59 protein-coding genes (1 of these 59 running past the window's edge) are annotated in these 56480 nt (G+C 70.6%); 19 read left to right on the top strand and 40 right to left on the bottom strand.

Annotated features, from left to right (window positions below):
- The 7 genes from AB0C25_RS27880 to AB0C25_RS27850 form a co-directional block, all read left to right on the top strand.
- Positions 1–217 carry the 3' end of a type II secretion system F family protein gene (locus tag AB0C25_RS27880; RefSeq protein WP_357310242.1) on the top strand. It extends 653 nt beyond the left edge of the window, so only the last 217 of its 870 coding nucleotides appear in the window; its start codon lies off the left edge, out of view; it ends in the stop codon at positions 215–217.
- Positions 218–274: 57 nt separating this feature from the next.
- Positions 275–481 carry a hypothetical protein gene (locus tag AB0C25_RS27875; protein WP_357310240.1) on the top strand — a complete coding sequence of 69 codons (207 nt, stop codon included), beginning with the start codon at positions 275–277 and terminating at the stop codon, positions 479–481.
- Between the two features lie 56 nt (positions 482–537).
- A complete protein-coding gene (locus tag AB0C25_RS27870) occupies positions 538–894 on the top strand; it encodes a TadE/TadG family type IV pilus assembly protein (protein WP_357310237.1) in 357 nt (118 codons plus the stop codon).
- A gap of 122 nt (positions 895–1016) precedes the next feature.
- Positions 1017–1394 (top strand): TadE family protein, encoded by a 378-nt coding sequence (locus AB0C25_RS27865; protein ID WP_357310353.1) that lies wholly within the window; start codon positions 1017–1019, stop codon positions 1392–1394.
- Positions 1391–1873, top strand: coding sequence for a pilus assembly protein TadG-related protein (locus AB0C25_RS27860; RefSeq protein ID WP_357310235.1), 483 nt, complete (start codon positions 1391–1393; stop codon positions 1871–1873). Before AB0C25_RS27865 ends, AB0C25_RS27860 begins: the two co-directional genes overlap by 4 nt.
- Complete coding sequence (locus AB0C25_RS27855; RefSeq protein WP_357310232.1) at positions 1870–4962, top strand: BTAD domain-containing putative transcriptional regulator; 3093 nt, start codon at positions 1870–1872, stop codon at positions 4960–4962. The genes AB0C25_RS27860 and AB0C25_RS27855 overlap by 4 nt, the downstream gene beginning before the upstream one ends.
- 77 nt (positions 4963–5039) lie before the next feature.
- Positions 5040–6098: a DUF2637 domain-containing protein gene (locus AB0C25_RS27850; RefSeq protein WP_357310351.1), complete on the top strand. Its 1059-nt coding sequence runs from the start codon at positions 5040–5042 to the stop codon at positions 6096–6098.
- 323 nt (positions 6099–6421) lie between these two features.
- Here AB0C25_RS27850 and AB0C25_RS27845 read toward each other — a convergent pair whose 3' ends face one another.
- The 39 genes from AB0C25_RS27845 to AB0C25_RS27655 all read right to left on the bottom strand — a co-directional run bounded on the left by AB0C25_RS27845 (position 6422) and on the right by AB0C25_RS27655 (position 43455).
- On the bottom strand, positions 6422–6880 hold the full coding sequence (locus AB0C25_RS27845; RefSeq protein WP_357310230.1) for a DUF4262 domain-containing protein: 459 nt from the start codon (positions 6878–6880) through the stop codon (positions 6422–6424).
- Positions 6877–7287 (bottom strand): hypothetical protein, encoded by a 411-nt coding sequence (locus AB0C25_RS27840; protein WP_357310227.1) that lies wholly within the window; start codon positions 7285–7287, stop codon positions 6877–6879. Before AB0C25_RS27840 ends, AB0C25_RS27845 begins: the two co-directional genes overlap by 4 nt.
- A 149-nt stretch (positions 7288–7436) precedes the next feature.
- The gene (locus AB0C25_RS27835) at positions 7437–8030 is read right to left on the bottom strand and encodes a hypothetical protein (protein WP_357310225.1); all 594 of its coding nucleotides are present in this window, start codon (positions 8028–8030) and stop codon (positions 7437–7439) included.
- Positions 8031–8043: 13 nt separating this feature from the next.
- Positions 8044–8382 carry a hypothetical protein gene (locus AB0C25_RS27830; protein WP_357310222.1) on the bottom strand — a complete coding sequence of 113 codons (339 nt, stop codon included), beginning with the start codon at positions 8380–8382 and terminating at the stop codon, positions 8044–8046.
- A 637-nt stretch (positions 8383–9019) separates the two neighbouring features.
- On the bottom strand, positions 9020–11122 hold the full coding sequence (locus AB0C25_RS27825; RefSeq protein WP_357310220.1) for an ATP-binding protein: 2103 nt from the start codon (positions 11120–11122) through the stop codon (positions 9020–9022).
- Between the two features lie 150 nt (positions 11123–11272).
- A complete protein-coding gene (locus AB0C25_RS27820; RefSeq protein WP_357310218.1) occupies positions 11273–11704 on the bottom strand; it encodes a DUF3085 domain-containing protein in 432 nt (143 codons plus the stop codon).
- 25 nt (positions 11705–11729) lie between these two features.
- Positions 11730–12896: an FAD-dependent monooxygenase gene (locus AB0C25_RS27815; RefSeq protein ID WP_357310216.1), complete on the bottom strand. Its 1167-nt coding sequence runs from the start codon at positions 12894–12896 to the stop codon at positions 11730–11732.
- Between the two features lie 254 nt (positions 12897–13150).
- Positions 13151–13624, bottom strand: a complete 474-nt coding sequence (locus AB0C25_RS27810) for a hypothetical protein (RefSeq protein WP_357377102.1) — start codon at positions 13622–13624, stop codon at positions 13151–13153.
- A gap of 323 nt (positions 13625–13947) precedes the next feature.
- Positions 13948–15546 carry a VWA domain-containing protein gene (locus tag AB0C25_RS27805; protein ID WP_357310211.1) on the bottom strand — a complete coding sequence of 533 codons (1599 nt, stop codon included), beginning with the start codon at positions 15544–15546 and terminating at the stop codon, positions 13948–13950.
- Between the two features lie 27 nt (positions 15547–15573).
- Complete coding sequence (locus AB0C25_RS27800) at positions 15574–16689, bottom strand: AAA family ATPase (RefSeq protein WP_357310209.1); 1116 nt, start codon at positions 16687–16689, stop codon at positions 15574–15576.
- A gap of 183 nt (positions 16690–16872) precedes the next feature.
- Positions 16873–17454: a hypothetical protein gene (locus AB0C25_RS27795; protein WP_357310207.1), complete on the bottom strand. Its 582-nt coding sequence runs from the start codon at positions 17452–17454 to the stop codon at positions 16873–16875.
- A gap of 268 nt (positions 17455–17722) precedes the next feature.
- Positions 17723–18121 carry a hypothetical protein gene (locus AB0C25_RS27790; RefSeq protein ID WP_357310205.1) on the bottom strand — a complete coding sequence of 133 codons (399 nt, stop codon included), beginning with the start codon at positions 18119–18121 and terminating at the stop codon, positions 17723–17725.
- The gene (locus tag AB0C25_RS27785; RefSeq protein ID WP_357310203.1) at positions 18108–18773 is read right to left on the bottom strand and encodes a hypothetical protein; all 666 of its coding nucleotides are present in this window, start codon (positions 18771–18773) and stop codon (positions 18108–18110) included. Before AB0C25_RS27785 ends, AB0C25_RS27790 begins: the two co-directional genes overlap by 14 nt.
- Positions 18773–19132, bottom strand: a complete 360-nt coding sequence (locus AB0C25_RS27780; protein WP_357310200.1) for a histone-like nucleoid-structuring protein Lsr2 — start codon at positions 19130–19132, stop codon at positions 18773–18775. Before AB0C25_RS27780 ends, AB0C25_RS27785 begins: the two co-directional genes overlap by 1 nt.
- Positions 19132–20334, bottom strand: coding sequence for a DUF4314 domain-containing protein (locus tag AB0C25_RS27775; RefSeq protein WP_357310198.1), 1203 nt, complete (start codon positions 20332–20334; stop codon positions 19132–19134). Before AB0C25_RS27775 ends, AB0C25_RS27780 begins: the two co-directional genes overlap by 1 nt.
- A 124-nt stretch (positions 20335–20458) precedes the next feature.
- Complete coding sequence (locus tag AB0C25_RS27770) at positions 20459–20587, bottom strand: hypothetical protein (RefSeq protein ID WP_357310196.1); 129 nt, start codon at positions 20585–20587, stop codon at positions 20459–20461.
- A 188-nt stretch (positions 20588–20775) separates the two neighbouring features.
- Positions 20776–21129 carry a hypothetical protein gene (locus AB0C25_RS27765; RefSeq protein WP_357310194.1) on the bottom strand — a complete coding sequence of 118 codons (354 nt, stop codon included), beginning with the start codon at positions 21127–21129 and terminating at the stop codon, positions 20776–20778.
- Positions 21130–21323: 194 nt separating this feature from the next.
- A complete protein-coding gene (locus tag AB0C25_RS27760) occupies positions 21324–21878 on the bottom strand; it encodes a hypothetical protein (RefSeq protein WP_357310192.1) in 555 nt (184 codons plus the stop codon).
- Between the two features lie 324 nt (positions 21879–22202).
- A complete protein-coding gene (locus AB0C25_RS27755) occupies positions 22203–22553 on the bottom strand; it encodes an Lsr2 family protein (RefSeq protein WP_357310190.1) in 351 nt (116 codons plus the stop codon).
- A 97-nt stretch (positions 22554–22650) separates the two neighbouring features.
- Complete coding sequence (locus tag AB0C25_RS27750; RefSeq protein ID WP_357310188.1) at positions 22651–23310, bottom strand: hypothetical protein; 660 nt, start codon at positions 23308–23310, stop codon at positions 22651–22653.
- Between the two features lie 101 nt (positions 23311–23411).
- Positions 23412–23912 carry a hypothetical protein gene (locus tag AB0C25_RS27745; RefSeq protein WP_357310186.1) on the bottom strand — a complete coding sequence of 167 codons (501 nt, stop codon included), beginning with the start codon at positions 23910–23912 and terminating at the stop codon, positions 23412–23414.
- 59 nt (positions 23913–23971) lie between these two features.
- On the bottom strand, positions 23972–24640 hold the full coding sequence (locus tag AB0C25_RS27740; protein ID WP_357310184.1) for a hypothetical protein: 669 nt from the start codon (positions 24638–24640) through the stop codon (positions 23972–23974).
- A gap of 79 nt (positions 24641–24719) precedes the next feature.
- A complete protein-coding gene (locus tag AB0C25_RS27735) occupies positions 24720–25517 on the bottom strand; it encodes a hypothetical protein (RefSeq protein WP_357310181.1) in 798 nt (265 codons plus the stop codon).
- Positions 25518–25952: 435 nt separating this feature from the next.
- Entirely contained in the window at positions 25953–26951 is a 999-nt protein-coding gene (locus AB0C25_RS27730; RefSeq protein WP_357377101.1) for a hypothetical protein, read from the bottom strand.
- A 32-nt stretch (positions 26952–26983) separates the two neighbouring features.
- The gene (locus AB0C25_RS27725; protein ID WP_357310177.1) at positions 26984–27496 is read right to left on the bottom strand and encodes a hypothetical protein; all 513 of its coding nucleotides are present in this window, start codon (positions 27494–27496) and stop codon (positions 26984–26986) included.
- Positions 27497–27797: 301 nt separating this feature from the next.
- The gene (locus AB0C25_RS27720) at positions 27798–28394 is read right to left on the bottom strand and encodes a hypothetical protein (RefSeq protein WP_357377100.1); all 597 of its coding nucleotides are present in this window, start codon (positions 28392–28394) and stop codon (positions 27798–27800) included.
- A gap of 83 nt (positions 28395–28477) precedes the next feature.
- The gene (locus AB0C25_RS27715) at positions 28478–29134 is read right to left on the bottom strand and encodes a GGDEF domain-containing protein (protein ID WP_357310172.1); all 657 of its coding nucleotides are present in this window, start codon (positions 29132–29134) and stop codon (positions 28478–28480) included.
- A gap of 98 nt (positions 29135–29232) precedes the next feature.
- Positions 29233–30048 (bottom strand): MarR family transcriptional regulator, encoded by an 816-nt coding sequence (locus AB0C25_RS27710; RefSeq protein WP_357310170.1) that lies wholly within the window; start codon positions 30046–30048, stop codon positions 29233–29235.
- A 124-nt stretch (positions 30049–30172) separates the two neighbouring features.
- On the bottom strand, positions 30173–31096 hold the full coding sequence (locus AB0C25_RS27705; RefSeq protein WP_357310168.1) for a hypothetical protein: 924 nt from the start codon (positions 31094–31096) through the stop codon (positions 30173–30175).
- 380 nt (positions 31097–31476) lie between these two features.
- Positions 31477–32052 carry a hypothetical protein gene (locus tag AB0C25_RS27700; RefSeq protein ID WP_357310166.1) on the bottom strand — a complete coding sequence of 192 codons (576 nt, stop codon included), beginning with the start codon at positions 32050–32052 and terminating at the stop codon, positions 31477–31479.
- A gap of 106 nt (positions 32053–32158) precedes the next feature.
- Positions 32159–32992 carry a hypothetical protein gene (locus tag AB0C25_RS27695; protein ID WP_357310164.1) on the bottom strand — a complete coding sequence of 278 codons (834 nt, stop codon included), beginning with the start codon at positions 32990–32992 and terminating at the stop codon, positions 32159–32161.
- Positions 32993–33252: 260 nt separating this feature from the next.
- Complete coding sequence (locus AB0C25_RS27690) at positions 33253–33717, bottom strand: hypothetical protein (protein ID WP_357377099.1); 465 nt, start codon at positions 33715–33717, stop codon at positions 33253–33255.
- Between the two features lie 486 nt (positions 33718–34203).
- A complete protein-coding gene (locus AB0C25_RS27685; protein ID WP_357310160.1) occupies positions 34204–35127 on the bottom strand; it encodes a replication-relaxation family protein in 924 nt (307 codons plus the stop codon).
- 256 nt (positions 35128–35383) lie between these two features.
- Positions 35384–37813: a type IV secretion system DNA-binding domain-containing protein gene (locus AB0C25_RS27680; protein ID WP_357310349.1), complete on the bottom strand. Its 2430-nt coding sequence runs from the start codon at positions 37811–37813 to the stop codon at positions 35384–35386.
- 101 nt (positions 37814–37914) lie between these two features.
- The gene (locus tag AB0C25_RS27675) at positions 37915–39705 is read right to left on the bottom strand and encodes a DUF87 domain-containing protein (protein WP_357310158.1); all 1791 of its coding nucleotides are present in this window, start codon (positions 39703–39705) and stop codon (positions 37915–37917) included.
- Positions 39702–40664 carry a PrgI family protein gene (locus AB0C25_RS27670; RefSeq protein ID WP_357310156.1) on the bottom strand — a complete coding sequence of 321 codons (963 nt, stop codon included), beginning with the start codon at positions 40662–40664 and terminating at the stop codon, positions 39702–39704. Before AB0C25_RS27670 ends, AB0C25_RS27675 begins: the two co-directional genes overlap by 4 nt.
- Positions 40661–41578 (bottom strand): type IV secretion system protein, encoded by a 918-nt coding sequence (locus tag AB0C25_RS27665; RefSeq protein WP_357310153.1) that lies wholly within the window; start codon positions 41576–41578, stop codon positions 40661–40663. The genes AB0C25_RS27670 and AB0C25_RS27665 overlap by 4 nt, the downstream gene beginning before the upstream one ends.
- Positions 41579–41591: 13 nt before the next feature.
- Entirely contained in the window at positions 41592–41975 is a 384-nt protein-coding gene (locus tag AB0C25_RS27660; RefSeq protein WP_357310151.1) for a pilin, read from the bottom strand.
- 613 nt (positions 41976–42588) lie between these two features.
- Entirely contained in the window at positions 42589–43455 is an 867-nt protein-coding gene (locus AB0C25_RS27655; protein ID WP_357310149.1) for a hypothetical protein, read from the bottom strand.
- A gap of 1206 nt (positions 43456–44661) precedes the next feature.
- Here AB0C25_RS27655 and AB0C25_RS27650 point away from each other — a divergent pair.
- The 10 genes from AB0C25_RS27650 (at position 44662) to AB0C25_RS27605 (ending at position 53724) form a co-directional block, all read left to right on the top strand.
- The gene (locus tag AB0C25_RS27650) at positions 44662–45546 is read left to right on the top strand and encodes a hypothetical protein (protein WP_357310147.1); all 885 of its coding nucleotides are present in this window, start codon (positions 44662–44664) and stop codon (positions 45544–45546) included.
- Between the two features lie 49 nt (positions 45547–45595).
- The gene (locus AB0C25_RS27645) at positions 45596–46513 is read left to right on the top strand and encodes a DNA methyltransferase (protein ID WP_357310346.1); all 918 of its coding nucleotides are present in this window, start codon (positions 45596–45598) and stop codon (positions 46511–46513) included.
- Positions 46510–47400: a hypothetical protein gene (locus tag AB0C25_RS27640; protein ID WP_357310145.1), complete on the top strand. Its 891-nt coding sequence runs from the start codon at positions 46510–46512 to the stop codon at positions 47398–47400. The genes AB0C25_RS27645 and AB0C25_RS27640 overlap by 4 nt, the downstream gene beginning before the upstream one ends.
- Complete coding sequence (locus tag AB0C25_RS27635) at positions 47396–47941, top strand: DNA cytosine methyltransferase (protein WP_357310344.1); 546 nt, start codon at positions 47396–47398, stop codon at positions 47939–47941. Before AB0C25_RS27640 ends, AB0C25_RS27635 begins: the two co-directional genes overlap by 5 nt.
- On the top strand, positions 47919–48791 hold the full coding sequence (locus AB0C25_RS27630; protein WP_357310143.1) for a hypothetical protein: 873 nt from the start codon (positions 47919–47921) through the stop codon (positions 48789–48791). The genes AB0C25_RS27635 and AB0C25_RS27630 overlap by 23 nt, the downstream gene beginning before the upstream one ends.
- Before the next feature lie 17 nt (positions 48792–48808).
- Positions 48809–49945 carry a site-specific DNA-methyltransferase gene (locus AB0C25_RS27625; RefSeq protein WP_357310141.1) on the top strand — a complete coding sequence of 379 codons (1137 nt, stop codon included), beginning with the start codon at positions 48809–48811 and terminating at the stop codon, positions 49943–49945.
- Positions 49942–50394: an XF1762 family protein gene (locus AB0C25_RS27620; RefSeq protein ID WP_357310139.1), complete on the top strand. Its 453-nt coding sequence runs from the start codon at positions 49942–49944 to the stop codon at positions 50392–50394. The genes AB0C25_RS27625 and AB0C25_RS27620 overlap by 4 nt, the downstream gene beginning before the upstream one ends.
- Positions 50395–50747: 353 nt before the next feature.
- Entirely contained in the window at positions 50748–51314 is a 567-nt protein-coding gene (locus AB0C25_RS27615) for a hypothetical protein (RefSeq protein WP_357310137.1), read from the top strand.
- Between the two features lie 581 nt (positions 51315–51895).
- Positions 51896–52165 carry a helix-turn-helix domain-containing protein gene (locus tag AB0C25_RS27610; RefSeq protein ID WP_203146399.1) on the top strand — a complete coding sequence of 90 codons (270 nt, stop codon included), beginning with the start codon at positions 51896–51898 and terminating at the stop codon, positions 52163–52165.
- A 95-nt stretch (positions 52166–52260) separates the two neighbouring features.
- Positions 52261–53724, top strand: a complete 1464-nt coding sequence (locus AB0C25_RS27605) for a tyrosine-type recombinase/integrase (protein WP_357310133.1) — start codon at positions 52261–52263, stop codon at positions 53722–53724.
- A 429-nt stretch (positions 53725–54153) separates the two neighbouring features.
- On the opposite strand, the gene AB0C25_RS27600 is transcribed toward AB0C25_RS27605, so the two are convergent.
- Positions 54154–54390 carry a cold shock domain-containing protein gene (locus AB0C25_RS27600; protein ID WP_357310130.1) on the bottom strand — a complete coding sequence of 79 codons (237 nt, stop codon included), beginning with the start codon at positions 54388–54390 and terminating at the stop codon, positions 54154–54156.
- Positions 54391–55091: 701 nt separating this feature from the next.
- On the opposite strand from AB0C25_RS27600, the gene AB0C25_RS27595 reads away from it, so the two are divergent.
- The gene (locus tag AB0C25_RS27595) at positions 55092–56090 is read left to right on the top strand and encodes a hypothetical protein (RefSeq protein ID WP_357310128.1); all 999 of its coding nucleotides are present in this window, start codon (positions 55092–55094) and stop codon (positions 56088–56090) included.
- Positions 56091–56208: 118 nt separating this feature from the next.
- Positions 56209–56480 (top strand): transposase (locus AB0C25_RS27590; protein WP_357377098.1); only part of this gene is annotated, 272 nt, incomplete at its 3' end.

The following is a 56480-nucleotide window of genomic DNA, read 5'->3' as shown; positions in this document are numbered from 1 at the left end:
ACTCGCCGCCACGATGAGCCTGGCCGGCACCGAAGGCGCCCGCATCCGCGACTCCCTGACGATCCGCGCCGCGACCCTGCGCGCCCACCAAGCCGCGGCCCTCGAAGCGCAAGCCAACTCCGCCACCGAACGCATGTCGATGCCGGTCATGCTCCTCGCCGCCGCCTACATGCTGTTCCTCCTCTATCCGGCCGTCACCGCCATCGACACCTTCTGACACGCAGAAGAGCCCGCACCGCAGGCACCGATTCGACCCGCACAAGGAGGCAGATCCATGTGGCTGAGGAAACTTTTCGCCCTGGTGACTCTGGCACAGCTCGTCCTCAGCGACCGGGTCCGCCGTCTGCGCGAGAGCGGCGACAGGGGAAGCGAGACCACCGAGAAGGTCATGTGGATCGCTCTGCTGGTCACTCTCGTCCTTACCGTCTACGGCATCTTCCGCTCCAAGATCCTTGGCAAGATCAACGGGATCAGCCTGTGACGACTAACCGACCGAGAGGCCGCAAACGGCGCCAGCGCGCTGGGGACCGCGGATCGGTGAGCACCGAGGTGGTGCTCTACGCCCCGTTGCTGTTCCTGCTCGTGCTCATCGGTGTGCAACTGGCGCTGTGGGCCCTGGCCCAGCTCGGCGTCCAGCACGCCGCCAACCACGCCCTGCAGACCACTCGAGTCTCCGGCGGCACCGCTACCGCCGGGCACGCCGACGCTAGCGCCGTGCTCAACCAGGTCGCCGGCCGCGTGGTCACCGAGCCGCGCGTCGCGGTGCAGCGCAACCCCGACTCCGCCACCGTCGCCGTGTCCGGTCGCGCCCCCGCCGTCGTGCCGTGGCTGCGCCTTGCGGTCAGCACCCGGGTCAGCGCCCCCGTCGAGCGGTTCCGGCCCGACATCGACTAACCCCGCAACCAGCCCAGCCAAGGAGCAGTGCGGTGACCAAGCGAAGCACTCGCGACCATGCCCGCTCACACCGTCGACGCCGCGCGGCCCTACCCGCGGACGCAGGGTCGGTCAGCGTCGAGATGGCCCTCGGTTACATCCCGTTGATGATCCTGGCTGTTCTCGCCGTCGTGGCGTGCCTGCGGCTGGCGTCGGCCGCGATCGACGTGCGCTCCGCCGCAGCTGCAGCGGCACGGCAGGCATCCCTGGCCTCCACGCCAGCCGAAGCCCGACTCACCGGCGGCGAGGCCGCCTCGCTCACCCTGACCGGACGCGGCCTCACCTGCCAGCCCGCCACGGTCACCATCGATCCCGGCTCGTTCTCGCCCGGCGGACAGGTCAGCGCGACCGTGTCCTGCAGCGTGCGGCTGGAAGACCTATACGGCCTGGGACTGCCCGGGGCGGTAACCATCTCCACCACCTCCCGCCAGCCCCTAGACACGTACCGGAGCCAGCCGTGACCACCCGCCTCCCCGCGAGGGCACGTCCGGTTCGTCGCGACGACCGAGGACAGATCACCCCATGGACTGTCGTGGGAACCCTGATCGTGCTCATCCTCGCTGGCCTCGTCTTCGACCAGGGCATGGCCATGGCCGCCAAGGTGTCCGCGTACGACACCGCCCAGGCCGCCGCCCGCGCCGGCGCCGACGAGATCGATCTGACCCTGCACCGCACGACCGGCGCGGTACAGCTCGACCCCGCCGCAGCAAGCACCGCCGCCAGAACCTTCCTCACCCAGGCTGGCCAGGCAGGCACCGTGTCGGCCACCACCGAGCAGGTCACCGTCACGGTCACCACTCGGCACCGCACCCAACTCCTGCACCTCGTCGGAATCACCGACATCCCGGTATCCGCCACCGCCACCGCCACGCCCGCCACCGGCGTCACCACCGCCACCGAAGCCCAGATCATGCCTACGCCTGGGGAGGTGCCACTGTGATCGCGACACTGTCCAGGGTCGCCCGCCGCGCGGTCGGCGGAGCGACGCTGGCACTGCTGCTCGCTGGCGTGCCGTACGCGCTGCTGCGCTACCTCGACCCGCCGCTGCCCGACCAGCCGCCTACCTGGGACACCGTCACCACCGCGCTGACCAGCCCGCTGACCGACGAGATGATCGGCGCGGTCCTCACCGCGCTGCTCTGGGCGGCCTGGGCATCGTTCACCTGGTCGGTGCTCGCCGAACTCGCCGCCGCTCTCACCGGCCGAAGACTGCCTCAGCCCCGTGTCCTGAACCCTGGTCGTGGCCTCGCCGCGCTACTCATCGCCATGATCACCGGCGGGGTGCTGGCCACCGCCGCGCAAGCCGCCACCCCGCCCCTGGCCGGTCCTGCCCACGCCCACCCGGGTGCCTCCGGCGTCGCCGCGGCCACGGCGGCTGTCGCGCACCGCGAGCCTCTGCCCGGCACCACGAGCACCCAGGTGCCGCAGGCCGCCGCGACAGCGGATCGGACGCTGGGCCACGGCGAGGTCACCCTCGTCGCGAACGGCCGCGAGTACGTACACACCGTCAAGCGCGGTGACACCCTGTCGAAGATCGCCGAGCAGTGGCTCGGCGACGCCAACCGGTGGCCGGAAATCTTCGCCCTCAACAGGGGCGCCCACTTCGCCGACGTCGGCGGTACCCTGCGCAACCCGAACGTGATCTACCCCGGCTGGGCGCTGGACCTGCCCGCCGACGCCACCCCGCCCGCCGGGCAGCAACCCCGGCCCTCAGTCCCCACGCCTGCTCCGCCGCGCACGCCGGCACCAGAGACCACACTCGACGTTCCGCCGGCTGATCAGCCGTCCACGAGCACCGTTCCGCAGGTCCCCGTCCCGAGCGCGCCGACTGCCAGCCCGACACCCACCAGTACTGCCTCGACCCCCACCGGCGATGCCACCGCCGCCAACCCCACTGCCCCCGACAGCAGCCGAAGCGCCCGCCCCGGCCACGGTGTGTCGCTGCCGACCGGCAGCTGGATCGATGGTGGGCTGGCGCTCGCCATCGCCGCCGCGGTGGCCATCGTGTGGGCACACCGGCAGCGCCGATACCGCGCCCGCAAACCGCCGGTCCAGCGCCCTGTGCCGGACCCCGATCTGGCGCCCATGCCCCGCGTGGTCCGCCAAATCCAGCGTGGCCTGCGCGACGCGGCGACCCCAAGCGACGCCCCACCCCCCGACAGCCCAGCCGATGAAGACAACGGCCGGTCACCTCGAACCGACGAAGTTCTCACCGACGAAGCCGACGCCGTCTATGAAGCCAGCCCCGCGCAGGCCGCCACCGCTAATGACAACGCCCTCGACAGCGGGCCGGTGGCACCGGCACTCGCCCACCCCCTGTCGGCCGTGTGGCCTCCGGCCGGCCTGGGCCTCACCGGGCCCGGCGCGGACGCCGCCGCCCGCGGCTTCCTCACCGCCGCCCTCGCCGCCGGCGCGGCGGAGCACCCCGACGCCCGCACCCAGGTGGTCATCCCCGCGACCACCGCCGCGACCCTGCTGGGCGCCGCCGCCGTCAACCTGCCCCACACCCCTCGACTCAGCGTCACCGCCGACCTCGACGACGCCCTGGAAATTCTCGAGGCACAAACCCTGCACCGCACCCGGCTGGCCTACCACCACGAAGTCGACACCATCGCCGAACTGCGCGCCGCCGATCCCTTCGAGGAACCCCTGGCACCGGTGATGCTGCTCGCCGACGCGACCGGCCGACACGAACGCGCCCGCATCGCCGCGCTCCTCGCCCAAGGCCAACGCCTGGACATCCACGGCGTACTCCTCGGGGCATGGCCCGACGGCGACACCGCCGTCGTCGCCGACGACGGCACCGTCACCCGCGCCGACGGCGACGCCCGCCACGGCCCCCATCCCGCCGACGTCGGCCGCCTCGCCATCCTTGACCCCACCGAAACTGTCGACGTGCTCGTGACCCTCGCGGAGTCCCACATCGGCCAACTGCCGGCACCCGCACCCATCGAGACGCCACCTGAGCTCGGGATCGCGACAGCGGCAGCCCCCGCCCCCACCGCAGTAGCGGACTCCTCGGACACGGCTGGTGAAAGCACCGTCCAGGAATCCATCGACCCCGACGAACACGGCTCGGAGACGTCGTCCGCACCGCACACCGAAGCCATCAGCGCACCGACCGCTCAGCAGCCCGCCGCCGAGGACAGCGCGGCGCCAGAAGGTTTTGACGGACCCGCTACCGCGGACGCCGACATGTCCCACAACATCGCGTCGTCATCCGGGCCGCGCGAAGACGAGGCGTCCGGCGCTGGCCCAGCGGCAACGCAGCGTAGCCGGGTCGAGGTGACGGTGCTCGGCCCGCCGGCCATCCTCGGCGCCAACCATCCACGCGCGCTGCGCGCCAAGTCCATGGAGCTCCTCGTGTACCTCGCCGTGTGCGACGGCGACGCCGCCGCCGAGGCAATCCTCGAAGACCTCCTGCCCGACGCCCCCACCAGCAAAGCCACACACCGCCTCCACACCTACGTCTCCGACCTGCGCGCCGTGCTGCGCTTGCACGCCGGACCCGGCACCTACCTCACCCGCCCCCACCACCGCTACCAGCTCAACCCCGACTCCTTCGACATCGACCTGTGGCGCCTGCGCGCCGCGCTGCGCGCCACCGACAGTCGAGCCGACCGGGCCCAGGCTCTGCGCCGCGCCGTCGAGGACTACCGGCCCCTGGCCGAAGGCTGCGACTACGAATGGCTCGAACCCCACCGGCACGCCGTGCAACGCGACGCCCTCGACGCCGTCACCGCACTGATCGAGGAACTCGCCGACCAGCCCGAGCAGCAGGCCGCCATCTACGACAGCGCCCTGCCCCACCACCCCTACAACGAGGAGCTGTATCAACAGGCGATGCGCGCCCACGCCGCCCTCGGTGACATCGACGCCATCCGTCTGCTGCGCCGCACCCTGACCCAACGACTCAGCGAGATCGACGCCGAGCCCACCGACGACACACTCACCCTCGCCGACCGTCTCATCGCCGAAGTGCGCCCACGGCGCGGCCCACGCTCCTCCGACGGGCGGCCGTCGGCGTGAGCAGCGCGACTCATCCGGCCAGCGGTCCGGGCACACCGGTCGCCGCCGGCAGCGCCGAGGACAAGCAGCTACGCAGGCTGCGGTGGGCGGTGCGGGCAACTCTCGCCTTGGGCGTCGCCGCGTCGGTGGCCGCGAACGTCCTGCACGCCCGACCGAACCCGATCAGCCAGATCATCGCCGCCTGGCCGCCCCTGGCGCTACTGCTCACCGTCGAGTTGATCTCCCGCGTCCCTCACCACCGCTGGCACCTCGGCGCGATCCGCGTCACCGCCGCGGCGGTCATCGCCGTCATCGCCGCCTGGGTGTCCTACTGGCACCTCGTCGGCGTCGCCGCCCGCTACGGCGAAGCCGACTACGGCACCGCCTACCTCCTGCCCATCTCCGTTGACGGACTCGTCATCGTCGCCAGCGTCAGCCTCGTCGAAATCAGCGCCCGCATCCGCGTCACGTCGCCGCAAGCAGCAGCCACAGCCGCCACCGAGCACCGCCCAGCCCCAGCACCCACAGCTCACGCCCCCGACACGCCGACACCGGCCTCGACATACGTCGGCCAGTCAGACAACGCAGCAAGTGCCGCAAGCCACGCCGATCCACGCCCGTTTCCGGGCGCCGAGCGCACCGCCGCGCCGACGCCACGCACCCAGGCCTCGGTCGTGACACCGCAGCCGGCCGTGGCAACCAGGCCACCGAGCGCCGACGCCAACAGCGACACCCCACCGCCGGAGCTCGACGCCGCACAGACACCGCCCGACCCCGTCACCGCGCCTGCCGACGGCACGCCGGCCAGAACGCCCTCGGGAACCGCGGGCCCCGCCGCCGCGACACCAGGCCGCCAGCCGCCGCCCGTCGAGACCGCGACGCGGCCGGCACACGCCGCAGACACCGCCCTGGGCGCACCGTCACCCAAGGGCGGTGATCGGGAAGAAGAAGATCCACCGGGCGGCGGCGATACCTGGTTGGCCGGTACCGCCGCAGCGGTGGCGTACTGGCGGCGCCGTGATCCCGCGCTGCAGCCAGGCGAGGTCGCCGAACGGATCGGCAGATCAGAGCGGACGGTGCGCCGCCACTGGCAACCCCGAACAGGGACCCGCAGCGCACGCGCCAACGGCCATCCCACCGGCAAGCGGCGACGCTGATCCTTGTCCGACCCGGGCGGCCAGTCGCCCAGACGGCAGCCCCAACGACAAAAAGGACCGGGTTCGTGCTCTCCGGGACGACGAGACGGCGTCAGCCGGGACACACCGCGAGCGCAAGGATGAGCCCCGGGACGACGGTGGGCTGCACAGGGTCATCCTGTCCAGCCCACCGAAATCCCTCGGCCTGCCCCTGCGGGCGCCAGCTTCACGCTTGGCGCGCCCACAGGGCGGTCAGTGCGGCGTCCCGGACGGCCACTAGGCACCAATTGCCTGACCGAGTATCCGCACGTCCGTCCGCACGCTCCTTTCTGGTCCTGTGAGCGTCAGGGATGTCGCATGGTCGGCTGCGCCGACGGCGGGTAGGCGTAGCCGGCGTCCCAGGGGAAGCGGCCCTGCGGGTCGGGCCACACGATCTGCTGCACACGAACCTGCTGCCCGTATCGGGCGATCGCGGTGCCCGGGTGCAGCTGTTCGGTCGCAGTGCCGTCGATGACGACCGCGTCGTAGCCGGCGATCAGGTCGCCGATGCGTTGACCGTGGGTGAAGCGCTCGGCTCGGTCGTAGACGCGGGCGGCAAGGTCGTTGAGCAGTTGCTGTGCGATGGCGGGATTGAGTCCGGCGATCAGCAGCTCGGGATGGTCGTGGGCGGTGAGCCCGACGGTGTAGGCGAACGGGGCGCTGTCGCCGGTGTCGTCCACGTCGGGGTGCACGAGGGTCACCGCCCAGCCGACCCGGTCGATGATCTCGCTCTGGCGGCGCAGAAACTCCTCAATGCCGCTCACCGGTCACCTCCTTCCGGGTGGTCGTGATCCTCGATTCTTGAGGGCGGTTCGACTTCAACGAAGCCCCAGAGCCGCGCGATGAGTTGCAGTGCTTGGGTGCGGTAGCGGTCGGCGAAGCCTCGGCAGATCGCTGGTTCGGCGTCGGGGTACCGGTAGTGCGGGAGTGTGTTGTGGCAGACGATGAACGATTTTCGTCGGCGGGTCGCGGCGACGAGGTCGCGCAGCCTGCCGGCCGCGAGGTGCATCTTGTTGCCGGGGGCGAAGATGCAGGTGTCGCACTGCCGAGACAGCAGCCTGGACTTGCCGAGGACCGGATCGCCGACGCTCAGGTCCGCGTTGATGTTCTCGTCCTCGGCGTCGAGGTTCGGCTTGACGGGGTCGTCGCCGGGGTGGGGCACATATTCCATGATGCCTGCCTTGTCAGACGGGCAGGGGGCGCCGCCTGATGGCGACGCCCCCTGGTGTCGGATCGTGGTGTGGTCGGAATGGCTCTGCCGCCGGTGCCTGGTTGGCGGCTCGGGTCAGCTGCGTCGTGTGCGCCGGTGGTCAGGCGCGGTCACTGCCTCGTGACGGGTGCGTGGACGGCGAGCAGGAGCCGGTCGGCCGGTGGCCACCCGTCGGCGCAGGGCTGCCAGGCGTCGGCGGCGTCGATGGTGGGAAACGGTCCGACGACGGCGATTTGGGCGCGGTCACGGTCGAGCAGGGCCAGCGCGACGCGGTCGCCGTCGAGGGTGGTGGTGCGGGTCGCGTGAGCGATGTCCGGTGGTACGGAGGTCCACTCGTCGTCGGCGAGATGTGGTTCGTCGGGGTCGTGCATGGCGATGGGTGTGGTGGCGGCGATGTCGGCGTCGTGCATGGCGAGGTGGGGCCCGTAGTCAGCGGCGGCGGCGCGGCCGGGGATCGGTCCGTGCAGGGACAAGGCGTTGATGGTGGTGACGGCGAGCAGGGCGTGGGGCTGCTGGTCCTCGGTGGTGTCGAGCAGGGCGAGGCTGAAGGCGTCGCGGCTGCCGATGTCGATCAAAGTGATCATGGTGGCTCGCCCGGTGTCAGCGCTGTTCCAGTTGATGACCTCGAAGTGGTCGCCGGCAAGGGTGAGGAAGCGCTGGTAGGCGCGGTTGCTGGTGTCGAAGGGGTATCCGATGTCGTTCACGGTTTCTCCCGGTTCAGGGGCGGTGCGCTTGGCACCGCGCGTGTGGTGAGGCAGTAGAAGGCGATTCGAGTTGGCGGCGGCAGATGACGGCACTGTCGTGGCTCCACCTGCCGTGCATGTCGTCGGCGGCAGGAGCGAGGTCGCCGGCTCCGGAGGCGATGGGCGCGGCGATGCGGGTGAATACGTCGACGTTGGTCGCGTCGGGCGCTGGGCCGTCGTTGGTGTGGGTGTCGAGGAAGGCGTTGATGTAGCGCGTCGCGAGCGGAGTGCGCGTGTAATCGATCATGCGGGTGCGTAGATCAACGGCTGCGCGGGCGTAGCTGGCGAGGGTCGACTCGTGGCGGAAGGTCATGGTGCCTCCGGTGGTGTGATCTCGGGAGAGTTCACGCGGCGCGTGGGTGGGGACGGGAGGGCTGGAACCAGCCGGTGAGGGCGGAGGTGACGCGGGCGCGGCCTCGCGCGCGGGGGCGAGCGGCGGTGGCGGTGGCGGCTTGTTGGGCGCGGTGGGCGTCGCGTGCGGGAGGGCAGGGGTATGCCTGGTTGGCGCAGCGCAGGTTGCTGCATCGGTCGCGGTGGCGGGTTTGGGGTTGGTGGGCGGCGGCGACGTCGGTGGCGAGGAGCCAGAGAAGGACATCGGTGACCGTGTGGGGGATCGCGCGGCGGTGACGGGCCATGAGCGGCAGTCCGTTTCTTGGTTGAGGGATGGTGTGGGGGCCGCCACCGCCCACGGCCGGCGTGTTGGATGGATGGACGCGGTCGGGCATGTCGTGGGCGGTGGCGGGCCAGGTGCAGTGACGCTCGCCTTTCGGCGTTGATCAAGTCGTCGTGTCCGTGGCGGGCTGCCGCCTGCCCGCGTCGGCGCACCGGTGCGGGGCAGGCGGCAGGGTCACGCGGTGTCCGGCGTGTCGCCGACCCAGGTCGCGCCGCCGGCCGGCGGGCGGTGGCGAGTCCTTGGGCGTCGCCCAAGGGTTTGTTTGGCCGCCGTTGGGTCAGGTGGTGGTGAGGTTGAGGCGGCGGCGTTCGGCGGCCAGGAGCGTGCGGGCGGGCTGGTGCCAGGTGTCGTCGTCGAGCGGGGCCGGGGTGGTGCCGTCGGCAAGGGCCTGCAGCGCGGGGATTTGCTCGGCGTAGACGCCGCCGAGCTTGGCCAGGTCGGTGCAGGCGCGTGTGATCCCGGCGCAGATTCGGGCGCCCCAGGGTCCGGGGCGGCCCCAGTTTTCGCGTCGGCGTCCGCGGATGGGTCCTTCGCAGAGGTGGTAGCCCAGCCACACCACGGGCGGGTGCAGTCCGGCGGCTTCGGCGAGTAGGGCGACGTTGTCGTAGTCGCCGGCCTGGTCACCGTGAAACGGCCGGTAGCCGACGGGGCGCGGGTTGGTGAGCAGCCGCCAGTAGCCGGGGTACACGGCGGTGGAGGCGACGAGGTCTTTGGCGTCGCGGAAGCCGCCAGCGGTCAGCGCCTGCGGGAGCAGGTCTAGCAGCAGGTGGGCCAGTTCGCGGCGGACAACCGGCACACTCGGGTCGTCGGCCCGCCAGTGGCGGCCCCGTCTGCCGGACGTGGTGGCCTTCGAGATGCCGTGCTGACCGTCAGCGCTGACGGACTCCGTGTCGAGGGGTGGGAGGCCGTTGCCGTCGGCGAGCTGGCCCAGCAGACGGGCGGCGAAGTCGGAAAGCATCTGTTCGAAGCCGCGGCTGCGGTCGTAGTAGTCCTGCATGGGTGTCCAGTGGCCGCCGCCGCGGTGCGCGACGCGGTGCGCGGCCTCGTGCAGGAGCACCAGCCGGGTGCGGTGCCGGTCGGTGAGCGCGTCGCGGTGGATGGCCACGTCTCCGGTCAGCGGCCGGTAGAAGCCTTCGGCGCAGGGTGACTCGTCGCTGTGGTCGTACACCTTCACCCGGTCCAGGGCGAACGGGCCGATCGCGCGGCGCACCAGCTCGCAACCCTCACGCAGCACCTCGCGCTCCGCGGCGGTCAACGCCTTGAGCGTGACCCAGCTGGTGCGGTTGCGGTTGCGGGCGTGGTGGCGCTGCTGGCTGGCTCTGGCCATCTCCACGCCCAGCAACCCCATCACGGCGGCCTGTTGGTGGCCGGCGAGGCCGGGGGTGATCAGCTCGATGTAGCCGTTGTCCTTCAGGTCCAGTGCCGCCTCCTCACCGCCGGGGATCGTGTAGTAGGTCTGCTCGGGGAGGTGGGCGCGTCCCCAGGTCCGCCACGCGGCACGAGGACGAGGCATGCGCACTTCGGTGAAGAACTGTTCTTGCTCGCGGAGTTTCCCGCCGCTGAGCACGTGCCGGGCGAACATGCCGATGAGTAAGGGGTCGTCGCTGCTGGCGAGGATGTCGCGGACGGCGGTGCGCAGCGCGGCGGCCTCGACGACGGTGCGGTCGCGGTTCTGCAGCGCCTTGTGGTCCAGCGACAGGTCGTAGGAGGCCAGGAGGCTGGGTATGCGAGTGACCAGCACGCCGCCGATCCACACCCGTCCTGGTTCGCCGTCGCGCACGCACACCCCGGGCGAGGCGGGTGGCTGGTAGCCGGGCTCGGCCAGGGCGCGGAACCGTCCGATGGCCTCCCGCGCCAGCTCTCGGGAGCATTCGACGATGAACACGGTGCCGCCGGTGCGGGTGTTGGGGTGGAAATGGTAGACGAGAACCTCGCTGCCCTGCTGCGTGCGGGACGGGATGAGTCCGCCGAGGAGCTTTCGGCGCTCGACCGTGGGCACGAACCCGTAGGACACGGTCTCGCACCGCACGGCGCCGATCTCGGGGCTGCGGGCCAGCACGAGGCAGGCGAGTTTCTTGCCCTCACCGAACTGGCCGATCTGCTCGTCGGTCTTGCTGGACATGCCGAGGATGAGTCCCTCCTCGGGGATGCCGGGGCCATTGTCGGCGATGGTCAGGGCGCCGTCGGCCCAGCTGACTGCCGCGTCGGGGTCTTCGTCGAGGGCGTTGGCGATCAGTTCGGAGATCGCCCGCACAGGCGTCCACGACTTCACGTACTCAGGTGAGATGGGGTAGGCCAAGCTGTCGGCGTTCCCCGCGGTCCCATTCGATGAGGCCGCTGTCGTACCGGGGGTGCCGGTGGCGTGGGTGGGGTCGGACACGAGATTTCCTCCGCAGAAATGGGAAGATCCGCGACCGGATTCGGTCGCGGATCAGCGAGATGGAAAGGCTTCTGTGGTCGATGGGGAGTGGTCGGTGCAGCGGTGTTGACGGCCCCGCCGCTGCTCGCGGCGGGGCCGCCGGCGGCTCGGTCAGGCGAGGCGTGGCGTGCGGGTGAACCGGTAGGTGAAGGTGCCGGTCTCCACCACCAGGTCCAGCCACTGGTAGCCGAACGCGTGCGCGCCGCGCAGTTCCTCGATCAGCGCACCGGGTCGCTCGGTGAGGTGCAGGTGCTCGACGAAGTCGTCGCCGCCGAGGTCGGGGTCGCTGCGGTGCCCGTCGAGGCGGGGGTTCCAGCCGAGGGCGTAGACGGTGAGGTTCGTGCCGGGCCGATCCGGCTCGCTCAGTCGGGGAAGGCCGTTTGACAGGAGGTACACGCCGTCGTCGTGGACCCACTCCAACGCCCCCGGGCAGGCGACCCCGAACTCAGTCTCAGTGAGGCTGGGGATGTGCTCGCTGGCGGTGACGGCGTGTTCGGCCAGCCGCAGCGTCTCGGGCAGCGGGAAGTACAGGTGCAGTGCCATCGAAGGGCTCCTGTCGGTGTGGTGGTCAGGGTCGGGGGGTGCCTAGGTGGGCGCCGAGGCGTGGCCCTTGCCGCACGGCGGCGACGGCGCCGGGGAGTTGGCGGCGTTGCCAGCCGTCAAGGGCGGTGGCCAGGTCGGCGCCCCACCGGTGGTGCTGGGTTAGGGCGGCGGTGAGGGCGGCGGCCTGCTCGATGCCGTTGTTCGCGCCTCTGCCGGTGTGGGGGCGCACGGGGGCGAGGGCGTCGCCGACCAGCACCGCCCAGCCGGCGCCGACGGGCCAGACCATGCGGGTGGGCGGGTCGATGTCCATCACCGGCGCTGCCATCCGAACGGTGGTCGTGTGCACGGTCGCGGCGTGCGGGGCGGGCAGCAGCCGGGACGCCTGGGTGTCGACCAGCGCGCGGGCGGTCTCGGAGACGTGGTGGGGCAGCGCGAACGCGCGTCGCTGCGGCGGCGCGCCAAAGCAGTTGGCGTAGTCGGCGGCGCTGCAGGTGAGGTACAGCGTCCAGTCCAGGCCACCGGGAATCGGGGCGACGTTGTACTGGCATCCGGTTCCGGGTTCCAGGCGCAAGAAGTCCTTCACCGCCACAAGCTGGCTGGCGGCGTGTCCGCGGTGAGCGACATAGCCGGCGTAGCGCAGCTGCCGCGCGGGGTCGAGTAGCCGCCGTCCAGTGGAGGTGCGGCCGTCGGCGAACACCACCAAATCCGCAGGCGTGTTGGTGTCGTCGGCGAAGAGCAGGTGCGGGCGCCCGCCGCGCTCGGTGATGCCGGTGAAGCGGTGTCCGGACTGCAGGACACCTGCGGGCAGGCGACGGATCAGGGCGCGGTGCAGCAGCGACCAGGTGGTGTTGCGGCCCGGATACAGGCGCCGCGCGGTGTGGATGGCCTGCCGGTCACGGACGGTGACTTCCAGGACCATCTCGGAGGGGTGGGCGATGATCTCGTCCTGGCTGATGCCGAGGCGGTCGAGGACGTCCAGGGCGGGGTGTTCCAGGCCGATCAGCCCGCCGCCGCGCGGCGCGGCGGCGGGGGCGGCCTCGTAGAGAGTGACCGGGAAGCCGGCCCGCAGCAGGAGCAGGGCGCAGGTGGCGCCGGTCAGCGAGCCACCGACGACCGCGACGCGCGGTCGCGTCCCGCCGTGGGCGGTCAGTGCCCTGGGCAGTTCAGCGCCTGGGGTGTGCGGCTGTGTCATCTGGGTTTCCTCTCAGTAGGAAGCCCGGACACGGCCGTACGGCCGTGCCCGGGCGGGTGCGCGTGGTGCGCGAGGTGGCCGGGCATCGGCCGTAATCGGTGCGGTTCAGGTCAGGTCAGCGCCCACGGGGCGACCTGGTCGGTGCGTCTCATGGTGGGCGCGACGGGAGCAGGTGTACGGGAGGGGTTCACCGTGAAGGGCCGCTCAGGTGTTGATGCGGATTCGCGGTGGGGTGTAGCGGCTGCCAGGGCCGCTCAGGTGCCGGGGCGCAGCATCCGTGCCAGCGAGCGCAGCAGGCCGAGCACCTCGCTGGCGCCGGCCTGCGGGTCCTCCTCGATGGCGAGGAGCCCTTCGGGTTGGTCGCGGAAGCGGGTGAGGGCGTACGCGGTGCCGTCGGCGTCCACCGCCTCGACGTAGCGGACCAGTTGAGGCGGGTCCACGGCGTCGGTGACGGCTGCGTGCATGAACACCCAGGCCACGATGCGGACCGGACCGGTGGCCGTGACGAGGTTGGCCTGCACGATTGGGCTGTGTAGCTCGGCGGCGGCGTGACGCAGTACCGCGACGGGGTCGTCGGTGTTCGCCTCGTTCGCTGCTGCGGTAGGCGCGGTGGCCACGCCGACGTGCCGGGCGGTCGGGTCGGGGTGCCTGGGGACCGGGGCTTCCCGCAGCACGGCCAACACGGTCGGACCGGGCCACGGGTAGGCGCGGTCAGCGTGCTGGTCCATGCCATGCAGGCAGTACGAGATGGCTTGTTGTCGTGGGGTGAACATCTTTCTCCGATCCTGGTGACGAGATCACTGGACGTGCGGGGTCATTTGAGGAGGCAAAGGCGCTGGTGAGGAGGGCCGCGACTCCGTACGGACGATCGCGGCCAGGGCTGCACCGGGGCGCCGTCTGGTGTCGTTGTCATCGCCATCCGTGCAGGCTTGGTTGGGTGCGGTTTCGTGGCCCGTCGAGGGTCGGGCGGTGACCGAGGCAAGCGGCGCCGCGATCAGGTTGAGCAGCCGCCCGCGGTCGGCGTTGGCAGCCGCAGCGAGCGTTCGGTGGGTTAGGCCTGTTCGAGTGCGGTGACGGCGGCGTCGGCGATGGCGTCGACGGCCTGGATCGGGTCGTCGACCAGCAGAGTGGTGGTGTCTCTGAAGGTGTGGCCGGACTGGTCGGCGGGGCGTAGCCACAGCACCGCGCAGCCAGACTGGTGCAGGGTGGTGATCAGCCGTTGCGCAGCGTCGGAGTTGGGTAGCTTGCCGTCGGAGACGACGGCGAACATCCGCAGCCGACCTGGTTGGCGCAGATGCAGCACCTCGTCGGCGAGTTTGACCGCGTCGAGGAATCCCGTGGTGAGTCCGGCCGCTGACATCTCCAGGACTTGGGAGGGCCGTTGGCGCGGCGACACGAGCAGGGCCGCGTTGGTGCCGAAGCCGATCATCGCGGTGCTGGCCTGGTTGCTGCCGGCCGCGCTGGCGAGGATCCAGCCTGCGGCGGACATCGGTGCGGCGTAGGCGCGCATCGAGCCTGAGGTGTCGACGAGCACGGCCAAGTGCAGGGTCGGCTTCGGCGGCGGAAGCTGGGCACGGCGCTGCCATGGGGTGGCGGTGGGCATGCTGCCCGCGGCGATCTGCGCCTTTGCGGTGATCGCGTGGCGGGTGCGTAACCGTCCGGGCGGTATCGGGCTGGGTCGGGTGTCGGGTTCGGGTTGGCGGGTGCGGGCTCGCCGCAGCCGGGCGGCGAGCCGGCGGGCGGCGGCACGCTCGGCGTCGCTGGGGTCGCGACGCGTCCACCAGGAGGGCGCCCCGTGTCGCGCCTCGATCTGCTGGGCGCTGTATTCGGCGGGCGTCAGGCCGGCGGTCTGGGCGAGGTAGTCAGCGAGGGCTTGGGCGAGTTGGCCGGCGAACGCGCCGGGGTCGGCCTCGGGTGGCGTTGGCCGCTGGCGGGGGTCGATGCCGAGGATGCGGCACCACCGCCACGCCAGGTCGATCATCGCCGTGGCGTTGGTGTCGTCGGTGCTGTGCGCTTGCCGCCACACGTCGCGCAGCTGAAGCAGCTTCTGCCGGCCGAGGACGGTGGTGACGGCGGCGCGGACACCTCTGATGTCCTTGGCGGTGATGATGCGGGCATCCACCCGGGCCAGCAGGAGGGCGGCGAGGGTGCCGGCGTGCCAGGCGTCGTCCACCGGCGCGTCCGCGGGATTGAGCAGAGCCGTCACGGTGTGGCGCAGCCATCGCCGATCGGCGCGGCGCCTGCCGCGTTGGCGGTTCTCGATGCGGGATTCCTCAAGCATGTCGGCGACGGCGGCGACGACCGGCGGCGTGCCGACAGGGGCTGTCCACAGGCTGTGGGTGGCGTGGGCGGCTTCGTGCACGAGCAGTCCGTAGGCGGTGGGCACGAGGCGTTTGTGCCCGGCGCGGCGCGGGTCGGTGATGTCGGGGGTTCCGATGTGGGTGGCGTCGATTTCGATGCGGCGCTCGTCGGGGTAGAAGCAGGCCGGGGCGCCGCCGCCCGCGCCGGGGGCGACGGTGACGCTCAGGTCGGTGCGGCCGGTCAGGATCGGGATGTGCCGGGTCCAGGCGTCGCTCCACGGTTGCCAGTCCGGATTACCGAACATTGCGGGGGCAGTGCCGGCGCGTTGGTGCTGTGAGGGGTTGGGCATGGAGTTGTTCCTCTCGGGTAGCGGCGCTCAGCGTTGTTTGCCGAGGGCCAGGGGGGTGATCTCGGCGCCGAACTGCGCCTTGAGGGCGGCGAGGACCTGCTCGCGGTCCTCGATGGGTGCGCGGCCGACGAGGTTGGACACCGCCGCCGCCGGCCCGAGGGTCTTACTGACGCGGGTGAAGCCGAGCAGCTCGCGTAGCTGCGGCGCCCACCCGACGCGGCCTGCGGCGAGTTCGGTGTTCAGGCTTATCGCGGCGTCGATGGCGGGTCGGGGCACGCCGAGGTGGCGGGCGAGGTCCCAGTCGGTGGTGACCTCGATGTGCACGTCGAAGCGGGAGGCGAGCGCTTCGGTGAGGATCGCTCCGTGCACGCCGGGGTTGTGTCCAGCGGCGATGTAGAACCCCTCGACGGCTTCCACCCGTTCGTTGCGGTAGCCGGGGATGGTGATGACGCGCCGGCCGTCCATGGCCGGGTACAGCACGGCGAGGACTTTCGGCGCGATGAGGGTGGCGTCGTCCACCAGCAGCGCCCGGCCTTCCCGCATCGCGGTGACCAGGGGCCCGTAGACGAACTCGAACCCGCCGTCGGGCAGGGGGATGAAGTTGCCGAGGAAGTCCTCCACGACGCTGTCGCCGGTGCCGGCGACGGTCAGCAGGTCGGGGTAGGCGGCCTCGACGAGGGCGGTCTTGCCGGTGCCGGGCGGTCCGTAGAGCAGCACCGGGATGCGCTTGTCGCGCAGCCGGCGCAGCACGTCCACGTCGGTGGCCCCGGCGAGTTTGCGAGGGAAGTACAGGTCTCCGTTCGGGCGGGTGACCGGCTGCCGCCGGCCTGACCCAGCACGGCCACCGGAGGTCGATCGCGGGGCGGGCGGCGGCATGGTGCCGGCGGCGTCGATACCGGCCTGAGTGATCTGGAAACGGTGCGGGCCGCTCAGGTGGGTGGCGTACCCGGCTTTGGCCATCTTCTTCAACGCCTCGAACACCGCCCCGGTCGAGGGCACAGCGAGGGCTTTCGTGAGCTCGCCGACGGTGAACACCTGGTCGGGGTGAGCGGCGAGATGCGCGGCGACCTTGTGGTACAGGTAGCCGGGACGCCGGTCACCGATCGTCGTCGTAGGCGACGTGGTGCTGGTAGTCGGATCCATGCGGGTCCTCCCAATCGATGAGGGGTGGAGCCCGCGCACCCGTCTCCGGGCTGCGCGGGCGATGCAAATCCGCGCAGCGGAGACGGAGATCGGATCTAGCTGAGACCGGGGCAGTCAGCCGGTTCTAGGCATTCGAAGAACCGGTCGTCTGCTGGTCAGAAGGGTTAGCGAGGTGGCGTGGTGTCACAGGGTGCGGGCGAGATCCACCAGCCGACCCAGGCCGACCGCGATGCGGCTGCCTGCTGTCCGTGAGGATGGTTGCGGCGACCGGTCGGCGGCGGCGCTCTGCGCTCCGCGGACCCGTTTGACCTGGCAGAGCTGCCGGTCAAGGTCGACGGCGGCGACGATGCGCGTCTCGACCCGCGCCGACGGTGGCGCCTTGGCGAGGTCGCCATGGCGGTAGCCCGGCCTGATTGGGGCGGCCCACGCTTCGAAGACCAGGGCGAAGCCGATACAGCGTCGACCGTCGCGGTGCAGCCACGAGCGCACCGAGTCCTCCGCGGGCGGGCTGTCGGCGATGTCGGCCAGGCTGTGCAGGACCACGGCAGGCGGCAGACTGGCATCTCCTCGGGCGAGGGCCAGGTTGTGCCAGACACTCGGATCGAACAGCCCAGCATCGATGGTCACGGTGTGCGCCGGGCCGGCGAACGGCCAGTCGAACAGGCCGATCAGCGTCGGAGGGAGATCCCAACCGTGGCGCTCATGCAGCGTCTCGACGTCGAGGAGCGCGCGAGTCAACGCGTCTCGGGTACGGGGGTGGAGCATGCATCCTCCTTCAGGAATACGTGATGTCGTGAGTTGGGTCTGGGCGCCGCAGGACCGCCGGCTGTGGCCGCGTGTCTGGCCGGTAGGCCCGCACCAGAGCGCGGGGCTGCAGGGGATGGGCCCGCGCACCCGTCTCCAGGTGCGCGGGCGGAGACAATCCGCGCAGCGGAGACAGGAACAGCTGAAACGACGTCAGCAGTCAGACGGGCGGGCTTGCGCCGCGAACGGCTGACGTGGCGAACGCTGCCGACCGCAACCGGTCGGCTGGTCAGGCTTCGGGATGTCCGACCACCCGGTCGCAGCGCCGAGGATCTACCGGCATCCAGGGCAACCCCCAGCCAATCCGGTAGCGCCCGCCGGTAGGTTGCGCGAGGTGAACGCCGCCGCCGAGGGACAGCGGTCGGGCGACGGTGAGCACGTCGCCGTCGAAGTCGACGGTGCGCCAGTCACCGCCGACGGTCTCGGCCATCTCGGCAAAGGTGTGCGCGAGCGCCCGGGCGACGTCGGCGTCGATGCTGAGCTCGCAGACGCCGTTCCACCAGCCGATGAGTGTCGCGGCGTAGCCCTCCTGGTAGCGGTGCGACTGACGGCTCGTCTGGTAGCGCAACCACGGCCCGGAGAACACGGCGGCGCTGCCGCGCGCCGGTTGGTAGTCAGGAGTGGGCATCGACGACCGCCACCGACCAATCCGCCGCGCGGAACGCACCCGGTACCCGCTGCAGGCGGCCAGGATGCCGCGCGGGCAAGGGCCAGCCGGCCACGGCGGGTCGGCGCACGGCGGGCAACACCGTCGGATCGGGGTTCCGACGCCCGCTCAGCAGATCCCGGAAGACCGTCCGCAGACGCGGCGGCACGTCACCGCCGTCGGTGCCGGAGAGGTTGGCCTGGTCGGTGCCGAGCCACACGACGCCGGCCAGGTCGACCCAGGCCACCGGGGTTCGGCCCGGCGGGAACCGCCAGCCGGGATGCAGCAGCCTCGGCAGCGCCACGATGTCACCGGGATACGGTGCCCATTCGGTGTAGCTCCAGGGCACCACGGTGCCGGGCCGACGGCCGGCCTGCGCGGCGTCGGCGCAGGCGAGGCACGTTGCCCCGTCGATCTGGGTGGTGCCACGGCAGGCGTCGCAGGTGTGCCAGTTGTTCGCATCGGCGGCGGGGTCGTAGCTGGGGTCCCACGCTCCGGTGACCTGCCCACCGAGCCGGTAGCCATCGATGCGGTGCTCGCGGCTCACGAGCCGCATCGGCTTGACCAGATGCGCGTCGATGGCGGCGACGCTCACACCGGCGCGTACCAGCACGGCGAAGAGGTGGTGTGCCATCAGCGCGTCCCCTGACCGCTCGTGCGGGCCGCGGCCGTGCGGTAGGCGTCGTAGACCTCCGCTCGGATCGGGCCGTGCCGGCGGCGCGGAGGAAGGTGCAGCGGTTGTTCGTGGGTGGCCCAGAAGGCGCGGACCTCGGCCGGGAGGCCGGTGGGAACGCTGGGGCCGCGTCGCTGACCGGCGGGTCGCTTGGGTAGCCGGCGGGCCGCCGCGAGGTACGTGTCCCTTAGCCGCTGCAGGTTGTGCGGGGCAAGGTCGATCTCGTACTCAACGCCATCGAAGGCGAAGCGGTAGGTACGGACGTCCTCCGTGCTGTGGTCCAGGTCCTCGGTGACCACCACAATGGTTTTGATTGACATCAGGCTGCTTTCTGTCCGGGGACACAACGAAGCCCCGACACCGGTAGAGGCGGCGGGGCGGTACTGAGGGTGTTCGGCGCGCCGTCGTTCGTGGGCGGGTCAGGGATGACGCCGACGATGCGGTCGCAGTCGTAGGGATGCACGGGCAGCCAGGTCCACGACCAGCCCATCACCACGTACCGGCCGGCGGCGTCCGGGCTGACTCTCTCGATCGCGTCCGGGTCGTCCTCAAGGCGGGTGGCGTCAGCGACGATGGTGTCGCCATCGAAGAACAGCCGCGCCATGGATTGGTCCACGACACGGTCCAGGTCCGCCTCGGGGATGCCTTCCTGCGCCAGGGACTGGCGCAAGCTGTCACGGGCGGTCTGCTGGTCAGCGACGATTGCCTCCGCGACGTCGCGGGTGCAGGTGAACACGGCCCACCCGTTCCACAGGTCGACCAGGGTGCCGACGAACCCGACCGGGATGCGCATCTGCCCGCCGGCGTTGGGCTGCCAGGCCCAGTCGCCGGCGAAAACACCTGGCCCGCCCAGGCGTACACGGTCGGGGTGGAGATGGGTGAGGTCGCGGTCGTCGCCGTCGGGGTGCAGAATCATGCGGCACTGGCGTTCGGCCTCGGCGTGCGCGGCGTCGTCGAAGCCGTCGCACCACGCCCAGCGCGCCTGGTCGCGCTGCTGCGCGCTCAGGTCCTGCCAGGCTGGCGCGCCGGGCGGGGCGTGCTCGGCGTACCGCCCGGGGTCCTCGGCGAGGTGGTACCGGTCGGCTGTCGGGAGCCCGTCGAGGATCAGCGGGACGATGTCCTCGATGCCGGACAAGACCCGTCGCGCGATGTCGGTGACGTCGCCGCGTGCCTGGCCGCCCAGGGTGTGTTGCGCCCACCAGCCGGTCGCGTCGCGACCGGCAGCCGCCCCTGCGGCACGCAACGCCTCACGCACCTGCGGCCCGAGCTTGGCGGAGGGTGGGGCGGGAAGCCGACGAACGCGGTCGGACTCGCTCAGCAGAAGCGACAGGTGGGAGCCGCTGTCCCAGGCGACGTCGAGAACTTGGCCTTGTGGGTCGTAGCGGCGAACGGTGCCCTCGTCACCGGGGCGTAGCCGGGTGTTGGGGTCGCTGGTGTGTTCCAACCTCACCCGGTCGCCGCGGCGGTAATGACCCGCTGCGGGCTGGCCTTCTGGCTGGCTGTTGCTGGTAGGGCTTGTCATCGCAGGTGTCCTTTTCGATAATGTGTCGTGCGTGCGGCCATCGGCGTTGGCGGTCCTGGTTGGGTGTCCTCGCCCGCGTGTCCGTGGTGTCGTCCGCGGCGGGACGCCAGGCGTGGTGCGGCGATCAGCTTTCGAGGCGGATCTGGTGCGGCCAGACCGCGGTGGGGATGCCAGGTCGGGGGCCGTGGGTGCAGTAGGCAGCCAGGGTGGGCGGGTTGATCGCGCCGTAGACGGGCCGGTTGTCGGGACGCACGAGCACGCGTTGCCGGGGACCGGGTCGCAGAACGGCGAGAGCGCCTTTGCGTCACCACGTAAGGAGCTGGGGCTGCTGTCCCTGGACAGTGCCTGTCGCCCCGGTAGGAGACGCGGTTGTGCGCCGAAGGTGCTGCGATAGGCCAATCGGCGGGGCGTGGAACGCCCGACTCTTGCGCGGTAATCGCCTTAGGGGGCGAGGCCCTCGATGAACCGGGCGAGGTTCTTCGCCTCTGCGGCAGTAAGGTCAGAGGGCACGACGAGCCGCGCGTCGAACTCGGGGCGCAGCGCGAACCTCACGGTGACGGGGAAACTCCTGGCAGGCCGACGCTGCGTTCTGGCCGGGTGCTTGGTCACGTGCCACCACTCGGAGTCCCCGTTCATCCAACGGTAGAACATGCGAACGCCCTTGCGGGACAGGGAGCGGAGACCATAAATCGTGTTCTGCGCCAGGTCTGGTCGGACCATGGTCAGTCGACCCAGCGCGGCTTCGAAATCGAGCGTGCGAATGTCGAGATCGTCGGGAAGTTCGAGGTAGTCCAACACAAGGATTGTGTGGGATGGCACCTCCGCGGTTCTTCGCGTCGCCTCCGCCCGATTCTCGGACGCGAACGCGAGCCCGGTCATCCTCAGTAGAAATGTTCGTAACGCGGCGACCGAGTAGTCGCAACCGTTCGACATCTACGTCCTCCAACTGGCTGGTGGGATGTTCCGTGTCCGGGTACCCGCAGTAGTGCTCAGGTGGGGCGGATGATGGTGACGGCGAAGTGCGGGTCGGTTGTCTCGGCGGATCGGCAGCCGGTACAGGTGATGATCGTCCGTGGCCCGTCTGGCCCGCGCTCGGTGCCCCATCGTGGTCGGCTGGCGAACTGCAGCTGGTTGGCTCTGCCGCAGGTAGTGCAGGTCCATTTGCCGCCGGTGTCGCCGCTGGTTACGGTGAACTGATCCGTGGCGGTGACGGCCAGGCGGTGGCGGCTGGACAGCAGCCATGCACCCTTGTGGTTGGGGACGTAGACACTGACCCCGGCACGGTCGGGGTGCACCAGTGTCAGCTGGTCGAGGTCGATCTCGGGCACCTCGTCGAGGTGGCCGCGGCAGAGGTCGTGCCGGCCTACCAGGCGCGGGTCGATCATCGCTGCTGCCATCGCTGTGGTGTCGCCGTGGTGGGTCTCGCGCCAGGCGTGGCGAAGGCCGGGCAGCAGGTCGGCGATGTGCTCGCCCCGCTGTTGGTAGACCGCCTGGTAGCGACGGTTGGTCGGGTTGATGACGCCGATGAGTGTTCGTTGACCCATGACGGGTGAATCTCCAATCGGGTGGTGTGGGGATTCCTTGTTTCGGTGGCCCGGGGCGCGTGCCGACGGGTTTGTGTCGGGGAGGGTTCACAGCTGCTTTTGGTGGCGGTGCCTGGTATAGACCGACGCTGTCGGCGTCTGTCGTTGGGTTCGCTTCTAGACCATGTCCCCGCTGGTGGAATACGGCGAAAACCTTGGTCAGAACTGCCGCTGATACAGGCGATCCGAGACGGCTCGCGCTGGTCGTCGGTGACGGGCAATCCGGGTGGTCGGAGGTGACGGTGTGGGCCGCACCGTGGGTCGGTCCGGCCCACACCGGTGTGGCTAGTGGACCGCGTCGTAGGCGTTACGGATCCGCCGTGGGATGCCGCCGTGCGACCGGGGCTCGGGCAGCTTGTGCTCCTCCCAGTTGGCGTACCACCAGTCGCGCAGCCGCTGGGTCCCGACGCGGAAGCTCGGCCCGTCGATGCGAGGTCGCTGGCTGTGGTCCGTCGCCTTCGGTAGCCGTCGTCCAGCCTTGATGAATGGGTCGAGGGCCGTCCGGAGCTTTACCAGGTTCTCCGGGGTCAGTTCGATCTCGTAGGGGGTGCCTTGGAGGGAGAACTGGTACGTGGCAACCCCTTCTGTTTTTCCGTTGAGATCGTCGGTGAGGGTGACGATTGTCTTGATGACCATTAGCGGTGTTCCTTCCTGTGATGCGGGGCGGCGCTGTGCGCCAGTTCGCCGATGGTTCTGGTGTCGTCGCGGCGGGACGCCAGGCGTGGTGGGCCGGTCATCCTTCGAGGCGGATCTGATGTGGCCAGACCGCGGTGGGGATGCCAGGTCGGGGGCCGCGGGTGCAGTAGGCCATCAGGGTGGGCGGGTTGATCGCGCCATAGACGGGCTGGTTGTCGGGACGCACGAGCACCCGTTGCCCGGCGGGGAAGTCCACCGGCGCGGCGGGGTCGTTGCGCCAGTGGATGTCGGCCACGATGCGGCCGAACACCCAGTCGGCGAAGTAGGCCTTCGTGTACTGGGGGTATCTGCCGTAGTCGGAGGCGATGTCGGTGATGCGCTCCCGGGCCTGCTCCAGGCTGAGCCCTTCGAGGAGGTCGTCGGGCACCGGTGGATGCGCGGCGAGGCTGACGACCTCGACGTCGATGCCTGCCATCGTGCGGGTGGTGTCGCCTTCGCTGGTGATGGTGATCTGGCCGGTGTGGTGGTCGACGGCGGTGACCCGCTGTCGGGTGGCGTCGCCTACTGGTTGGACGAGGTCGCCGACGGCGATGGCATTGCCGCGGCCGGTCAGGCGGCTTTCGGCGGCGGGGCGGTCGAGGACCGGGCTGCCCGGGTTGTGGACGTAGGCGTCGAGGTTGACGGGCGGTGCCGGCGGCAGGGGCGGCAGTCGCAGGATGTAGCTGGCGGGTTCGAACGAGCTCGGCTCGGTCGTCATGCGGGTGGTCCTTCCGATTGAGGGGTATACGGGAGCCGGCCGCGGCCCCGGGTTGGGGTCGCGGCCGGCGGTGAGCAAGGTGCTGGGTGGTCGTGCCGGGGTTAGTCCTTGCAGCCCCAGTCGCAGCCGTCGGGGCTGCAGGGTTGGCCGGCGGCCATGCGGGTGAAGGCCGCCCGCCCGTCGGGGTCCTGCGCGCGGCTGTGCAGCGGCCAGCCGAGCCCTTCGGCGAACACGGTGATCTTCGGCGCCCCGTACATCGGGTAGGGAGCGGCGTTCACGGCGGTGACCACGTCCTCGCGGCCGAGCAGCCAGGCCAGTTCGGTGAGCTTGTTCACCGCACGTGACGCGGACCCGCTGCGGTGGTTCAGGACCTTGTGCACGGCGAACCACAGGTACTCGCGGCCGTACGCCTCGGCGCCGGCGTGACCGTCCCACCGATGGCGATTCCACTGCTGGGCGGTGATGCCGGGTTGCAGGAATGGGCGGGCGTGGTCGATGTCGAGGGCGTTGATCAGCAGGCCGCGGTGAAAGCCGAATAGGTCGTCGTTAGCGGCGCACTGGTTGATGCGATGCAGGACCTCGTCCTGCGTCCGCGGGATCATGAGCTTTCCTCCTTCGGTTGTTGATGGGGCTGGTAGGTGTGGCGTTGGGGCGGGCGTACTCAGTGGGTGCTGCTCGGTGGGCCGTCTGTGGCGGGTTGCGGCGGTGGCCAGGGCTTGCGGACGAGGCGGTCACCGAAGATCGGGTTGGTGGCGATCAGGGAGCCGCACCGGTTGCACGAGGTGGTGGTGTCGTAGCCGTAGCCAGCCATGGACGGCACCTCGACGTGCTCGATCTCGTCGACCGCGCCGCACACGCTGCACACCGTCACGTCCGGGCCGCCATCGTCGAGGGCGGGTTCGGTGACGAACAGGTCCTCGCCCGGGTTGAGGTAGTGGGCGCTGTGCCGTAGCCAGCGGCCGTGGACCGTAGCCTCGTACGCGACCAGCCGCCGCTGGTCGAGGTGCAGCAGGTACAGCCATTCCACTGGCCCGTCGACGTCCTCGCGCAGCGAGCCCCGCCACAGGGTGTCGTGGCCGGCGGTCGGGTAACCCACGCCCGGCACCGGCGGATGCTGGTCCCATCGGCGGGGTTTGGGATTGACGGCGAGCTGAACCCAGTCACGGGCCAGCAGTGCGGCGGCCATCGCGTCGGTGTCGCGGTCGAACGTGTCGGTCCAGATCCGGCGCAGCAACGGCACCACGACCTCCGGTGCTTCGCCGAGCTGGATGTGGCGGGCGACGCAGGTGCCGCGCAACGCGGCCACACCGATCAGCGCAGGTGCGCTCACGGGTCTTGGTCCTCCTTCAGATGAGGGTCGTGCGTCGACGGCGGCCTTGAGGCCGCCACGAGGCGAAGGAACTCGGGCGTCAGGCTGCGGTGGCGTTGGTCCAGTGCCACTGGTAAGCACCGATGGCGTAGTGGTCGTCGGCGTCGATGCGGCACAGGTCCTGCTCGATCCAGCTGCTGCCCTCGCCGAGGTCGTCCTCCCATTGCACGCTGACCTGACAAAACGCCAGCTGCAGGACGGGGTGCTGTCCGGGCACGTCGCCGGTGGCCAGCTTGCGCAAGTCCCGGGCCATACGCTCGACCTCGTACTGGGGAAACCGACACAGCGGCCCGCCAGAGAGAGTGGTGTATCCGTCGGCGACCAGTGCCCAGTAGGTGCCGCCGCCGACGGTGGCGCAGGTGACGGTCGCCAGCGTCCAGCTCGCGTCAGGCGGAAGGTGGTCGTGGCGGCTGCGGGAGAGCACGTATCTGTCGTTGTGCAGCTCGCTGGTGCGGTCGGCGTTGACGCCGAGCCAGGGCACGTCGTGCTGGCGGGCGAAGCGAAGCAGGTCGAGCAGCGTGCGGCGTCCGTCGAAGTGCGTGGTGTGCAAGGGCATGAAGCCGTCGCCCTCGTGCGGGCGGGGGTTTCCCGTGGCGCCGGTGGCGGTGTGGGTCCATGTTTCGGCGCGTACTCGGTGCTCGGCGCCGTGGGCGTCGTACCAGGCGGGCGCGCCGTTGGAGCTGAGCCAGTCGCCGTCGGGCTCGCGGGACAAGAGCAGTGCGGGTACGGCCGGCCGGTCGGGGCGCTGCTGTGCAGGGTTGGTGGGTCGCGGGGAGGCGGCGGCGTGTTCGGCCAGCGGGTGGATCTGTGCCACCGGCAACCAGAGTCGACGTGTCATGATCGTTCATCTCCGTGCGCTGTTGGGCCACCCGGCACATGAGGCGCGCCGGGTGGCTGGTAGTGATCGGGGGTCGCGGCAGCATCGGTCGGTGCTGTGCGGTGTCACTGCCGCGGCCACGCGGCATCAATCGCGGTGTCGAGCGCCGTGTCGCTGCAGGGGGTTGCGGGTGAGGACCTGCTCGACCTCAGACCGCTAGGGCTGGCGTGAGTGGGCGTTCTGAGCAGCCATGTAGGGCTTGATGCGTGGGCGCGAGGTATCGGGTTGGAGGAGCGCGGAGGTGCTCTGGTGGAGGCCATCGCTCGGTACTTCGCGATCACGGCCTTCCTCGAACTGCCTGCGGGTTGAGCGGGTAGCCCGCTTGAGGCCAGCGTCCACGGTGCGATCGGGGATGCTCTGGGTTTCTCGGGAAGGCATGAGGAGCGGGTCCGTCATTTACTGGACGCTGATGTGGATGTGGTTGGTGTGCCATCCGGAGGGGTCGTCACCACCCCATGGGTTGTTGTAGGGGTGCCAGCCTTCGGACTCGGTCCAGATCTGGCGAAACCAGATGACGTACTGGATGCCGAGACGGTCGGCGTTGGCGACGGACCATGCGGCCATCGCGTCGCCGCGGGCTTTCTGGGTGCCGGACGCTTCGCCGCCGGAGGTCATCATCCAGTCGCAGGCGCGGCCTTTTGGGTGTTCGCCGTGGTCATCGACGCGGTAGCAGCCTGGCTTTGGGAAGCCGGCAGCGGTGGTTTGTTGGACGAGATGGAGTAGGCGGGGCGTCACGCAGCCGGTGCCGGTGGTCGGATCGGGACGGATGGCGCAGTTCTCCTCCGGCCAGGAGCCATCGGAGTTACGCGGAGCCGGTTCGGCGGTGCCGAGCAGGGAGGAGCAGTCGAGCTCGACGCCATCGCTCGATGTGACCTGCTCCTGCACAAGTGAGGTCGCGTCGTCCTCCCACTTCGCGTAAGCGTCGGGGTAGGCGGAGCGTTGGACTGTTTGGGCGGCCTCGGTGAGCGGCATGGTCTGCCAGCCGGTGATGGTGGCTAGCTTGTCGTAGAACTTGCCGGCGGCGTAGGTGGGGTCGCCGAGTTGGGCCGGCGTTCCCCAGCCTTGGCTGGGGCGTTGCTGGAAGAGGCCGACGGAGTCGCGGTCGCCGCCGGTGAGGTTGCGGAGCCCGGACTCCTGCATGGCGGTGGCGAGCGCGATGATCCAGCCGCGAGCTGGCACCTGCTGTCCGGCGCCGACGGTGATGATCGTGCGGGCGTTAGCGAGTTGTTCGTTGTTCCAGCTCCCAGCTCCGTCAGTTGGCGGGGACGCCGCGAGGGTGGGCAGCACCGGTTGTCCGTCTGGGCCGACAGCGGTGTTGCAGGCGGCTGACGCGCTGCCGCCTCCGCCGAACAGCGCGGCGATGCCGCCTGCGCAGAGCACCAGCACGGCGATCACCCCGGCGGCGACCGCACCGAGTGTGCGGCCACTCACCGTGGTGCCGATGCTGGTGGTTGCGATCCGCACCGCTGCTCAGCTGCCCCGGTGCCATCGGTGCTCAGGCAGGCGACCAGCGGGTAGGCGGCGACGGGGGTTCCGTCGCCGGTGTGCACGACGATGGTGTCGGTGGCGGCATCGATGAGGTAGATCCATTCGACGTCGAGGTGCCCGGCGTGGCAGAGCGGGAAGACCGTGACCGGTTCCGGCGGGTCTACCGTCACGCCGTCGCTGGTGGAGGCCAGGGTGATGCCGACTCCGGGCACCGGTTTCTGGCCGGCGAAGTTGGAGCTGGTGCTGGCGGTGGTGTCCTCGTCGAGCTGTTCCCAGTCGTTGGCGAGGATTGTGGTGATCAGCGCTGCGGTGTCCTGGTGGGCGTGGGTGGCCCAGATCGCGGCCAGGGTGGGCAGCACGTTGGACGGCTGACCGTCGTAGTGCACGATCCGTGCGCGCACGAGGGTTGGGTTGTCGGGGTCGATGGCGCCGATGCAGCAGGTGGTACTCACGGACAGGCTCCTTCGCACGCAGGTGAGGACTGGGTAGCGCTTTCACGTGGGGCACGGTCTGGGGCGGGTGGGGTGCTGGGCTTGGCGCGCCAGCCGTAGACCGGGTCGGTGGTCTCGCTCGACCCGCAGCGCAAGCAGCGGGCGGTGGTGTTCTCGCCGTAGGCGGCCATCGACGCTGGCAGTTCCGTGACGACGACCTCGTCGACGGCGGAGCAGACCCGGCATTTGATGGACCCGCCGTCGGGCCCGCATCGGCTGAAGATCGGCTCGTCTGCACTGGCACCGGCGGGGTCGGCCCGGATCATGCCTTCGCCCCGGCGGACGCGGGTTGGGCGTAGCGGGCGGTGGCGGCCAGCAACGCGACCAGGCCGGGGTAGGTGGCGGGCAGGTCGCGGGGTTCGGGGGTGTCGTCGACGAGCACCAGGGGGTGCTCCTCGCCGGTGAGGTGGGTGAGCTGGTAGAGCCTTCCGTCGGTGTCGACGGCGTCGACGCGGCGGATCTGTCGGGGTTCGCCGTCGAGCGTGTGAACGTCTGCGTAGCAGGCGGCCCAGGCCATAAGGCGCGTGTCCGGGGCGGCGTCGCGGATCCGGGTGATGATCGTGTCGAGGGTGCGGTGGTAAGGCGTGCCCCTTGGGGTGCTGTGCAGGGTGGCCGCGAGGCGGTGCAGGAGGGCGGGTAGTCCGGCCGGGTTGTCGAGCTTGTCGTCGGGGTGCGGCGGGAACTCCAGGCTGCGCATCGCCGGGCCCCGCGGTGTAGGGGCGGTGATCAGCGGCCAGTCGTGGACGAGCAACAGCGTTGGCGGCTGGTTCCATGCGAATCGGGTTGAGTCGGTGGAAGCCTCGATGAGGCAGGTGCAGAGGTTGTGGACAGCGGTGAAGGACAGCACGGGGTCTCCCATCTCCGGGGTGCAAGACGGCAAGGACCCCGCGGCCGGATTGGCTGCGGGGTCCTTGGCGCGTGAGGGTTGGGCGGGGGCGAGGTTCAGTGGCGCTGGCGGTCGCGGCTGCGTACCGTCACGGTGCGGTGGGGCAGGTACTCGCGGACCCGACCGTCGGCGGTCTTTGCCTCGTACATCGCGCTGTCGGCTTGAGTCAGTAACTGCCGTGGGCTGACGTTGGGGTGACGTGGGCTGACATTGGGGTGATGGGTGTGGGTGTAGCCGACCGACGCCGTCACGGGCAGGTCGCCGTTGACCACGAGGATCGTGCCAGCGGCGATCGCTTGCCAGGCGGCGTGGGCCGCGGCGGCGGTGTCCTCGCGAGTACCACGGACGAGCAGCGCGAATTCGTCGCCGGAGAGCCTCGCGGCGATCCCCACGTTCCCGGGGAGGCTGTTCAGGCGGCGGCCGACCTGGTGGAGCAGGTCGTTGCCGACTTCGTGGCCGAGGGTGTCGTTGACGGCTTTGAAGTTGTTGAGGTCCAGCAGTACGACCCCGACCGGTGTGTTGTCGGCCAGGGCGGCGCGCAGCCGGGTGTGGAACAGCCGTCGGTTGGGCAGGCCGGTGATGTCGTCGTGGTTTGCCGCCCAGCGGGCCTTGATGAGGGCCCGCTGCTGTCCCAACAGCACGGGGGCGGCGACGGCGAGGCCGGCGAGGACCCCGCCGGCGCAGGCGAGCATCTGTTGCATGGTTTGCGACACTGGTATGGCTCCTTGTCTGAGAAGGAGCACCAGGGGCGGGCGAGCAGCGGCCAAACTTCACGCCCGCCCCTGGGCTACCTGACGAGTGGGTGCAGCCGCTACTGGGCGGCGGGGGCGAGTTGGAAGGTGGCGGGCTTGTCGACGGTCTGCACGACCTTGCCCGCGGCGACCAACTTGACCGCCGCGTTCACGACCGCGCCCGGGCGGGCCTTGAGCACGCCGGTGCCGGCCTCGGCGGCGTCGATGAGCTTGCACAACTCGCCGGTCTTGTAGGCCCGGTCGGGGTGCGCTTCGAGGATGTCCAGCACCGCCGCGCGCAGAGAGCCCTTCGCCCGGCGGCCGGGTCCGGCCGCCGTGGTCGCCGCATCCGGGGTGGCGACAGCCTCCGCTTCGCCGTCGTCGAGCGTGCCGGCCTGCGGTGGGTCGTCGTCGACCGTCGGTGCGGAGTCGTCGACGCCTACGGTCGGCTCATCAGCGTGAGCGTGCGTTTCGGTAGCGGCGGAGGTGGGAGGTTCGCCGTCGGCAGCGCTGTCGGGCGGCGTGGTGGGCTGTTCGCCGGACTGCGCGTTGTCGCTGGTTGCGCCGGGATCATCGTCAACGGCGTCGCCAATGCTGGGAGAGTCGACGGGCGGCGATTCGGGGCCGGCGGAGGTGACCGTTGGCGAGGCGGTTCGGCCGGCGCCGACGGTGGCGTGGCCGGAGTCGGTCAGCCGCCACACGGCGCGCTTGTCCTCGCCTTGAACGCGTTCGGTCTGTCCGGTCCCCTCCCAGACGCGCAGCTTGGCCGTGGCGGTGGAGTAGCCGAGGTCGGCGTGCTCGGCCACGGCGGCGGCGGTGGCGTCGCCGAGATCAGCGAGGGCGGCGAGCACCTTGAACAGGGCGTGCGGTGGCACGGTTTCCGGTTGGTCGGTCATGGGCGTCTCCTTGTCGGGTGAGGTCAGCACTGATCCACGCTTCGATCGCGGGACGAATCAAGTGCGATGGCCGGATCTGCGGACGAGCGAGATCCGGCGGGGCTCGGGGCGGGGCCGCCGCCGGTTAGAACGGCGGCTCGGTGACCGCGGCGGGTTCCTGCCGAGGCGGCAGGTGGGTGGCGGTTCTGGTGCGCAGCCGACCGGTGAGAGCGGTCAGGTGCAGGCGTATCCGGGCGCGCGGCGGCATGGGGGTCCAGGTGTCGGCGGTCCAGAACCAGCGGTGGGCGCCGATGCTGTAGTAGCCGTCCCGATCGGGGTGGCAGCGCTCGTCGAGATCGAGGACGATGTCGCCGCTGCCGGTGTCGCGTTCCTCCAGTAGCGCCGCGATGTCACCGTCGAAGCGCAGCAGCGGGTATTCCCCGGGCATGCTGCCCATCCGCCATCGGCCGGTTAGGTCGTCGGCGATCTGTCGGGCGGTGCTCGGGTCGAAGCGGCAGATGAGGCCGCCGGCGTCCGTGCTGCAGTCGTCGGCGACCAGGGCGGGATAGCTGTGATTGCGGACTTGCCGCGAGGAGACCATCACGGGCCGCCAGCGCGCGTCGGGTGGCGCGATGTCGATCCGGTAGTCGAAGGATTGCAGGTGTGCCGCGTCGAGATTTGCGCCGGGCCACACCGGGGTGTCGATGGCCAGCCAGTTGCGCTCGAGGTGGCGCGCGCCGCGTAGGACGTCGATCAGCCGCCGCTCGGCGGCAGTCGACGAGCCCAGCGGCAGGTACAGGTGTTGTAGCCGCTCGCGTTCACGGCTCGCGGCGGTGGTGCGGCGCCAGGAGACGCTGAACGCGATCTGCTCGTCGCCGTCGCGGGTGTGCCAGACGGGGATGCCGTTGGACCGGATGTGTGCGCGCTCGCCGTAGCGGGTGAGGCTCAGGGCGGGGCCGTTGAGCTCGCCGGCGGCGATCTGTCCTGCGGTGAGGCGGTGGGTGGGGCTGGCGAGGGCGTGTTCTGCCAGGGGCAGGACGTCCTCGATGCGGAACCACAGTCGGGACATGGTGAGGAAACCTCCGTGAGGGTGTGTTGGGCGGGAAGAGGAATAGGGCGGCCTGTCTCAGGCCGGTGCTGCGAAAGCCCCATGCCCGGGGCGCCTGGCGCAGCGGGGCGTGAGCTGCGGCGCTACCGGTGCGAGACGCCCGGGCGCGGACCTGCCGGTGCGGCGCGCTGAGGCGTGGCAGAGGCCCGGCCGCGGCGATGAGTGACCCCCGGCATCGGGACGCATGGCGCGTTCGCGTTGACGGCGCCTGCTTCGGCCCCGCGGTGCGAGGCCTGGCGTGACTCTCTGCCGGACGCGGCTGCGGTGCGGGCCCGAACGGCTGGAGTGCGCCGGTGGTGGAGCGGTCGAGGGTCCGGGCTGGGTTGTTTGGTCGCCGCAGGTTAGGCGCGGATGGTGCTGAGCACACGGCGCACATCGGCCGAGATCCCGCGGTCTCGGATCTCAGCCGGCGGGTCGTTCAGCACGAGGCTGGTGATGGTGGCGGCGCCGCGGTGGCGCATGAACTGGTAGTGGCGCCCGTCGACGTCGCAGGCGGTCAGTGCCCGTACCGGGATGCCGTCGTCGGTGCTCGGTAGTCCGAGGGCGGTGGCGTCGCGGCGGCCGGATTCGCTGGTGTCGAGTCCTTCGCCCAGGAATGCCAGGGCGAGAATGGGCCCGATCTGGGCGTGGGTCCACGCCCGCAGTTGAGGGGCCTTGGCGGTGGTCAGCACTGCGGTGATGGCGCGAAGGCCGATCCAGTAGGGCGCCGTCGAGCGGGCGCCGGGCATCGCGTGCATCTGCCAAATCGACGAGTCGATGGGCAGTTGCTCGACGTAGAGGCTTCCCACGCCGGTGTGGGCGGTGGATTCGAACACGCCGAGCAGCGTGGGGAAGGCGTCCCAACCCTGCTCGTCGGCGAGGGCTTCGACAGCGGTCAGCGCGGCCGTGATAGCGGCGGCGCGACGTTCTGGGTTCATGGTGTTCCTCCTTGGCATAGGTGGGTGGGGCAGGAAGCGGCACCGCCGGGCGGCGCGCCTGGGGTCCCCTGGGTGCAGGGATCAGGGCGCGCCGTCCGGACGGGTGTCATGCGGTGGTGTCGAGGGCTACCGCGAGGAGCCGTTGGCCGGGCTCGAGGGTGTCGAGGTGGCGCAGGGCCTGTTCGAGGTAGGTCACCCGGTGGGTGAGTGAGTCGCTGATCGGGGCCAGTTTGTGGCCGTCGATGGTGAGCATCGCGTCACCGACGACAGCGCTGGCTGCTCGGTGGTGCTGGTAGGCCATCTGGCCTGCCTGGTACATCTCCAGTTCTCCGACGCCGGGCTGGCCGGGGCCGGGAGTGACGGCCGCGTGCAGACGCATGGCGTTGACACGGGGCTGAGCGTGGAAGTCCGCCACCGCCGCGTCGTACGGGTACTTCTGCGGGTCGGTCAGGGTGCGGCCTTCGAAGGTCGGCCACGGAGTGGCCACCCGGGTGCCATGCACCGCCTGCTCCCAGATCTGGTAGCGAATCGCGGCGCCGATGGCGGCGGCGTGACGCATGCCGTGCAGGTCGAGCAGCCGCAACGGTCCTCCCGCGCAGGGGATGGGACGGCCCTTACGCAGGCCGATCATCTGGCTGCGCTGCCACAGCCGCAGCTGCGGTACCGCCCAGAACAGCGGGGTGAGGGTGCCGGTGACACCGAAGTGGGTGCGCAGCTGATGCGCGGTGAGCGCTTCGGCGGGCACCTCGTCGGGCAGGCAGATGACCATCGTGGCGATGGTCGGCGCCGGCGTTACGGGCGTGCGGACGACACTGCTGGCCTGAGCGGGGGCCGGTGGGCGCGCGGGCGCCGCGGTGGCCTTCGCGGGGGCCGGTCGGATGGGGATGGCGGGCACGCGGCTGCCGTGGAGGGTCAGCGGGGTGCCGTTGACAGCGGACATGGTGGGGTCCTCCTTGTTGGGTGCGTGCGGGCATGCGGAAGCGACCCACCCACTGGGTTCATGGGTCGGTCAGGGCGGTCAGCGGTTTCGGCCATGTGCAGCAAGGCACGCCAGTTGGGCCAGAGCTGTGGAGGCCTGCGAATCCTGCTTTTCACAGGTGGTGGGTGTCGGCAGCGGTGGAGCCAGTCATGCAGCAACAGGTCTCTCGGGTACGGAGAAGCTGTCGCTTACCTAGGCGGTCCGGGTGTCGTAAGTGCCGGTCAGGGGCGGTGCGGACGCGCGAGAGCGCGGACGCCGATGATCGAACCGTCCAGGTCTCGGACGGTGTCGTGGCAGACCAGCACGTCGTCGCGGTTGTACGCGGCGAGACCGACGACCAGGGACACCAAGAAGTAGGTGCCCTTGACCGGCGGTGGCAATGGTGGAACGCCACCGTCTGCCACGCCGAAGGCGACCCGTGCGACGGGAACGCCGAAGTCGAGCTCATCGGGTCCGATGACCCGTTGACCCAGCCTCACCGTTTGATGCTGCGAACTTGGTGCGATCACGCGCAACGGCGTGACGCTGCCCGGATCGATCCGATCCGGAGTGCCACTCGGGAAAACGTGGACAGGGTGCGGGGTCAGATTGACTATTTTCGCCATCGGGGGTCCGTCGATCAAGGGTGTGCGGGCGTTGCTGTTTCGTCCTGCCGTCGGCGGGACCTGTTGGTCGGAACTGGTCATCGGCGCTCCTTGAGGGTGTGCGCGTCGGGACGCGCTGGTGTGACCGGTCCACCGGGTGCGTGGATCGGGTCCTGGAATGGGCGCTGGTGCGGGTGGTTGGTGCGACCTCGTGGGGCCGTCGCGCGGGGCGCGGGCCGACCGGCTGATGCGGGTGGGCGTCGCGTACCGCTGGGTGCGGCGGGGTGTCCCTGAGGTGGGACCGAACCGGGTGGAGCGATATGTGGGGTGTGGTAGTGACGTGAACGGTAGCTCTGGGCACTCACAGCGGCGGTGGGCGTCGTGGCGGCGTGCAGGCGGGTTGACCTGCGCTGTGAGAGATCATCGGCCGTCGCCGGCGGTTCTGGTGTGAGTGGCTGTGAGCCGCTGTGAGTGGCGGGCCCGCTCACAGCCGCTCGCCTGCGGTCGGGCGTCGCGTGCCGCTGGTGCGGCTTCGCGACGGCGGTTGACCTGCGGTGTGAGCGGCTGTGGGCGAGCCGGCGAGGGCTGTTAGGCGTCGTCGGGGTCGGTGAAGTGGTGCGGGTTGGTGGCGGTGTCGGGGCCGTGGTCGCTGGGCAGCTCGTGCAGCCAGCGGCGTGAGCCGGGGTCGAAGGCGAGGGTCCAGGCGGGGCCGGCGGGGTGCTCCTGGTGCAGGCCGGTGGCTACCGGCATGACGGTGGGCACGCCGGCGAGGGCGTCGAGCAGGTTCGCCTCACGTCGGCGGTTGGGCACGCGCAGCAGGACGGGGTAGCGGGGTCCGAACTCGGCGAGACGTTCGTAGGCGCGCAGCTTGCCCAGCACGATGCGCAGCGGCTCGGTGCCGTTGTCGTGTTCGAGGAAGAAGCCGACGGTGCGGCCGGCGGCGCGCCAGATGCCGTGGCCGTCGGGTCGCACGCCGGCGATGGCGTAGGCGGCGGTGGCGTGCTGCTCGGACCACCACCGCAGAAGTTCGGCGTCGCGGTCGGCGCGGGTGTAGGCGTGCAGGTCGATGAAGAGCTGGTTGGTGCCGAGCAGGTGGCTCATTCGGCCGCTGCCAATGATGCGGTGGGCGCGTTCCACGCTGGTGCGGGGGGCGGGGGCGTCCGGCCGCAGCGGGTCGCTGTAGGCGCGGGGGTGCACGTCGATGCCCAGCGGGCCGAGGGTGTAGAGGTACTGGTCGGTGCCGGTTCGGGTGTCACCGAAGCGGTGCACGGCCTCGTAGCGGTGCAGCGCGGCCAAGCGCAGCAGCGCGGAGCGCTTCGAGGGGAACAGGGCGGCGGCGATCTGGTCGGCGGAGAGCAGGTAATGCTCGGCGAGCCAATCCAGCAGGTCGTGGTCGCGCAGGGTCAGCAGCCGCAGGCGGGCCAGCCGCTCGTCCTTGCTGAGCCGGCGAGCGGGCGGGGTAGGTCGAGGTTCGGACGGGTCAGGTTCAGGAGTGTGTGATTGGCGAGACATGGTGATCTCCTCAGGGAGAGTAGAGAGGAATCCCCCTCCTTTCAGGAGGGAGTCTGGAACTGTCACCGCCGGTGAGCAGCAGTGGTCACCGGCGGTGTGCTGCAGTGACGGGCCGATCGGCCGGTGTGATGGCCGGCGACGGCGGTTAGGGGTGGTGAAGGCACGGCGAAGACCGGAGCGAAGGTGCTACCGAAGCCCTTGGAGTAGCCGCAGGTGGTGCCGAGCCGAAGGCGTGCCGTGGCGATCGCTGTCAGGCTCAGCGGCGTGGACGGCGAGTCCGTTCCGAGTCGCGGGTGCTGTCCTCAGGGGTCGCGGTGTCGTCCTTCTTCGGGCGGGAGTACTGCTCGACGAGGGCGTCGATGGCGCTCTTGTCCTGGGGCAGGACCTTTTCCGCGGCCACTTCTCGGATGGCGGTGGCCTCGCCGACGACGGGCTTCGGTGCGCGGGTGCGCATGGTGAACGCTGGCGTCTGGCGTCCGTCGGCGACCAGGCGGGTCGCGGTGGTATAGGCGTCGAGGTGCGTCAGGTCGTGCTCGTCGAGCTCCGGCAGGGTGTGCCGAGCCAGCACTCGGGCGTCCTCGGGCGCGCAGGAGAAGTACACCTTGTTGCGGGCGTTGGCCGACGCGGCGGCGAGGAGGTCCTTGGGGAACTGGGCGAGGTCCTGATGCGACAGGACAAGGGACAGCCGGTATTTGCGGGCCTCGGCGAGCATCGTGTCCAGGCTGTTGGCCAGGGTGAGGAAGTTCTGCGCCTCGTCAATGATCAGCGTGGCGTCACGGCGCTGGTCGGGGCTGAGGCGGGCGCGGGCGGTGGCGGCCTGCCACACCTGCGCCAGGATCAGCGACCCGAGCAGCTTGCTGGTGTCCTCCCCCAGCTGCCCCTTGGGAATGCGGACGAGCAGCGCCCCGCCGTCGAGGACCTTGCCCATGTCGAAGCTGGAGCGCGGGTACTGCATGGTGCGTTTGACGAAGTCACGCAGCAGGAATGAGCGCAGCCGGGCGAGGACCGGTCCGATGACCTGGGAGCGCAGGGCAGGGTTGAGCTCGTCGTACCACTGCCAGAAGCCGTGCAGCCCGGCCGGGTCGTCGAGGTCGACGGTCATCGCAGAGCGGAACTGGGCGCTGTTGAGCAGCGGCGGGATGTGTTGCAGGGTGACGTTGGCGTGCCGCAGCAGGGTCAGGCACGCCACACGCATGACGTCGTCCATGCGAGGGCCCCACGCCTTGGCGAAGATGTTGCCGAAGATCGACACGAGGTTGTCGACGACGAGGTCGGGGTCGTCACCTTCGAGGGGATTGATCGTGGGCGGGTTGGGTTGGTCGGGGTCGAACAGCACGACCCGGTCGGCGACGTCGGCGGGCAGCCGGTCGAGGATGTCCAGGACCAGGTCGCCGTGCGGGTCGATGACCACGGTGCCGCGGCGGGCTTTGATCTCGTCGACGGCCATGTTCACCAACATGGTGGTCTTGCCCGAGCCGGTGGATCCGATCACGTGCATGTGATACCTCGAATCCGGCACGGACAGGCCGACACGGTGCCCGCCCATCTGCGCGTCGCCGAGAATTTTCTCTCCGCGCCCGCCTACGGTCACGGCGACCGGGGCCGGCATGGACTTCGCGCGGGCCCGGTCCAGGCCCGGTACTGCCAGGTCCTGGGGTAGTGCGGCGAGCGCGGCCAACTCGGGGGCGCTGGTGACAAAACCCGCGCCGAGACGCCGCTGAGCCAACACCGCCGTGGGATAGGGCATACGGGCGCGGTGGGTGAGCCGGTTGCGGGCGGAGTACACGGCGAACGCGGAGGCGATGGTGTCGGCGATGCCGCGCAGCCGGGGCCGCTGGTCGGTGTTGGCGCGGCCGGTGTCCTTGGCCACGGCGTAGCGCACCGCGGTCTCCCACAGCGGGTGGGCGCTCTTGTCGAGGATGGCGCGTACGTCGCGTTCCACGCTCGGGTCGCGGCGGGACGCTGGCGCGGCCCGACCGGTGCCGGCGGTGCGCCCGGGTAGGAACGCCTCGATGAGCCACAGCAGCGGTGCGGCCGGGTTGATGCTCGGCAGGGCGGTCTTGCCGTCGCGCAGCCGGCCGGCGGCGCGGCGGGCCCGTTGGGCGCGGCGGGCGGCGGCGGGCCGGGCGAGGATCTGCACGCAGGCGTGCTCGTCGGCGCGCAGGCTGGAGCCGGCGGACATCAGGGCGCGCAGCGGGTCGGTGTCATGGTCGGTGCGCAGCGGCAGCCACTCGGCGGCGACGGGCAGCAGGTGCCCGCCCACCGCCGCCGTGTCCAGGGGGATCGGCGGTTGGGGGTCCGTGTCGGTGGTGCAGGCGGCGCCGGGCCACGCGGCGCGTACGGCGGCTTCGACGGCGCCGGGTGGGACGGTGCCGGGCACCCACACGGAGATGAGCAGCCGCCGCCCGCTCCAGGTGTACTGCCACACGACGTGAGGGCTGCCGTAGCGCAGCCGGCGCCGCCGCGACGGGGTGAGGGTGCCGGCGAGGTTAGCCCACAGCGCGGCGGCGCTGTGCGGGTCGACCTCCGGCGGTGGGGCGATGGTCACCAGCCGGGCGCCCTCGGCGTGACGGCGGTGCCGCCACGTCGCGAGCAGGTTGCGAGCGGCTACAACGGCGACCAGCACAGTCGCGGCGACCGCGAGGAGCCACGGTCGCTGCCCAGCCCACGCGGCGGCGTCGAGCAACCATCGAGTCGCGCCCGTGGGGGGTGCGATGCCGGTGGGCGGGGCGATACCTGTGGGGGGTGCGCTGGGTGCGGGAACGATGGCGAGGTGGGCGGTGAGGTTCACAGGTCCTCTTCGTCGTCGAGGCCGGCCAGGTCGCCGGGGCGGGTGGTGGCGAGTTGGTGTTCGGTATCGGAGGCGATCGCCTCGAAGCTGGTGCGGTTAGTGCCGGAGATCAGCAGGCCGGTGCCGACGCGGGCGGCGAGCAGCAGCCGCCGCTCGCCGGCGGTAAGGCCGAACGCGTCGCCGATGGCGTCGATGGCCTGCGGTGCCTGCTTGAGCAGCACCTGTGTGGCGGCGTTGGCGACGACGGCCTGGCCCAGGTCGGTGCCCAGGACGTCGGCGACGTCCTGAGTAATCACGGCCAGGCCGGCGTGGCGTTTACGGGCAGCCTTCGACATTCGGAAGAGAAACTTGGCGCCTTCGCCGTCGCGCATCAGCAGCCACGCCTCGTCCACCACGACCAGTCGCCTGGTCGCTGACCGGCCGGGTGCGTCGACCTGCCGCCAGATCGCGTCGAGGGCGAGGAGGGTGCCGACGGTGCGCAGTTCGTCGGGCAGTTGCCGCAGTGACCACACGACCAGGTGCCCGTCGAGGCGGGTGGTGGAGGGGCCGTCGAACAGTTGGGAGAACGATCCGTGCACCCACGGTGCGAGGCGGGCGGCGAGCTGCCCGGCGGCCGGGTCGCTGTCGTCTTCGAGGCAGGCGGTGAGGTCGCGCAGCAGCGGCGCGGGCCGGTGATGACTGGCGGGGTCGGCGGTGATGCCGGCTCGGCGGTAGACGGCGAGGATGGCCCGGTCGAGGGCGGCGCGTTCGGTTGGTGGCGGTTGGTGGCCGAGGAGGACGGCGATGAAGGTGTGCAGGAACAGCCCGCGGCGGGTCAGTACGTCGGGTCGGGTGTCTCCGGCGGGCAGGTCGAGGGGGTTGATCTTCACGCCGGTAGCGCCGAGGCGCACCACTGTGCCGCCGACGGCGTCGGCGAGGCGCAGGTATTCGTCTTCGGGGTCGATGACCGCGACTTGCACCTGCTGGTAGAGGTTGCGCAGGATCTCCAGCTTGACGAAGTAGCTCTTGCCGGCGCCCGAGCGCGCGAGGACGACGGAGTTGTGGTTTTCCTGCGCCCAGCGGTCCCACCACACGATGCCCTGCGAGTCGGGGTTGACCCCGTAGAGCACGCCGCCTTCGGCGGGTGGGTCGCCGGGCAGCGGCGCGGGCAGGTCGGCCGACGCGAGGGGGAACGCGGCGGCGAGGGCTTGGGTGTCCATGGTGCGGCGCATCTGCAGCGAGTCCGTCGCCAGGGGCAGGGTGGTGGTCCAACCGGCGAGGTGCCGCCAGGTCGCGGGCTGCACCTCGATGAGCGTGGACGCGGCGGCGGCCTTCACCTGCGCGCAGGCCTGCAGCAGTTCGTCCTCGGTGCGGGCGTGCACGGTCAGGTACAGCCCGACGCGGAACAGTTTCGCCGCGCCGCGGGCCAGGCGCTGGGCGAGGTCGGCGGCGTCCTCGGCCGCCGCCTCGACGTAGGGGTCGGGCAGCTTCCCGCCCTCGGTGCCAGCGCGGCGGCTGGACTCGAAGCGGGCGCGCTGGTTGCGCAGCCGGGCTGCGGCGATCGGTGCGGGCAGCGGGTCGATGTGCAGGGCCAGGTCGAGGCGCCCAGGCCAGGACAGCAGCGGCTCCAGCCAGGCGTGGCCGACCTCGGCGGGGTAGCCGGTGACGACGAGGGTCGCGGCGTACCCGTCACCGACTCGCAGCATCCGCGGGGTCACCTCGACCGAGGCGGGCGCGACGGCGCCCGCCAGCGACGAGGTCTGGCGGGCGCCGCCGGCGTCCGTGCGGGATCGGTTGCGGGTTCTCATCGGGGTCCCTTCTTCTTCTGGCGGGGTGGGGTGTCCGGGCCGGTGATGACGGCGTCGGGGGCGGCGAGCCCGCCGGGGCGCGACGGCCGGTACGGGTCGGCCGCTGCGGCGATCGCCGCGGTGACCGCCGTCCCGTCCAGGGCACGGGTGGTCACGCCAAGGCCGGACAGCGACCGCACGGTGTCGTCGGCGCGCCGCCGCGCCGCATGCTCCCCTCGTTCGCCCGCGGTGCTGCGGGTGACGATGAGGACCTGTCGGCGCAGCGGATCGCGTCGAGTCGCGAGGTCGTCGAGGAAACGGGCGTGATCGGCCGCCGCGTCTGCCAGCGCCGGGTGCGCAAGCGAGCCCACGGCCTTCGACAGCGTGGTGGCGGCGGAGTGCAGGTCGACCGGTTGCGCCGAGACCACGATCTGCGTCGGCGTGGACAGGCTGTTGAGCCAGCGGCCGAACGTGTCGACCAAGGCGGCCTGCTCGTCGGCGGTCCGCAGCGCCAGGTTGACGCTGGTCGCGGCGACCATCGCCGCCCGCGCCCCGCCCAGGCGGATCTCCCCCTCGTCGTCGATCGCGTCGGCGGGCAGCCTCAGCGGCGCCGGCACCATCACCCTGCTCTTCGGTGCCTGGACCCAGTCCGGCGTCGTCGACGTCGTGTCCGTCGTCGACAGCGCGCGCGGTGCCCGCGCGTGCCGGACGGCGGCGAGCAGCCACACGTCCAGCGGCAGGCCGTCGCGGCGGCCGACGGCGACACCGAACACGAGACCGCCGAGGACCACGGCGGCGCCGACGAGAACCAGCACCGGCACGAGGTGGTGCAGGACGCGCCAGGCGCCGTAGAAGGCCAGGGCGGCGACGGCGAGGATCGCCAGCTGACGGAAGGTCAGCCCATACAAAACCTTGTCCGGGGCGTCTACGTCCGATGGCATCCGCGCTCGGCCTGCCTCGGTGCGGTCGTTGGCGCTCATCGGCGTACCGCCCGCAGTCCGCGGCCGAGGCCGGGGATCGAGCGGGTGGCTTGCTGCACCACGACCACCCGCACCGCGGCGCCGATCATGTTCGCGCCGCGGCCGTTGCCGGTGGAGACGAAGCTTTTCATCATTGCGGGCACCCGCAGGGTGGTCCACAGCATGACCATCACGACGAACAGGTTGATGACCCCGCCCGGGTCGACCGGTAGCCCGAGCACGGGCAGCAGGTTGTCGGGGTCGGTGAGCATCCACTGCCCGGCGTACAGGGTGAAGCCCTGCACGATCGGCACCGCGAGGGTCCCGGCGTAGGCCTTCCACCACAGTCGGGCGATCGGATCGGTTTGCGGAAGCGCGTGACACGCCAGCGCCAGCGGCGCGAACGCCGTCAGGACCAGCACCGTCGCGAAGCGAACGATCACGCTGAACGCGGTGGACGCGAGCAGCACCGCGATGATCGCCACGCAGACCACGAACAGCAGCACCGCGGTCTTGTCCTGCCCCGCGCTGATGTGCGTCTTGATCGCCCGCAACGCGCCGTCGCTGTCCCCGTCGGGGGTGGTCAGGGCTGCGGTGAGGGCGTTGGCGAGGTCGATGAGCATGCGGCACCACAGCTGCGAGAAGTGCGCGGCGACGAACCCGACGATCAGCCGCGGTAGGAGGTCCTTGACGGTGTACTGGGAGGCTTCGCCGCCGCCGGCGGTCATGGTGAGCACGCCGGCGGCGACGAACGCGAGGACGAAGACGGTGTCGACGACCCAGATCGAGCGGCCGGTCAGGGCCTGCACCTGCGGCAGGACCGTGACGTCCGGGGTGATCAGCAGCGCGCTGCTGATCACCCCGAGCAGCGCGTCGAGGGTCGCGAGGATCGCTGCGGCTATCCAGTCGAGGATTTGGCCCAGCAGATAACTCATTCCCATAGCGGCGTCAGCCTCCGACGATGCCCTGGACGATCCCGAGCAGGATCGGAGCCAGCACGGCGAGGCCGTAGCCGATCAGGGCGTTCTTCAGCGCGCTCTTGGCCTTGTCAACCTGCGCTGGGTCACCTCCGGCGGTGGCCCAGTAGACGCCGGCCAGGACGAGGAACAAGGTGGCGACGGCCGCGAGGATGCCGATCAACCACATCTGCAGGTTGAGGATGACGACCGGGAGGGAGTTCGCCGCCAGCACGGGCACGCCGGTGTCGGCGTACGCGGCGGCGGGCACGGACAGAAACAGCAGCACCTCGCCGGTCACGGCGGCAACGCGGCCGGCCTGACGGGCGGTGCGGGAGCGGGTGAGGGCACGAAGACGTGCCGGAGTGCGGGACATTGAGCGTTCACCTCCGGCCCCGGCCGGGTGAGGGCGGGGCGGTTGTCGGCGGTCCGGGTGGGTGGACCGCCGCCAGAGGGGCGCGGGCGCGGACAGCGCCTCGAAGCACGACCGTCCCCGGGAGGAGCACGTCCTCCCTTGTCGGGTAGCGATCTGTTCGGTGTGGTGTCAGCGCACCAAATTGCGCGGCACCCGGAGACGTCCGGTGCGTGGGGCGGCCCGGTGTGGGCCCGGCCCTCTGGCGGCGGGCGGGACCGTCGTGCCCGCCGCGTGGCGGGTGAAGTGGTCTCGCACTTGTAAACCGCCGCCTGTGTGCTCTGGCGAACGCCTGTCGTTCTCACAGCGACTCACAAGGACTCACAGCCGCTCACACACAGCAGGTCTTCTCGCGCCTGACCTGCACTTTGTCGATTTCTGCTCGGAAGGCCGGTTCTCTGAGTCGAGATGATCTGGGCGCCGGTGCTTCTTCCCCGGCGCTTCATTGGGTGGAGGCGTTCCCGCGACAGGTTCTTAAGCCCTGCCCGGGGGATGCCGTCGGCGCAGCGTGGACATGGCCGCGGCGCCCGCACCGGGAATCCGGTGGGGCGCCGCGAGAACGCGTGCGGGGCGGGTCTCAGGCGGCGGCTGCCGCCTGGCTCGTGTCCTGACGGGCAGGGCGGCGGCTGGCAGCACGCAGTTTGCTGCGTCGTTCAGCCTGTGCGGCGAGGGCCTTGGCGGCCTGTGGGGATGCCGTCCCGGTGAGTAGGCCCGAGGCGAGGGCTTCGGCGATGCGGGTGTCGATGCGCCCCAGGCGCATCCGCAGGGCATCGGTGCTCAGGGCCCGCAGGGCGGCGATCGGTTCGATCGCCCGCCGGCCGAGCCGCACGTCGATGTAGGACTGCTCGTCGTCGGCGTCGAGGATGCCGAGCCGCACGGCGCGGTTGATCAGCACGTCGGGATGACCGTAGGGAATCTGCGGGGTGCGCGGGCCGATGACGTGCTCGACGTCCTCGACCGGGATGACCTCCGCAGCCTGCTGGCGCAGCTTGAACCCGGCGCGCCAGCCGGCGCGGCACAGCCCGGCGTACGGGGCGGGCCGGGCGAGATCCACGTGATCGCGCAGCGCTACCAGGAACCCGGAGAGGACCTCCGCCTCGATGTCGTCGGGGTCGCCGGGGTAGCCCTTGCACAGCTGCCGGGTGTAGCGGCGCAGCGCCGGCAGGGCCATGCCGACCGCGCCAATGACCCACTGCGGCCCGTCCAGGCGGGCCCGGCGGATCATCTCGGCCCACACCGCGTCGCGCGCCTCGAAGGACGTGCGATGCGCCAGCAGCCAGTCGCGCACCGCCAGCACCGTCATGACACCCGCCGGTAGGCCGACGTCCGGGCCGAACTGGTCGAGGTCGATCGACAAGGGCTCGGGGTCGCAGGTCAACGCCGTGAACGCCACCTCGGCGGCGTCCAGCGGGGACTGCGGCCACTGCGTGGAAGTCGTGCTCATGATTGCCACTCCTCGGAGTCGATCTCGGTGTCGCCGCCGATCGGGGCGGCGTCTGAGCAACCGATTACGCCATGCGTGGCTCACAGACGCTCACAGCGCAGGTCAGCGCGCTTATGCCGCTGTCAGAGGTGCCCCTCACCACGGCGCGGGTGGCTGCGCCTCGGCACCGCCTTCGGCAGTGGCGCTCGTTGTCGCGCGAGCCGCTGACCAGGGCTGTGAGCGACAATCCAACCCACGCCGGCCCGGTTCCACGGCGCTTCTCACAGCGGCCCGTCATGCCGCTCACAGCCGCTCACAGTGGCCCGTCATGCCGCTCACAGCCACTCACAGCCACTCACAGTGGTCCGTCGTGCCGCTCACAGCGGCTCACAGTCGCTCACAGCGGCCTCCCGAGACGTGTGTACGACGACGGAGTCATCGACACGTTCGGGTGTCGTCCGAACGACGTCGGCGCGGGTCCCCACAATCCTGTCCGGCAAGGACGCGGCTGTGGCCGAGGTGACATGACGACCGCGCGCTGGGCGTGTCATCAAGGCCATCTTGCGGGGGCCGCCGCCGCGGCCGGCGCCCCTCTGCCACAGTGACAATGTCAACGATCGCTTTCGATGCCCCTGGACAGACTGACAACGCCTGCGACCAACAGGTTGCCGCGGCGGCGCCGCGACTGTCGGCGATGACACCGTCCCATGGCAGGCGGTCATCCTGGCATAGAGCTTTGTCGTTGACATTTTGTCCGCAGGTCCTTGTGAGCAGGACGTTGACATCGGTCACACGTGCGCACGGCAGGCAACGGCGCGGCGCCGGACGTGGTCGCGGCCACGCCGTCGCCGGCGGGCGATGAAGCCGCCTGTGACGCTGCGGCGCGTCGGCCCCGGCCACTTTGCCGGGACAAGACAAGGACGGCTTTAGGGCTGTCACCACGGTTCGCATCAGCGCGCTGCGGACAGTTTGTCATCGGCTCGCGTCATCGCCGGCAGTCGATGGTCAGGCGTGACGCGGTGCTGCTGTGCTGTCGTGTGCCTCGCTGCCGAGTCAACCGTTCACGGGGCTTCTGTGCGGTGGGCGGTGAGGTATCGGCCGGCGGCGCGCAGCACGGTCGCTGTCGTGTTGTGAGCGGCTGTGAGTTTGACAGGCGTTCGCCAGAGCACACAGGCGCGGGTTTACAAGTGTCAGCGCACTGCATGCGCGGCGTGGAGCCGACACCACATGAGCGAGCACACGTCGCAGCACCACCAGCACCCTATCCACCCCGTCGACCCGCGCGTGGTCGACCCGACCCTGATCGACGTGGTCGCCGGTGACCCGCCGGTGCCTGTCACCGTGTGGCGCACCGCCCACGACCTGGCCGACGCCGGGCGTAGCCTCGGCACCCGCCTGGCCTACCGGCTCGTCGCCGCCTACACCCGCCCCGGCGAGGTCGTGGTCGACCTCACCGCCGATCACGACCTGAGCGCCGTGTGCGCCGCGGGCGGCCGGCGACACCACCCGGGCTGGTTCACCGACGCGTCCAACCTGATCATCGGACCAGCCACCCCGCCGGCACGACCCGATCCCGCCGCCCTCGACGACGACGGCGACGGCGACGGCCTTCCGGACATGACCGCCTGGTTCGGCGACGACCTCACCGACGGGCAACCGCCCACCGATCGCACCACCGCAACAGACGGTCTCACCTCCCTCGGCGAGGCGACGAGCCTGGTCGTGGCCTGCTGGCCGCTGGACCCCGACGGCACCACCAACCGGGTCCGGCTGGCGTGGCTGCTGAGCGAGTGCGCACAGCTGCTGCGCCCCGGCGGCTGCCTCGTCCTGGTCGTCACCGTCCCCACCGCCGCAGCCGGCGGCCCGGAGGACTTCACCCCGGTGGCCACCGCCGCCGCGCAGGTGGGCCTGGGCTACCTGCAGCACATCGTCGCCGTCGGTGCCGACACCGACGGCGACGCGTTCGTCTACCACGTCACCGACGAGGAACTGCTCACCCTGACCCATCCGCACTGGGTGGCGCACGTGCGGGTCCACGCGGACCTGCTGGTGTTCTCGCCCGCGAACAAGGCGCGCGAGCAGCGCCACGGCGGCGGTGAGAGCCGTGGCTGACCACACCGCTTCTCCCGCCGAGTCGCAGGAGCCGACCCAGGACTCCACACTGGGCGACAGCACTCAGCGCCACCCTGCGCAGCCGGAAGGTCTGTCGGTGTGGGCGACCGCCCAGCGGACCGGACCGGTGCAGCGCCGCGGCCGGTACGTGCCCGAGTCGGTCAAACACCCGGCCCGAATGCTCCCGGCCATCGCCGCCCACGCTGTACACGCCTACACCCGCCCCGGGGACCTCGTCCTCGACCCGATGTGCGGGATCGGCACCACCCTCGTCGAGGCCATCCACGCCGGCCGCGACGCCATCGGCGTGGAGTACGAGCCGCGTTGGTCCAACATCGCCGACGCCAACATCACCCACGCCCACCACCACGGCGCGACCGGCCGGGCGTCGGTGGTCCGCGGCGACGCCACCCGCCTGTCCACCCTCCTGCCCGCCGCTCTGGCGGGACAGGTCGCACTCGTGGTCACCTCGCCGCCGTACGGGCCGACCGTGCACGGTCTGGTCCGACCCGGCGAGGACGGGGTGGCGAAGTTCGACAACGCCTACAACGACGGCGCCGACCGCGGGAACCTCGCCTACCGCGACCTCACCGGCCTCGCCGACGGGTTCGAGCAGATCCTGCGCGGCTGCGCGGACCTGCTGCGGCCCGGCGGCACCGTCGTGGTTACTGCCCGGCCGTGGCGCAAGCACCGGCAACTGGTCGACCTGCCCAGCGCCGTGATCGCCGCCGGCGTCCGCGCCGGCCTCGTTCCCACCGAACGGTGCGTCGCGCTACTCGCGGCGGTACGCGACGGGCAGCTCGTCGCCCGGCCGTCGTTCTTCCAACTCCAAGCCGTGCGCAAGGCCCGCGCCGGCGGCACCCCACTGCACCTGATCACGCACGAGGACGTGCTGATCTTCCGCCAGCCGGGCGGCGACCCGGGTTCACCAATCCTCAACACCCCCGAGGGCGGGGTGATCGCGTGAACGCACCCACCCACCGATACCTGAGCCTCGGCGCCGGCGTGCAGAGCTCCACCCTGCTGCTGCTCGCGGCGCACGGCCAGGTCCCCACGTTCGACGCGGCGATCTTCGCTAACACCGGCTGGGAACCGGCCGCGGTCTACGCACATCTGCGCCGACTGGAGCAGCTGGCCACCCGATCGGGGATTCCGGTCGTCCGGGTCGCGGCGGGTGACATCCGCCGCGACGCCCTCGATCCGGACCACCGCTTCGCCTCAATGCCCCTGTTCACCCTGGGACCCAACGGCGAGCGGGGCATGGCACGCCGCCAGTGCACGGGCGAGTACAAGATCAAACCGATCAAGGTGGAGGTGCGGCGTCGCCTCGGCTACCCGCACCCCGCCCGGGTCCCCGCCGGTGTGATCGCCGAGATGGCAATCGGAATAAGCCTGGACGAGATCGGCCGGGCCCGTGACGCCGACGTCGCCTACATGCGCAACGTCTTCCCGCTGCTCGATCTCGGCTGGCGGCGCAAGGACTGCCTCGCCTACCTCGCCGCGCACGGGTGGGCGGACACCCCGCGCAGCGCGTGCGTGGGATGCCCGTTCCGCACCGACGCGGAGTGGGTGCGGTTGCGCCATGACGACCCCACCGGATGGGTCGACGCGGTGGCGTTCGACGCGGCGATCCGCCACGGGTCGGCGCGGGCCAACGCCGCCGGGCAGCCTTTGCGGGGGCAGTTCTTTCTGCACCGCCAGCGCGTCCCCCTCGACCAGGTCACCCTCCGCCCCAGGACTGAGGCGCAGACGGATGTGCCGGGGTGCGGGCCGTGGACCTGTCCCCACCCAGACACGGCCACCGAGCCAACGCCCGACTCATCGGTCGCGCCGGGGCGGGAGGTGCGCGATTGACCGGCACCTCCCACCCCGCCTCGGATCGCTGTGCACCGGCTACGGCGGCCTCGACATGGCCGTCGAGCTGGTGCTCGGCGGCCAGCTCACCTGGTACGCCGAGACCGACCGACACGCCGCAAGCGTCTGCGCCCACCACTGGCCCGGCGTCCCGAACCTCGGCGACATCCGTGCCGTCGACTGGAGCACCGTCGCACCCGTCGACATCCTCACCGCCGGCTTCCCCTGCCAGGACATCTCCAACGCGGGCAAGCGAGCCGGCATCACCGGTGCGCACTCCAGCCTGTGGAGCGCTGTCGCCGACGCCGTTCGCCACCTTCGCCCGCCGCTCGTTTTCGTGGAGAACGTCGCCGCGCTCCTCCGGCGCGGCTTCGACGTCGTCGAAGCCGACCTGGCCACGCTCGGGTACGACACGAGCTGGACGTGCCTACGCGCATCCGACATCGGCGCCGCGCACCGCCGCGACCGACTGTTCCTGCTGGCCACACCCGCAGAACCTCACCGAGGGGGTGCGGACGTTGCCGACACCGTGCGCCCGTGACGGAAAGGGCCCCGGGCACCAGTACGGGCTACCCGACCTGATCGAACCGTCCGGCTCCACCCACGGCCTGCTGCCCACCCCCACCGCGGTGGCATACGGGTCGAACAAGTCCCCGTCCGCCGGGGCGAGCCGCCGGCCGAGCCTGGCTGGCGTCGCCGGGCAGCTCATGCCGACGGTGGCGGTGGCGGACAGCCGATCCTCGGCCAACGTCACCGCCGGCCGCGTCACGCCGATCGAGCATCAGGGCCGGACGCTGATCGATGCCACCCGGCTGCTGCCCACCCCGAGGGCCAGCGACACCGGCACCCCCGGACGTAAGGCGGGGGCCGGGTTCGGGCCCCCGCTGTCGCAGGTGCTGCTGCCCACCCCCAGGGCCACCGACGGAGCGAAAGGTTGCCCGGGGCAGCGCGGCTCGCATGGCGATCTCACCCTGCCGTCGGCGGCGGTGCGGGTACCCACCCGCACCCTGCCCACACCTCGCGCGTCCGACGGGCGCGGCCCGGGACGCCACGGCGACGGCGGGGCGGACCTGCGCACCACCGTCGCCGGCCTCGGCGACCTCGACGAGCACCGGTGGGGCGGTTACGCCGCCGCCATCGCCCGGTGGGAGCTGCTACTCGGCCGAGGCGCACCGGAACCGACCCAGGCCGGGCAGCACGGCAAGCCCGTGCTCGCCCCACCGTTCGTGGAATGGCTGATGGGCCTCAACCAGGGCCACGTCACCGACCCCACGCTGGGCTTGCCGCGCACCCTCGCGCTGCGGGTCTTGGGTAACGGCGTCGTCCCCCAGCAGGCAGCAGCCGCGCTGCGGCTGCTGCTGTGCCCGCACCGCTGGCAGGCACCGTCATGACAGAAGATCATCGCCCGGTGGGTCTGGCTGAATACCAGTACCACCAGGAAGGGCCAGTCACCCTCTACCTCGGCGACACCCGGCAGGTGCTGACCGCCATGTCCGAGGCGTCCGTCGACTGCGTCGTCACCTCACCCCCGTTCTGGGGGCTGCGCGACTACGGCACCGGCCGCTGGAGCGGCGGCAACTCCGACTGCCCGCACGACGCAAGCCGTCGGGTCGACGGCGCTACCTGCCGGCGATGCCCCGCCCGATGGTCCGATCCGCAGTACGGGCTCGAACCCACCCTCGGCAAATACATAGACCGGCTGGTCGACGTATTCCGCCAAGTGCGCAGGGTGCTCACACCCACCGGCACCTGCTGGCTCAACCTCGGCGACAGCTACAGCAGCGCCTCCGGCGGCGCACCCCAAGCAGGCCGGCCACAGCCAGGAGGCCGACGACCGGCGCGCCGCCGCGCGCAGGACACCCTTGCGGCGAAGAACCTCATCGGTGTGCCCTGGCGGGTCGCGTTCGCGCTGCAAGCCGACGGCTGGTGGCTGCGCAACGCGATCATCTGGTCCAAGACCAACCCGATGCCCGAGTCCGTCCGCGACCGCCTCTCCACCACCTACGAACTGCTGTTCCTGCTCACTCCATCACCCACCTATTTTTTCGACCTCGACCCCATCCGGATACCGCTGGCACACCCAGCGGCGGCCGACGGCAGCCGAGTCATCGGCGGCGCCCGCAAGGGCGCCACCGGCGGGATCGGGGCGACCGCCCGTCGCCGAGGCGCCACCGCCTACGGCGGCAAGTACGCCGCCACCAACACCGCCGAGCCACGCGCCTCGGCGGGCAACCTCAAACCGCTCGGGCACGCCCACACCTCCGCACACGTCAGGGGCCGCAACCCCGGTGACGTGTGGCGCATCGCCACCCGCCCCTACCGCGGCTCCCACATCGCGCCGTTCCCCATCGACCTGCCACTACGGGCGATCGCCGCCGGCTGCCCAGCCGGCGGCGTGGTCCTCGACCCGTTCTCCGGCGCCAGCACCACCGGCCTTGCCGCGATGCACCTCGGCCGGCGCTACCTCGGCATCGACATCGCCGAGCAGTTCCACCACGAGGCCATCACCCGATTACGTCCACATTTGGCGCAGGACACGACATGAGCCTGCGCCTCGTGCCGGTCACCTTCGCTCAGGCCGGCCAGTTCATCACCGACTGGCATCGCCACCACCGCCCGCCCCGAGGACACAAGTTCTCCCTCGGCGTCGCCCAGGACGACGTTCTCGTCGGGGTGGCGGTGGTCGGCCGGCCCGTCGCGCGGATGCTCGACGACGGCCACACCCTCGAAGTCACCCGCGTCGCCGTCGCCGACACCGTCCCGAACGGCTGCAGCATGCTCTACGGCGCCGCCTGGCGAGCCGCGAAAGCGCTCGGCTACCGACGGTTGGTCACCTACACCCAGCAGGGCGAGTCCGGGGCCAGCCTGCGGGCGGCCGGGTGGCGCGTTGTCGCCGCCCGGCCGCCTACGCCCGGCTGGTCCCGCGCTGCCCGACCCCGCAGCGACCACGGCGTCGACCACATTGCCCGCCTCCGCTGGCAACCGCCGCGCTGACGCCCCCGGTCACCTCACGCCGAAGCCATCCACCCAGGGTGGGCGCCCATCGAGTTACGTCGGGCGCCCACCCGCTGCTGCTGCCAACACAACCCATCCCCACTATCGAAGGAATGTCCGTTTTCACCCTTGATCTCTGTCGGTTCCACTCGTCGGCGGCTAGCGCGGCGTGTTCTCGCCGCGCGGCCTGTGGGTGCAAAGCACCTACGCGGCTTGCAGCAGCCACAGCACCGGACATGCACAGAGCCCGACCTCGAAGCCGCCAACAGGGGCGCCTAGGTAACGACCGACTTCGCGTCGACATCGGCTGTGGAGCCGGACCCCGACACCACGATGCTCACGAAGGACGAGAAATGTCTAAGACCGACCCACCCGACAACCCGCCGCCCACGACCGGACCATCGGCGCGGCGCGCGTGGCGCAACCCGCGGCAACGGGACAACCTCAGCTGGCCGGTCATCACCGTACGACCGGCGACGATCAACCTCCCCACCCTCACGGTCACCCAACGACACCGACGGCGGGTAGCGGACCAACTCGCCACCGGGCTGACCGTTGCCGCCCGGACCGGCCGGCCGAGCCTTTTCCCAGTTCTCGCCCTGACCGCACCGGTCGACGAAATCCCCCGGATAACCACGATCATCGACGAGGCCTTACAACTCGTCGCCGCACCGACGCCCGCTGCTATACGTGTAGGTCGGAACCTGCGCGGCGAACCCGCTGCGGTCGTACTCCACGGCGACCGGTGGAGCCTCGTCATAGAGACCCATCAAGCGGCGGCGCGCCAACCAACGGTCACCTACGCCTTCATCGACGGCTCTGGCGGACATTGTCTCGCGCTCTGCTTCGACGACCATCCCAACGCGCTCGGCGTCGCTTGGACCGAGATGACCCACCACGTCCTGGCGATGACAACCTAACCGCCCCACCGGCCGCACTAACCCGGCTACGCCGCCCGCCACCAGCTTCACAGCGCGCCCACAGACAGGCGCTTGAAGCCGGTCACGCGGCCAGCGCGGGCTGCCGCAGAGGCGCTCGTCACCGCTCTCATTGATCTACACATCGGATTTCTGCAAGCCCCGCAGCCCCTACCGCAGGCGGCCGACCGTCCGGTCGTTAAGGCGATCACCACGCCGCGGATCGTCGGCGACCTGCCGCATCCCCGGATCAGCGGGAAGCGCATCTACGCGTCGCCCCAATCGTCCTGATCGGCGTCGCCCTCACCGCGCAGGACCGCGACCGCGCTCGCACCACCGCCCAGCGGCGGCGACGCGCAGAGCTGCTTTCGCGGCAGCCTAAGGACGGTCACCTGCACACAGCAGCTCACCGTCAACTGGGTGCGGAAGCGGAGCTATCTCTCCATACGCGAGCCTGCCTTAAGGCTGACCGCCGACGGCCCGCACTTTCGAGTGATCGCACCTCACCAAGTCCGGCACCCCCACAGAGGGCAACCGGCTCCACCCCCACCGGCAACTGATCGCCTCATGAAAGGCACACCACGATGACTTCCCAGCCCTCACCAGCCAGCCCGTCGACCCCCGATCACCTCAACTGGACCATCGATCAAATCCGAGCGCTCGGCACCGTCACCGACATCGCCACCGTCGGGCAGATCTTCGGACTGCCCCGCTCCACCGCCTATGCCATGGCGCAAGCCGACACTCTGCCGGTGCCGGTCATCAAAATCGGCTCCCGCTACCGGGTATCCGTGACCGCGATCATCGCCGTCCTCACCGCCACCCACCCCAACCGCCGACCGCCGGCGACTTGACCGTTGCGCCGTGACGAGCGTCGATCAACCACGCGCGACGCCCGATAATCCGATGCTGCCACCGGCGGCATCCCCGTTCGAGGGAGGCACCTTCCATGGCCGACGGCTCGATCACCAAGCAGTGCGGCTGCCGCAAGGACGGCAAGCGGCTCGGAGCGAAGTGCCCCAAGCTGCGCCGCGGCGACGGCTGGAACCCCCACCACGGCAATTGGGCATACCAACTCGAACTGCCCACCGACGCCGGCAACAAGCGCCGGCAACTACGCCGCTCCGGCTTCACCAACCGCGAGCATGCAGCCAGCGAACGCGACAACGCCCGCGCGCTGCTCGACCTCGCCGGCACCAACGCGCTGATGCGCCAACACATCGCCGACCTCCTGCACAGCCTCAAAGCCGGCGAGGCACTCCCCGAGCGCGACACCATCACCCACCGAATCCACACCGGCGAAACCGCTGCCGGCAAGGCCATCACCCTCGGCGTGTACCTCGACACCTGGTTCGCCAACCGCACGGGGCTCGCACCGGCCACCCTGCGCAGCTACCGAGATCACATCACCAACTACTGGAAGCCGAAGATCGGCCACGTACCGCTGAACACGCTCACCCCCGGACACATCCAAACCGTCTTCGTCGCTATCGAAGAGCGCAACGCCGAAATCCTCGCGCTAAAGGCCAGCACCGACAAGGCGGTCCGAGACACGGTCAAGGGTGTACGCACCGTCGGCCCGGCCAGCATGCATCGCATCCTGGCAACCCTGCGCAAGGCACTCAACGACGCCCGGCGCCTCTACCGCCACCAACTCGTCGAGAACAACCCCGCCGAGTCGGTTCACCTCAAGTCCGGCGCCGCGCCCAAGCCACGGCTGTGGACCGCCTCTGCCGTCAACCGCTGGCGGCAAACCGGGCGCCGCCCCAGCGCCGTCATGGTCTGGACGCCCGCCCAGGCCGGCGAGTTCTTGGACTACGTCGAGAGCGCCGATCCCGAACTGTCCGCACTGTTCGACCTCGCCGTTCACCGGGGCCCCCGCCGAGGCGAACTCGCAGGCCTGCACAACTACGACGTCGACCTTGGCAACGGTGAGATCACCATCACCGAACAACGCACCAGCGTCGGCTACAAGATCATTACGAAGGAAGTGAAGTCCGCCGCCGGCGACCGTGCCGTACCGCTCGCCGACGACACCGTCAACGTACTGCGGGCCTACCTCGCTCGACGCGCTACATGGAAACTCACCGCCGGGGCGAAGTGGCACAATAGTGATATTTTTTTCGTCCGCCGCGACGGCCGACCTTGGCATCCCGAGCTGATCACTGACCGCTTCGATCGTCACCTCGCCGCAAGCGGTCTGCCGCCCGTCAGGTTCCACGACCTTCGGCACACCGCCGCGACTCTCATGCTCGCCGCCGGCGCCAGCATCAAGGAAATCCAAGACACCCTCGGCCACGCCAACTACAAACTCACCGCCGACACCTACACGTCCGTCCTGCAGGAACTCAAGCGCTCCACCGCCGAGGCCGCCACCAAACTCGTTCCCCGCAAGCACCGAAAAGCGGCATAGTTCACGTCCCCCTCAGCAACACGGCAGTCCCACGACGGCGATACAGGCCCCTCCGACAACGGGAGGGGCCTGTATCGCTCGTCAGGGAGACAGGGCTGGCGCGATGACTTCGGCTTCCTGGGCCAGCGCCGCAGTGCACGCGAATATTGCTGATAGCCCGCCACCGCACCCCTGGATAGCCTCGAGCCCGGAGAGCCGCTGCCCGAGCGTGAGGTCATCGCCCGCAGCCCCCGATTGATTCCGACACCTTGATTCGGTACCACTTGGGCAGGTTCTTCAGGCACCAGCTGTGGCGTACGCCCGATGCATCTCAGCCCGCCGGTGCCGAAGATCGACATGTGAGCTCGGCACCATCTTGAGGGCCACACACTCTTGATCGACAGGTAGTTCTCGACACCGCTGCCGACGCGTTACGCCGGCTGCCGCGGTTCAGAGGATGGTGACCTCGACCGCCCGAGCAGGGTAACCGTCCTGGCCCGGGACTTCGTAGTGGCATCGCACCTGCTGACCCGGCGTCAGGCTCCGGTACTCGGTCGGCCCTGCGACGATGTGGCTGTAGTGCACCCAGACCGTCAAGTCAACGTGATCGAGGGCGACAGTTCCCCACCCCTGTTCGGGGTGCCAGGTCCTCACCACGCCGGTGTCGCGCAGGCCCTGATTACTCACACGCGCCAGGGTATCGGCTCGATGGAGGTCGGGCAGGGAACCGCGATGATGCTCGACGAGGTGCCGATCCAGAAGGCACGTCGGGTGGTGCCCAGAGAACCTAACCATCAACAGCCGTCGATCATCTATGACGGCAAGTGGTGCCCGAAGAACCTGCCCGGGTGGTGCCCGTTCAACCTGCCGGAATCACCCCGATCCTCCCCACCAGGAGGGCGGTCCTTCCCTTGCAGGACGGACCGGCCTCGCAGTCGTTGCAAAGTGGCGGCCGGGCGTGGGGGGGGTCCGTGCCCGGCCGCTGCAGCGCTGAACGCCACACCCGACGGTCCGGATAGGGGCGCTGCTGGCCAACGCCGTTGTCGGCCAGCAGAAGGAGCGGTATCCATGGTCTGCCACCTCCTGCGGCGACGAGGGATAAAGCTCGTACAAGCTCGGCGTCGTATCGCCTGGCGCCAGTTCCGAGGCAACACCTGGCGACACCGCCGGGCCTGAGGTCCGAAGGCTCCGGGAGGTGAAAGGGTAGGGCTGCCCCCGGCTAGCGGAGTCCGTGCACTGCGGCCGGCCCGTCTACCCCAACCCGTGGCGCAGCGGAGGCCCAGCGCCGCGTCTGCTGGGGGCGTTAGACGAGGCGGTCGCTCTCGCAGGGTCGGCTGCTAGCCCTGAGCGGTGAGAGAGAGGACAGCGACATGCGGAGACGGACGTTGGTGACCGGGACGCTCGGCGGTGTCGTGCTGGGCGCGTCCGCGCCGGCAACCGGATCGGCAGCCGTAGCTGGTCGTTACCGGCTGCTGTTTGAGCCCGCCGCCCCAGGCACGGCACCCGTCACCATCGACGCCCTGCGAGCGGCGGTGTCGCAAGCGTCCGCCAACTTCCACGGGGTCCGCTATCAGCAGCTCGCACGACAACTGCCGGAGTTGCTGCGCGCCGCCGAGGCGACCCGTGACGCGGCACCGGCCGACCGGGCGGGCTCAGTGCAGACAGTGCTCGCGGAGGTTTATGGTCTGGCGACGCGCCTCAGCGTGAAATTGCACGATCCTGGCGTGGCGTGGTCGATGGCGGTCCGGGCGGTGCAGGCGGCGCGAGCGTGCGACGACCTCCACGTGCTCGCGGAGACATACCGGACGGCCGCCGTGGTGTTGCGCCGATCGGGCCACCACGATGAGTCGCAGCGAATGGTCATTCAGGCTGCGGCTCACCTCCGGGAGCACACCCGTTTGAAAGCCGGCAGGGATGTGTCCCTGTACGCGTCGATGCTGGCGACGGCCGCCTACACCGCTGCTCGCGCAGACCGACGCGACGATGCGTGGACACTGGCTGCGGAGGCAGGAGATGCGTTGGCTTCCGGCACGGCGTCCGGATTTGGATCGAACGATCTTGAGCTGTACTGGTCGGGAATCGCACGGGCGCTCGGCGACTTCGGCGCAGCCGTCGATCATGCTTCCCGAGTGCGGATCGAACTGTTCACGACACCTGAGCGTCGGGCCCGCTACTGGGAAGACGTCGCGCAGGCATGGATGGGTCGCGGCCGGGCCGCGGAGGCGTGGGTGGCGTTGCAGGAGGCCGAGGCGACGGCCCCCCAAGAGGTGCGGTATCGGCCTTGGGCGCAGGATCTGACCGCTGACCTCCTTGCCCGCGATCGAGGGGGAATGCTGCCCGGGATCCGTCCGTTCGCCGCCCGAATCCAGGCGGCTGGACCGGCCTAAGGCGTGTTTCAGAAGTCGTGGTGGCCGATGAAGGTCCCGGCGTGGCGGTGATCGACAACTGAAGAGGTCTCCGGTATTTGGTTCTGCGACCAAGCAAGAACTTCATACCGGAGACCTCGTGGCCACCTTAGCGGTGACGAGGCGGCACGACCTGACCGACGCTCAGTGGCAGCGGCTCGCCGCACTGCTGCCTGCCGCGTCGGCGAAGGGTCGTCCGCCGAAGTGGGAGAAACGGCAGCTCATCGACGGGATCAGGTGGCGGATCCGGATCGGGTCGCCCTGGCGTGACGTCCCGGCCGAGTACGGACCATGGCAGACGCTCTACGGCCTGTTCCGTCGTTGGCAGCGCGATGGAACCTGGGACAAGATCCTGGCCGCGTCACAGACCAC

This window comes from Micromonospora sp. NPDC048839 (assembly GCF_040649915.1).
GTDB lineage: Bacteria > Actinomycetota > Actinomycetes > Mycobacteriales > Micromonosporaceae > Micromonospora.
This window is presented reverse-complemented; position numbering and strand designations above follow the sequence as displayed.

Bases quoted from the DNA above. Each gene is read 5' to 3' on its own strand.
- AB0C25_RS27695 (WP_357310164.1), bottom strand. From the start codon at position 32,992: ATGTCCGCTGTCAACGGCACCCCGCTGACCCTCCACGGCAGCCGCGTG.
- AB0C25_RS27720 (WP_357377100.1), bottom strand. From the start codon at position 28,394: ATGGGAGACCCCGTGCTGTCCTTCACCGCTGTCCACAACCTCTGCACC.
- AB0C25_RS27610 (WP_203146399.1), top strand. From the start codon at position 51,896: ATGACTTCCCAGCCCTCACCAGCCAGCCCGTCGACCCCCGATCACCTC.
- AB0C25_RS27775 (WP_357310198.1), bottom strand. From the start codon at position 20,334: ATGACAAGCCCTACCAGCAACAGCCAGCCAGAAGGCCAGCCCGCAGCG.
- AB0C25_RS27755 (WP_357310190.1), bottom strand. From the start codon at position 22,553: ATGGTCATCAAGACAATCGTCACCCTCACCGACGATCTCAACGGAAAA.
- AB0C25_RS27675 (WP_357310158.1), bottom strand. From the start codon at position 39,705: ATGAGAACCCGCAACCGATCCCGCACGGACGCCGGCGGCGCCCGCCAG.
- AB0C25_RS27800 (WP_357310209.1), bottom strand. From the start codon at position 16,689: ATGGATCCGACTACCAGCACCACGTCGCCTACGACGACGATCGGTGAC.
- AB0C25_RS27805 (WP_357310211.1), bottom strand. From the start codon at position 15,546: ATGCCCAACCCCTCACAGCACCAACGCGCCGGCACTGCCCCCGCAATG.
- AB0C25_RS27615 (WP_357310137.1), top strand. From the start codon at position 50,748: ATGTCTAAGACCGACCCACCCGACAACCCGCCGCCCACGACCGGACCA.
- AB0C25_RS27760 (WP_357310192.1), bottom strand. From the start codon at position 21,878: ATGGGTCAACGAACACTCATCGGCGTCATCAACCCGACCAACCGTCGC.
- AB0C25_RS27865 (WP_357310353.1), top strand. From the start codon at position 1,017: ATGGCCCTCGGTTACATCCCGTTGATGATCCTGGCTGTTCTCGCCGTC.
- AB0C25_RS27605 (WP_357310133.1), top strand. From the start codon at position 52,261: ATGGCCGACGGCTCGATCACCAAGCAGTGCGGCTGCCGCAAGGACGGC.
- AB0C25_RS27745 (WP_357310186.1), bottom strand. From the start codon at position 23,912: ATGATCCCGCGGACGCAGGACGAGGTCCTGCATCGCATCAACCAGTGC.
- AB0C25_RS27810 (WP_357377102.1), bottom strand. From the start codon at position 13,624: ATGGACCAGCACGCTGACCGCGCCTACCCGTGGCCCGGTCCGACCGTG.
- AB0C25_RS27620 (WP_357310139.1), top strand. From the start codon at position 49,942: ATGAGCCTGCGCCTCGTGCCGGTCACCTTCGCTCAGGCCGGCCAGTTC.
- AB0C25_RS27830 (WP_357310222.1), bottom strand. From the start codon at position 8,382: ATGACCTTCCGCCACGAGTCGACCCTCGCCAGCTACGCCCGCGCAGCC.
- AB0C25_RS27840 (WP_357310227.1), bottom strand. From the start codon at position 7,287: ATGGAATATGTGCCCCACCCCGGCGACGACCCCGTCAAGCCGAACCTC.
- AB0C25_RS27795 (WP_357310207.1), bottom strand. From the start codon at position 17,454: ATGCTCCACCCCCGTACCCGAGACGCGTTGACTCGCGCGCTCCTCGAC.
- AB0C25_RS27815 (WP_357310216.1), bottom strand. From the start codon at position 12,896: ATGACACAGCCGCACACCCCAGGCGCTGAACTGCCCAGGGCACTGACC.
- AB0C25_RS27790 (WP_357310205.1), bottom strand. From the start codon at position 18,121: ATGCCCACTCCTGACTACCAACCGGCGCGCGGCAGCGCCGCCGTGTTC.
- AB0C25_RS27690 (WP_357377099.1), bottom strand. From the start codon at position 33,717: ATGACCAGTTCCGACCAACAGGTCCCGCCGACGGCAGGACGAAACAGC.
- AB0C25_RS27650 (WP_357310147.1), top strand. From the start codon at position 44,662: ATGAGCGAGCACACGTCGCAGCACCACCAGCACCCTATCCACCCCGTC.
- AB0C25_RS27780 (WP_357310200.1), bottom strand. From the start codon at position 19,132: ATGTCAATCAAAACCATTGTGGTGGTCACCGAGGACCTGGACCACAGC.
- AB0C25_RS27735 (WP_357310181.1), bottom strand. From the start codon at position 25,517: ATGACACGTCGACTCTGGTTGCCGGTGGCACAGATCCACCCGCTGGCC.
- AB0C25_RS27820 (WP_357310218.1), bottom strand. From the start codon at position 11,704: ATGGCACTGCACCTGTACTTCCCGCTGCCCGAGACGCTGCGGCTGGCC.
- AB0C25_RS27660 (WP_357310151.1), bottom strand. From the start codon at position 41,975: ATGTCCCGCACTCCGGCACGTCTTCGTGCCCTCACCCGCTCCCGCACC.
- AB0C25_RS27785 (WP_357310203.1), bottom strand. From the start codon at position 18,773: ATGGCACACCACCTCTTCGCCGTGCTGGTACGCGCCGGTGTGAGCGTC.
- AB0C25_RS27710 (WP_357310170.1), bottom strand. From the start codon at position 30,048: ATGACCGACCAACCGGAAACCGTGCCACCGCACGCCCTGTTCAAGGTG.
- AB0C25_RS27750 (WP_357310188.1), bottom strand. From the start codon at position 23,310: ATGACGACCGAGCCGAGCTCGTTCGAACCCGCCAGCTACATCCTGCGA.
- AB0C25_RS27685 (WP_357310160.1), bottom strand. From the start codon at position 35,127: ATGTCTCGCCAATCACACACTCCTGAACCTGACCCGTCCGAACCTCGA.
- AB0C25_RS27655 (WP_357310149.1), bottom strand. From the start codon at position 43,455: ATGAGCACGACTTCCACGCAGTGGCCGCAGTCCCCGCTGGACGCCGCC.
- AB0C25_RS27665 (WP_357310153.1), bottom strand. From the start codon at position 41,578: ATGAGTTATCTGCTGGGCCAAATCCTCGACTGGATAGCCGCAGCGATC.
- AB0C25_RS27705 (WP_357310168.1), bottom strand. From the start codon at position 31,096: ATGTCCCGACTGTGGTTCCGCATCGAGGACGTCCTGCCCCTGGCAGAA.
- AB0C25_RS27700 (WP_357310166.1), bottom strand. From the start codon at position 32,052: ATGAACCCAGAACGTCGCGCCGCCGCTATCACGGCCGCGCTGACCGCT.
- AB0C25_RS27875 (WP_357310240.1), top strand. From the start codon at position 275: ATGTGGCTGAGGAAACTTTTCGCCCTGGTGACTCTGGCACAGCTCGTC.
- AB0C25_RS27670 (WP_357310156.1), bottom strand. From the start codon at position 40,664: ATGAGCGCCAACGACCGCACCGAGGCAGGCCGAGCGCGGATGCCATCG.